Below are 57,671 nucleotides of genomic sequence, written 5' to 3'. Positions count from 1 at the left end.
TCAGGTACCCGGTCCATTGCTACCCGAAGAAAAACCGACCACCGAACAGACCTACCTGAAAAAGCTCAACGAGCAGCTGAAAACCTACCGCACCGGCTACCTGCAACGCAGCCGCGCGCTCTACCAGACGCTGGAATCCAGCGACCTGCAAAGCGCCGCCGGCAAGCAGCTCATCGCGACGCTGAAGATCAGGCTCAACACCCAACTGATCAACATGGACCTGCGCGACCTGATCGATGGCAAGCCTGCGAAAACCTTCCTCAAATACGATGCCGGTTTCACTGCCATCGGCCACGAAGCACGGCAAGCTGTCAGCGATCGCCTGCTCCCTCCGCAAGCCGGCGAATTGCTGAATAAACTCGACCTGGGACCGATGCTGCGCCCCGCCATTTACGCCCTGCAATTCACTTATCAGGACACCACGGTCGAGTTGGCGGGCGCTTTTGTGGTTACGGAAAAGGACAGCCCACGAGTCAGCGATCTGCTGACAGATCAGAGCGTCGGTTACGCCGTATTGTTCACTCCCGCACGGGGCATCGAGTCCTTCGATTCCCTGGCCGATCTCGACACCCACCTGCGTGCGTCGCTGGACCAGCGCAGCAGCCGGGCTGAATTCATGCAATTGCTACCGACGCGCTACCACGACATCGGCGCGGCAGGGATCTGGCCACTTTCGCTCGCGTCCATCGACAGCAAACCTCTGGTCGAACATACCTACGATGCGCTGATTGAAAAACGTACGCAGGATATCGAGCGTGCCTTCAGCTTCGCTGACAACTTGCTGGAAGACCCTGCGCTGTTGCTTGCAGCGCTCGATAAAGCGATCGCCGTCGCCCTGCCGGATCTGACGCCACGCCTGGAGTTACGCGCACAAACCCTGTTCGAACGCCACCTGCGCTACAGCGCACCGGACTGGTACCGCAGCGCCAGCAGCGCAAAACAGCTCGAACTGGCGCAGCACTTGAGCAACTACCAGCAGGCACGGCAACACTTGCTGGATCACATGGAGCCCGTGGGTACCCTGATGGCCCTGGCTCGTCAGCAATGGCTGGAACGTCTGAGCGATGATCTGCAAATCGACGATCTCGAACCGGAAAAACTGCAGATCAGCACTGACCGTCGGGTGCCGGGGTACGGGGTTTATGTGCATCAAGGCAATCTGCTCGATCTGGCCTTGCGTGGCCCACACACTGATGATGAATTGCCAGGTTCGCAATTTCTGAGCTACACCACCCTCACCTATGACGGCGCACCTTTGTCACCAGACCATGCTGACCTGACGCCGGCATGGCTGGTCAAACAAGCGATGACCCTGGAACCGCGCATTGCCTTCAATCGCCTGCAAAAAGACATGCACGCCCGAGCCGCCATCAAACCCGCCATTGAGCAAATGCTCGATCAACGTATCGTCGCCCTCGCCCATACGGCTGTGCTGCAAGGGCACCTGCTCGACAGTGATCTGCCAATGATCCAGCGCTTGCGCAGCGGCGGCGATCCACACCTGCGCGCCGCCACCCTGTCGCTGCACGGAGCACAACTGCAGGATTTGTGGGTGCTGCGCCAGAGCGACGCCAGTGGCGCCATCAAGCGCATCTTGCTGTGCACGCCGCAGGCCCCTCGCGAGCAACAGTTCCAGGCCTTCGGCAGTGAACGTGAATGCCAGACCCACCTGTTAGGCTGGGCGAAACACAGCGATAGCGCCGACAGCATGGCGGGCTACCTGATCAGCCGCGCACCGATGCGCTTTCGCCCCACGCTGCGCAAAGTTCTGGCGGGCCTGAGTTTCAAGCCAGAAGCGCTGGAACACCAGAAGGTCACTTTCGACAACTGTGGCGACCATCTTCTTTGCCTGAAGGCAATGGCCGAACATGTGCTCGCTACCCGCGTTGATGACTACGACCTCAGCACACCGCTGTGGTATCGCTCGACCACCGCAGCCAACCGTAGAAAGCTTGCGACCCTGAGCGAAGAGGCCGAAGGCGCGTTGCTCGCATTCAACCAGCACGCCTTGTCCGGCAGCCACTTCCCGGCGTTTGATGACTATGTACACGAGCAGGCCAGAATCAGTCTGAACCACCTGCTCAAGCGCTCGGCCAACGATGTCGACCCGGATACTGTCTGGGCTTATTCGCCGATGTCCATCGTGCCCGCATTGACCCCTAAACCGCTCTCGTACACACAGCTGTATCGCGACGGTTATGCCGATGGCGTCGGTTTTCTCGACGAGAAATTTTCTCGCTCGGCCCGCTTCAAAGGCCCGCCGGGCGTCGATTTGAGCAGCCTGACCGCGCAGAATGTGGCGCGCTCGGTCACCGGTGTATGGATCGGAGAACGCTACACCAACAAGGTCAAAAGTGATTTGCAAAGTTCGACGAGCGAAGGCTACGAGTTCAGACGCAATACGACATTGGCGATCACTCAGCGTCAGTTGAAAAGCGCCGCGCTGGAATGCCAACTGCAAGGTCATATCGCCAGCCAGGATCTGCTGTGGCTGGAGCAAAGCATCAGCAGCATGGACGAAAGCTCTGGTGCCATTCGCACGAAGTTTCCCATCCATCGCCTGATGATCGACGGCGAATGGGTGATCGATACATGGCTGTTCAGCCATGCCGATAACCCCGTGCTGCTCTATACCCCGGACGCGCCAGACGGCGTCAGGTTTCGCGAAGCGCGGCTGTTCAACTACCTGCTCCAGCAGCAGGCCGGGATGATCGAATACCTCACATCCCGGGTTGGCGTGAGTGCTCAAACGCGCGTGCGAACGTTCCTCGAAAATGCGAAAAAACAGCTGCCCAAAGACCTTAACAAAACCACGCCAAGCCCGGCTCGCTACGACTCGACACCCGCCACCGCTGCCGTCAGCGATTTGCGCGCAGCGCTGTACAACATGAAGCTGCAACGGCGGATCGACAACGTCCATGCCACCACCACCAGTCGCGCCGAGATGATCGCCGGGCTGATCTGGACCAGTGTCGAATGGCTCGCCGCGATTGCCACCGCGCCGTTCCCGCTCTTGAGTTTGAGCACCGGCCTGCTGCTGGCCTTCAAGGACGCCATGCTCGCCATGCACGCTTATCGCCAGGGCAACAATGGCGAAGCCTTCCGGCATTTTCTCGGTTACTTGTTCAACAGTACCGGCGCGGTGCTGACCGATTTGCGCCCTGCCTTGCGCTCACTCAAGCCCGTACGTCGACCGTTGCGCCAAGCGATCGCCAGTGCCGCAGACGAACAGCAGAATGTCGTGACGTTGGTCGATCAGGTCGCGCCCGAGCCCAAGTGGGACGACATGCGTGTGGTGGTGTTCGGAGGTCAAATGTTCCATACGGGGAACAATCCGGACGCGCTCGGGCGTTATCTGCTTTATCGACATCAGCCGAACTCACCGTACCTCCTCTCGACCGGCATTCTGGTAGTGCCCAATGCAGATGGCGTGATGGTACGCAGCGGAGTGGCCGGCGGCGCGCCCAAGTACGACGCCGTGCCAGAGACACCGGGCCCGCACAAGGATTACGGCGTGGCGGACAAATACCGGCAGCGCGTAGAAATAGTGATGAATCCACAGACCCGAGGGGACATCATCATGCGCAGTCAAGACTACATGGGCACCAATCCCCATGCGATTCTGATCCGTGCAGTCGATCAACTCGCCTCGACCCGCGCCGCCTACGTGAAACAGGTCGAAAAACTCACCACCGATGCGACCCGTCATTTCGCCGAGCTCGCCCCGCTGCCCGCTCGCGCCGAAGTCTCGGCGGTTGCCGCTGATCTCTCACCTGCACAGCTGATCGCTAGCGACGCATTCAAAGGGAAAAACCTGGTGATCGGCGCCCAACCCGGTTCTATCGCCAGCAAACAATTGCTGATCGATGACATGGACGCACTGGCTGTTATCGGTTTCAAGCGCCTGTATGTCGAGTATCTGGCGGGGGATGTGTTTAACCTCAAACTGGAGAAAATGAACAAGGGTGGCACCTGGAGGCACATCGAAACCCATCTCAAAGCGGTTGACCGCGCACTGGGGCATGAGAAAGGTGCGCCATACTCGTATCTGGCACTGGTGCAAGCCGCTCGGAAACAGGGCTTGACGATCCACGCACTCGACGCCTCGACCAGTTATCAACTGGAACACGCCATGGTGATGGCCGATATCTCGCCATTGACCCCGCGCAGCAACAGCATCCGAAATTTCTATTCGCACAAGACGCTATCGGCCGATATCGCTGATGCAACTGACGAACGCTGGATCGTCCTCACCGAACAATCACGCATGAGCACCTTCGATAACACGCCGGGTCTGGCCGACCTGCACGATGCCATTGCCCTGCGTGTTGAAGACATCGACCTGAACCAGGCCCAACGGGTGGGCCTGGATTCGCCAGGTTCGATCGCCGGGGATCCGGCGGCGAGGGGCGACTACCTTGTACAGACACCGACCGCGTATAAAGCTCCCCAACCGGTCTCGAAGCCAACGGCAGCTGTCCCCGTGGTTGATCATTTCAGCGACTACGACATTGCTCCATCGCTGCGTGACGACATCACACAAATGTTGAATAAACCGTACTCAATGGATTCACACTACCGCCCGGTTGCACCCAGTGAACAAGTGGCCTATGACGCCTTCATCGCCAATCGCACGCGTCTGGAGAAAAAGGCCAGAGACACGTTTACCGACTACCTCCCTCCCGAAGCGCCGATTCTGCCATCGCTTACGTCTGACACTTCATTCGAAGCTTTCCTGCAGCAATTGTCCGAGCGGCGCCTGAACCTGCTGATCGGCGAAGCCCATGCACATGTATCGAGCAAAGCGCTGCTGAAAAAGCACATGAAGGCGCTCAAGCAAGCCGGTTACGACACGCTGTACGTGGAGCATGTATTGACCGATTTGCATCAGGCCGATCTGAATATGTTTCTACAGACCCAGCGCATGCCGGACAGGCTCAAAGCTTATTTGCGCAATCAGGATCTTGGGCACATGCCCAGCTATGCCGGTAACGATACGTACACCGAGGTCTATCAGGCAGCGGCCAAATACAATGTCCGGATCAAAGCGCTCGATTGCACGGCGTCTTACCACACCAAGGGCCTTTCGGACGAAGTTGTTTCGCGAAACGAGATGTTCAGCTATTTCGCAACCCAGGTGATCGAGGCCGACCAACTGGCGAACGGGCCGCATAAATGGGTGGCGCTCATTGGCAATGCGCACACCAATTACAATCTCGGCGTACCGGGCCTGGCGGACACCCTGTCTGCTGCCAGCCTCCACGTGCGCGACACCACCGCTGAGCTGGCCAGAGATATTCACCACGGCGCAGGGGAAATCGTCGCAGATGCGACTCAAAAAGGCGGAGCCAAATTCCGTGGCCTGCGAAGCGATTTCCTCATGGAAGTAGCCGTTGCCGGAACAAAAACGCCTGCCGCGACGACGTCTGTCAGCCGCAGCAAGTTAACTCATCCCGGGCTGTTCCTGATCGAGCATGAGGGCTCGAGCGGAGTTCGCCTGGTGCATAAATCCAAGACCGGCGACATCGTTGTCACGCCGATTCAGGTGAATGACAAAGGCTTGTTGTTCATCGATCGCTGGGAGAAGAAAGATCAAGGGTTCAAATATCTACGCACGCTGATCGAAATGCTTGTTACAGACGCCAAGTTGACGCAGGTGACGTAACGCCGGTTCGCTCGCACGTTTTCAGAACCACTGGGTTTAGAGGCTCAGTGGTTTTTTTATGCCGTGGTGGTGACTCTGCATCGCCCTTCGCGAGCAGGCTCGCTCCCACAGTTTCAACCGAGCACATTGGAAAAAACTGGTCGGCTGTCAGGCTGGCTCCCCGAAGTGGAATGAATTCATCCACAAAATCGGGGCCAACAAAAAACCCGCAGACAATCACTCATCTGCGGGTTTCCCGTTTCAGCAGCCAAAAGATCAGAAATCTTCCAGCCGCCACACCTCATAAGCCGGCATCTCATACGGATGACTCGATTTCAACGCTGCCACAACAGCAACAATCAACTCATCCGCAACAACAAGCTCAACCTTCCATTCCTCGACCCGCTCAACCTGCCCCGCCTCACCAATAAACGGCTGACTGCCATCCAGCGGCCGAAACTGACCCGAGCCAAGCACTTGCCACGCACAGTGGTCGTAGTCACCGATCCGCCCGCCACCGGCAGCGAACACAGCGTCCTTGACCACCTCGACATGACTGTCGGGAACGAAAAATGCGAGCTTGAACACAGGCCTCAGTTCACCCAGACACGGGCATTACGGAACATACGCATCCACGGTGCATCTTCGTTCCAGTCTTCCGAGCGCCACGAGTTCTGCACCGCGCGGAACACCCGCTCCGGGTGCGGCATCATGATCGTCACGCGACCGTCACGGCTGGTAAGGCCGGTAATGCCCCGCGGCGAGCCGTTCGGGTTGGCCGGGTAGGCTTCGGTGACCTTGCCGTGGTTATCGACAAAACGCATCGCCACGCAACCGGACAGATCGGCTTCCAGCAGTGCTTCTTCGCTGGCGAACTCGGCGTGACCTTCACCGTGGGCGATGGCGATCGGCATGCGCGAACCGGCCATGCCCTGCAGGAAGATCGAGCTCGACTCCTGGATCTGCACCATCGCCACGCGCGCTTCGAACTGCTCCGAGCGGTTGCGCACGAAGTGCGGCCAGAACTCGCTGCCCGGAATCAGCTCGTGCAGGTTGGACATCATCTGGCAACCGTTGCACACGCCGAGGGTGAAGCTGTCGTTACGTTCGAAGAAGCCCTGGAATGCGTCGCGGGCGCGGCTGTTGAACAGCGCCGACTTGGCCCAGCCTTCACCGGCACCGAGCACGTCGCCGTAGGAGAAACCGCCGCAGGCCACCAGGCCTTTGAACTCGTTGAGATCGACACGACCGGCGAGGATATCGCTCATGTGCACATCGATCGCGCTGAAACCGGCGCGGTCGAACGCGGCTGCCATTTCCACCTGACCGTTGACGCCCTGCTCGCGCAGCACGGCAACCTGTGGACGGATGCCTTTCTTGATATAAGGCGCGGCGACATCCTGGTTGACGTCGTAGCTGAGCTTGACGCTCAGACCCGGGTTGTCTTCTTCCAGCAGCGCGTCGAATTCCTGCTCGGCGCAGTCGGCGTTGTCGCGCAGACGCTGGATCTGGTAACTGGTCTCGGCCCACTGACGCTGCAGCAGACGCCGCTGGCCTTCGAACACGGTGTCACCGTTGAAGGTGATGTTGATCTGGCCATTGTTGATCGGCTGACCGATCACCGACACGCAGTCGCCCAGACCGGCGGCGCTGAATTGCGCGAGGATGTCCGGGGTGGCGTCCTGACGAACCTGGATCACCGCACCCAGTTCTTCGTTGAACAGAATGCCGGCGATTTCCGAGGCGGATTCGGCAACGCTGTCCAGGTTCAGGCTCAGACCGCAGTGGCCGGCGAACGCCATTTCCACCACGGAGGTCAGCAGACCGCCGTCGGAACGGTCGTGGTACGCCAGCAGGTGACCGTCGGCGTTGAGGCCCTGGATCACCGCAAAGAAGGCTTTCAGGTCTTCGGCGTCATCGACATCCGGTGCGTGCTGGCCGAGCTTGCCGTGGACTTGCGCAAGAATCGAAGCCCCCATGCGGTTCTGCCCGCGACCGAGGTCGATCAGGATCAGGTCGGTGGTGCCCTTGTCCATGCGCAGTTCCGGGGTCAGGGTCTGACGGATGTCAGCCACTGGCGCGAAACCGGTCACGATCAGCGACATCGGCGAGGTGACGGTTTTTTCTTCGCCGTTGTCGTTCCAGCGGGTGGCCATGGACATCGAGTCCTTGCCCACCGGAATGGTGATGCCCAGCTCAGGGCACAGCTCCATGCCGACCGCTTTTACGGTGTCGTACAGACGCGCGTCTTCGCCCGGGTGGCCGGCCGCCGACATCCAGTTCGCCGACAGTTTGATATCGGAAAGCTTGTTGATGCGCGAGGCGGCAATGTTGGTGATGGTTTCGCCAATCGCCATGCGGCCCGATGCCGGGGCGTCCAGCAGAGCCAGCGGCGTGCGCTCGCCCATCGCCATCGCTTCACCGGTGTAGACGTCGAAACTGGTCGCGGTGACGGCAACGTCGGCGACCGGCACTTGCCATGGGCCGACCATCTGATCACGGGCGACGAGGCCGGTGATGGTGCGGTCGCCGATGGTGATCAGGAAGCTCTTGCTCGCCACGGCCGGGTGATGCAGAACGCGCTGGATGGACTCGGTGATGTCGAGGTTCGACGGATCGAAGTCATCGCCCAATTCAGCTTCGCGAACCACCGAACGGTGCATGCGCGGGGCCTTGCCCAGCAACACCTCCAGTGGCATGTCCACCGGGTTGTTGCCGAAGTGGCTGTCGGTCACGGTCAGTTGCGGTTCGGCGGTGGCTTCGCCGACGACGGCAAACGGGCAACGCTCGCGTTCGCAGATCGCCTGGAAGCGCTCGAAGTCTTCCGGGCCGACCGCCAGCACGTAACGTTCCTGGGATTCGTTCGACCAGATTTCGTGCGGGGCCATGCCCGGCTCGTCGTTGGGAATGTTGCGCAGTTCGAAACGGCCACCGCGGTCGCCGTCGTTGACCAGTTCCGGGAAGGCGTTGGACAGACCGCCCGCGCCGACGTCGTGGATGAAGCTGATCGGGTTCTTGTCACCGAGTTGCCAGCAACGGTCGATGACCTCCTGGCAGCGACGCTCCATTTCAGGGTTTTCACGCTGCACGGAAGCAAAGTCCAGATCCGCCGAGCTGGTGCCGGTAGCCATCGACGAAGCCGCGCCGCCGCCCAGGCCGATCAACATCGCCGGGCCGCCGAGCACGATCAGCTTGGAGCCAACGACGATCTCGCCTTTCTTGACGTGTTCTTCGCGGATGTTGCCCATGCCGCCAGCGAGCATGATCGGCTTGTGGTAACCGCGCACTTCGTCACCGTGCGCAGTGGTGATCGATTGTTCGAAGGTACGGAAGTAGCCAGTCAGGGCCGGACGACCGAATTCGTTGTTGAACGCGGCGCCGCCGAGCGGGCCTTCGATCATGATGTCCAGTGCGGTAACGATGCGCTCAGGCTTGCCGTACGGCACTTCCCACGGCTGTTCGAAGCCGGGGATCTGCAGGTTGGATACAGTGAAACCGGTCAGGCCGGCCTTTGGCTTGGCGCCGCGACCGGTTGCACCTTCGTCACGGATCTCGCCGCCGGAACCGGTCGATGCACCCGGGAACGGGGCGATCGCGGTCGGGTGGTTGTGGGTTTCGACCTTCATCAGGATGTGCACCGGCTCCTGCACCGCACCGTACTGGCGGGTTTCAGGGTTCGGGAAGAAGCGGCCGGCAACGTTGCCGACGATCACCGAAGCGTTGTCCTTGTAAGCGGACAGCACGCCCTCGCTGTGCATCTGATAGGTGTTCTTGATCATGCCGAACAGGCTTTTTTCCTGGCTCTGACCATCGATGTCCCAACTGGCGTTGAAAATCTTGTGACGGCAGTGCTCGGAGTTGGCCTGGGCAAACATCATCAGCTCAATGTCGTGCGGGTTGCGCTTCAAACCGTTGAAGGCGTTGACCAGATAGTCGATCTCGTCTTCGGCCAGGGCCAGGCCCAGTTCAGTGTTGGCCTTTTCCAGTGCAGCGCGGCCGCCACCGAGAATGTCGATCGCGGTCAGCGGCTTCGGCTCGGCGTGGCTGAACAGACCGGCGGCCTGTTCTAGGTTGGCCAGCACGATCTGGGTCATGCGGTCATGCAGTGCGTCCGAAATCAGTTGGGCTTCGGCTTCGCTGAACTCACCGGCGACATAGAAGGCGATACCGCGTTCCAGGCGCTGGATCTTGCTCAGGCCGCAGTTGCGGGCGATGTCGCTGGCCTTGCTCGACCACGGCGAGATGGTGCCGAAACGCGGCAACACCAGAAACAGACGGCCGGTCGGCTCTTGAACCGGAACACTTGGGCCGTACTTCAGAAGGCGCGCTAGCACCTGCTGTTCGTCGCCGGTCAGGACGCCGGTGACTTCGGCGAAGTGAGCGAATTCAGCATACAGGCCACTGACAGCTGGAACCTTCTGGCTCAGTTGCTCAAGGAGTTTGCTGTGGCGAAAGGCAGAAAGGGCAGGAGCGCCGCGCAGGATCAACATCTTCGGGACAGCCTCGGGAAGGGGTGTGCTTTGAGGCCGTGCATTCTAGCCTAAACCGACCTCAACATCACCCGAAACGCTACGCACGGTTGCACTCGGGTAGCAATCTGTGTTTCTGCCTTCGGAGTCAGGTAAATCGGGCGTTTCAGCGCGGCTTATTTTTTATGTAACAAAGTGCCCTGAAGGCCCGTTCTCAAGGTATTTCGCGCGAATTTGTGATCGCTAGCAGACTCGTCCTACGCTGTCGAGATATGGCGCCAGTGGCCGTTTGCGTATACTGCGCAGATGTTTTTCCCAACGGCTTTGCGTCCGCGATACGCCAAATGGCTGATCGCAACCGGACTCTTCCTGATGCTCGGTGGTTGTGTTGATAAACCCAACACACTCGAGCGCGTAAAGGAGGACGGTGTGCTGCGGGTGGTTACCCGCAACAGCCCCGCCACCTACTTTCAGGATCGCAGCGGTGAAACCGGCTTCGAATACGAGCTGGTGAAGCGTTTCGCCGACGATTTGGGCGTCGAATTGAAGATCGAGACCGCCGACAATCTCGACGACCTGTTCAATCAGGTCGGCAAGCCGAACGGCCCGGTGCTCGCGGCCGCCGGTCTGGTCAGCAGCGATGAACGCAAGAAGCAGGTGCGGTTCTCCCATTCCTACCTTGAAGTCACCCCGCAGATCATCTACCGCAACGGCCAGTCGCGCCCCACCGATCCGGTGGATCTGGTCGGCAAGAAGATCACCGTGCTCAAGGGCAGTACCCACGCCGAGCAACTGGCCGAACTGAAGCAGAAATATCCCGGCATCGAGTACGAAGAATCCGACGCAGTTGAAGTGGTCGATCTGCTGCGCATGGTCGATGAAGGCCAGATTGACCTGACGCTGGTCGACTCCAACGAAGTGGCGATGAACCAGGTGTACTTCACCAATATCCGCGTAGCTTTCGACCTTGGTGACGCGCGCAGCCAGAGCTGGGCGGTTGGCCCGGGCGAAGACAACAGCCTGCTCAATGAAATCAATGCGTATCTGGACAAGGTTCAGAAAAACGGCACCCTGCAACGCCTGAAAGACCGCTACTACGGCCATGTCGATGTACTCGGTTATATGGGCGCCACCACTTTTGCCCAGCATTTGCAGCAGCGTCTGCCGAAATACGAACAGCACTTCAAGAACTACGCGAAGAAAGAGAAAGTCGACTGGCGCCTGCTGGCGGCCATCGGCTATCAGGAATCGCTGTGGCAGCCGACGGTGACCTCGAAAACCGGCGTACGCGGCCTGATGATGTTGACCCAGAACACCGCGCAGGCGATGGGCGTGTCCAACCGCCTCGATCCCAAGCAGAGCATCATGGGCGGCGCCAAGTACCTGGCTTATATGAAGGATCAGCTCGACGATTCGATCCAGGAACCGGACCGCACCTGGTTCGCCCTGGCGGCGTATAACGTCGGCAGCGGCCATCTGGATGACGCACGCAAGCTGGCGGCGAAGGAAGGCTTGAATCCGGACAAGTGGCTGGATGTGAAAAAGATACTGCCGCGCCTGTCGCAGAAGCAGTGGTACAGCAAGACCCGCTACGGCTACGCCCGCGGCGGCGAACCGGTGCATTTCGTGGCGAACATTCGTCGTTACTACGACATCCTGACCTGGGTGACCCAGCCGCAGCTTGAAGGCGATCAGGTGGCCGAGGGCAACCTGCATGTGCCGGCGATCGACAAATCGAAACCGGCGCAGGAACCTGCCCCGCTCTAACCAACACTTCAAATCCAACTGTGGGAGCGGGCTTGCTCGCGAATGCGCGGTGTCAGTCGACATCATCTTTGGCTGACCCACCGTTTTCGCGAGCAAGCCCGCTCCCATAGTTGTTACGCGCTGGCCTTTAAACCTTGGCCGCGGCCAGGATCAGGGCTTTCATCTCGAACACGGCGGACTTGAACCCTACGAACAACGCATGCGCCACCAGCGCGTGGCCGATATTCAGTTCGTTGATGCCCTTGATCGCCGCCACTGCTTCGACGTTGTGGTAATGCAGGCCATGTCCGGCATTGACGATCAGGCCCTGAGCCAGACCGAACGCCACGCCATCAGCGACGCGCTTGAGCTCTTCGGCCACTTCGGTGGGAGTTTCGGCATCGGCGTAGCGCCCGGTGTGCAGTTCGATCGCCGGCGCACCGATGCGCTTGGAGGCGGCGATCTGCCGCTCGTCGGCGTCGATGAACAGCGATACTTCGCTGCCGATTTTCGACAACCGCTCCACCGCAGCCCTGATGCGTTCCTCCTGTCCCGCCACATCCAGGCCACCTTCAGTGGTCAACTCCTGACGGGTTTCCGGCACCAGGCAGATATGCGCGGGGCGAATACGCTCGGCAAACGCCATCATTTCTTCGGTGACGCCCATTTCGAAATTCATGCGCGTTTGCAGCACATCCTTGAGCAGCAACACGTCGCGTTCCTGGATGTGCCGGCGATCTTCGCGCAGGTGCACGGTGATGCCATCGGCCCCCGCCTCTTCTGCGTCCAGCGCCGCCTTGACCGGATCCGGGTAGCGCGTGCCACGGGCCTGACGCAGGGTGGCGACGTGGTCGATGTTCACGCCAAGAAGAATGCGATTGCTGGTGGTCACGAGTGCGCTCCTGAAGGGAAGAATTCGGCGCACAGCATATCAGGGCTTGCGAAACAGCTCGCGACTGACAAGCGGACGCCCGCCCAAATGGACTGCCAGCGCCTGGCGCATCAGACGCTTGGCCGCCGACAGCGCACCGTGCGCCGACCAGTCGGCCTCGGCCATGGCCAGCAGTTCAGTGCCGTTGAACAGGCCTGGCTGCAACAGATAAACCCGCTCGAGTCCGGCATCGACTTGCAGGCGATAGAGACCGTCCGCAGCAACAGGATCGCCATGAATGTCTGTATTCATGGAAAAACCGTAGCCAAGATCATCCAGCAGCCGCCACTCGAAGGAGCGCAACAATGGCTCAAGCGGTCGGCCTTCGGCGAGCGCCAACAGGGTCGCGGCATAGTGATCAAACACCGCAGGATGCGGATCCTCGGCAGGCAGCAGGCGAATCAACAGTTCGTTGAGATAGAGACCGCTGAACAGCGCCTCGCCGTTGAGCCAGGCGGAGGTGCCAGAGCTCTCCATGCGCCCGACGTTTTTCAGCTCACCCTTGCCACGGAACTCGACCTCCAGCGCCACAAACGGTCGCGCCAGCGTCCCGGCCTTGCCCCGCGCACTGCGCAACACCGCCCGCAGCCGCCCTTGTGGCGTGAGGAAGTCGACCAGCGCACTGGATTCGCGGTAGGCGCGCGAATGCAGGACGTAGGCGGATTGGGCGGGAGGCGGGTTTTGCGACATTGAGTTCTCGATGAAAAAACGCATTCCTGAGTCAACATAAACCCAATGTGGGAGCGGGCTTGCTCGCGAAGGCGGGGTATCAGTCGAAGAATGTATCGACTGATACCCCGCCTTCGCGAGCAAGCCCGCTCCCACAAGGGTTCTCTGGTGTATGAGAAAACCGGGGCTGTTACAGGTCGCCATACCCCAGCGAACGCAGCGCGCGCTCGTCATCGGACCAGCCACCTTTCACCTTGACCCACAGGTTGAGCATGATCTTGGAGTCGAACAGCAGCTCCATGTCCTTGCGCGCTTCGGTGCCGATGCGTTTGATGCGCTCGCCCTTGTCGCCAATGATGATTTTCTTCTGGCCGTCACGCTCGACAAGAATCAGCGCGTGGATGTGCAGGGTCTTGCCCTGCTGCTTGAACTCTTCGATTTCGACCGTGATCTGGTACGGCAGCTCGGCGCCCATCTGGCGCATGATTTTCTCGCGCACCAGTTCGGCGGCAAGGAAACGGCTGCTGCGGTCGGTGATCTGGTCTTCCGGGAAGAAGTGATCATTCTCCGGCAGGTGATCGGCGATGACCTTTTCCAGCGCGTCGAGGTTGTGCCCGTGCTGCGCGGAAATCGGGATGATCTGCGCGTTCGGCAGCTGTTCCTGCAACCAGCTCAGGTGCGGCATCAGCTCGGCTTTGTCTTCGATGCGATCGGTCTTGTTCAGCGCAACGATCAGCGGGCCAGTGACGTATTGCACGCGTTCGAGGACCATCTGGTCCTCTTCGGTCCACTTGGTGCGGTCGACCACGAAAATCACCACGTCGACGTCTTTCAACGCTGCCGAAGCGGTTTTGTTCATGTAACGGTTCAGGGCCTTTTCGCCGCCCTTGTGCATGCCCGGGGTGTCGACGTAGATCGCCTGCACGTCGCCCTCGGTCTTGATGCCGAGCATGTTGTGGCGCGTGGTCTGCGGCTTGCGCGAGGTGATCGCGAGTTTCTGCCCGAGGATGTGATTGAGCAACGTCGACTTGCCGACGTTGGGACGGCCGACGATGGCAACGTAGCCACAGCGAGTTGCGTTTGTATCAGTCATTGCCATTCTCCACGCCCAGGGCAATCAATGCTGCGGCGGCCGCTACCTGTTCGGCAATACGACGGCTCACGCCTTGACCTCGGCTTTTTTCATTCAATAAGACCACTTCGCACTCGACGAAGAAGGTTCGGCAGTGCGGTTCGCCCTGGATATCCACCACTTCGTAGCGTGGCAGTTCGCAACCGCGCGATTGCAGATGTTCCTGCAAGCGGGTTTTCGGATCCTTGTTGGTATCGACCAGCGTCAGGCCTTCGAATTCGCCGGCCAGCCAGGCCAGCACGCGCTCGCGGGCGACGTCCATGCCGGCGTCGAGGTAGATCGCACCGATCAGGGCTTCGAGGGCATCGGCGAGGATCGATTCACGGCGGAAACCACCGCTCTTGAGCTCACCCGACCCCAGACGCAGATAATCGCCGAGGTCGAAACCGCGAGCCAGTACGGCCAGCGTCTCACCTTTCACCAAGCGCGCGCGCAAACGCGACAACTGGCCTTCGCGGGCCAGCGGGAAACGATCGAACAGCGCCTCGCCAGCGACGAAGTTGAGGATGGCATCGCCGAGGAATTCCAGACGCTCGTTGTTGCGTCCGGCAAAACTGCGGTGCGTGAGGGCCAGCAGCATCAGCTCCTGATCCTTGAAGGTGTAACCGAGCTGGCGCTCGAGACGGCTTAGAGAAACGCTCACGGTTTACCCACGCTGAGTTCGTGGCTGGTTTCCACTGCCATCGCCGGGGTACGGCGCAGGCCTGGGACAATTAACGCTGTGTTCAAAAAAAAGATCCTGGCGATTGCGAAGCCGATTGTGCCGGCTCCAGAAATGCATTCGGCGCTGTGGTCAACAGCGCCGTGTTTGATTACTTGATCAGGCCGACCCGCGAGAAATTCGGCAGGTGGCTGAGTTTCGGCTCCGGCCAGCTCATCCAGACCGCGAAGGCCTTGCCGACGATATTGCGGTCGGGAACCATGCCCAGCAGGTCCTTGGGAATGTTCGGATCATCCCAGTAACGGCTGTCGTTCGAATTGTCGCGGTTGTCGCCCATCATGAAGTAATGCCCGGCAGGCACTGTCCACGAACGATCCGGCGTGGCGCGATAGCGGCTCATTTCCTTGCGGATCAGGTGCTCGGCGGCGCCCAGCTTCTCTTTGTAGAGTTCAGCGCTGCCCAGCGTGCCCGGTTCGGCGCCGACCATTTTCTCGGCAATCGACTCACCGTTGACGAACAGACGCTTGTCGGCGGTGTAACGCACCGTGTCACCCGGCAGGCCGACCACACGCTTGATGTAGTTGACGTTCGGGTCGCTCGGGTAGCGGAACACCATGACATCACCGCGCTGCGGATCACCGACTTCGATGATCTTCTTGTCGATCACCGGCAAGCGGATGCCGTAGGAAAACTTGTTCACCAGAATGAAATCGCCGACATCCAGGGTCGGTTTCATCGAGCCGGACGGAATCTGGAACGGCTCCACCAGGAACGAACGCAGAACCAGCACGATGAACAGCACAGGAAAGAACGACTTGCCGTATTCGACCAGCAGCGGCTCTTTGTTCAGCTTCTCGACCACCACAGGCTCGGGCTGGCTGACACTGCCTTGATACGAGGCAATGGCAGCCCGCCGACGCGGTGCCAGGAACAGCAGATCAAGCAACGCCAACAGGCCGCAGACGAACACGGCGATGACCAGCAACAGCGGGAAATTTAGCGACATAGGACCTGATTATTCCAACCTGAGCACGGCGAGGAAGGCTTCCTGTGGAATTTCCACGTTGCCGACCTGTTTCATGCGTTTCTTACCGGCCTTCTGCTTCTCGAGCAGCTTCTTCTTACGACTGACGTCACCGCCGTAGCATTTGGCCAATACGTTCTTTCTGAGTGCCTTGACGGTTGTCCGGGCCACGATCTGACCGCCGATGGCGGCCTGGATCGCCACGTCGAACATCTGACGAGGAATCAGTTCTTTCATCTTCTCGGTCAACTGGCGACCTTTGAAGTGCGAATTGTCACGGTGCACGATCAATGCCAGGGCATCGACCTTGTCGCCGTTGATCAGCACGTCCAGTTTCACCAGATTAGCCGATTGGTAACGATCGAAATGGTAGTCCAGCGAAGCATAGCCGCGGCTGGTGGATTTGAGACGATCGAAGAAGTCCAGGACCACTTCGTTCATCGGCAGGTCGTAGGTGACTTGCACCTGATTACCGAGGAACAGCATGTCGACCTGAACGCCGCGTTTCTCGATGCACAGGGTGATGACGTTGCCCAGGTGTTCCTGCGGCACGAGAATATTGGCGCGCACGATTGGCTCGCGCATGTCCTCGATTGCCGACACATCCGGAAGCTTCGACGGGTTGTCGACGTAAATCGTTTCACCGGTTTTCAGCACCAGCTCGAAAATTACTGTCGGCGCGGTGGTGATCAGATCCAGGTCGTACTCGCGCTCAAGACGCTCCTGGATGATTTCCATGTGCAGCATGCCGAGGAAGCCGCAACGGAAGCCGAAGCCCAGCGCGTCGGAGCTTTCCGGGGTGTACTGAAGCGACGAGTCGTTCAGGGTGAGCTTCTGCAGCGCTTCGCGAAAATCCTCGAAGTCGTCGGAGCTGACCGGGAACAGACCGGCGTAAACCTGTGGCTGGATGCGTTTGAAACCCGGCAGCACAGGCACATCAGGCGTGGAGCTCAGGGTCAGGGTGTCACCGACCGGCGCACCGTGAATGTCCTTGATGCTGGCGATGATGAAGCCCACTTCGCCGGCCTTGAGGTCAACGGTGGCAGTGTGTTTCGGGTTGAACACGCCAACGCTGTCGACCAGGTGCACCTTGCCGGTGGACTTGACCAGAATCTTGTCGCCCTTCTTCACGCGACCGTGGCGCACGCGAACCAGGGAAACAACGCCCAGGTAGTTGTCGAACCAGGAGTCGATGATCAACGCTTGCAGCGGATCTTCGATGTTGCCGGTCGGCGCAGGGATGGTGTGCACCAGACGCTCGAGCACTTCGTCGACACCCAGGCCGGTCTTGGCGCTGCAGGTGACGGCGTCGGTGGCGTCGATGCCGATGATCTTCTCGATCTCGTCCTTGACGCGATCCGGCTCGGCCTGTGGCAGGTCGATCTTGTTCAGTACCGGCATGACCTCCAGGCCCTGCTCGATGGCGGTGTAACAGTTGGCCACGGACTGGGCTTCGACGCCCTGCCCCGCATCGACCACCAGCAATGCACCTTCGCACGCAGCCAGGGAACGGCTGACTTCGTAGGTGAAGTCGACGTGACCCGGGGTGTCGATGAAGTTCAGCTGATACGTGATGCCATCTTTGGCTTTGTAATAGAGGGTAACGCTATGGGCCTTGATGGTGATCCCGCGTTCACGCTCAAGATCCATGGAATCCAGTACCTGGGCTTCCATTTCACGCTCGGCCAGGCCGCCGCACATCTGGATGAAACGGTCAGCCAGCGTCGACTTGCCATGGTCAATGTGGGCGATGATGGAGAAATTGCGGATATGACTCAAATCACTCACGGATCAACACTCAAAAAGGCTGCAGGCTTGGCCCGCCGAAAAATAGCCGGGAATTGTACCTGATACACGGCGCAAGCGTCACGTTCGCCTGTCACCCGGATCGCATGCAAAAACGCCCCGATCTGGCGACCGAGGCGTTTTCAGGGTTCAAGCGCTGAATGAAAGCTTGTTCATCAGCCCGCTCGCCTGAGCAGCCAGACACCCGCCAGCGCACACACGCCGGCCGGCACCAGCACCGCAAACAGCGGCGAGAAACCGAACACCAGACTCGATGGCCCCAGCAGATCCTGGACGATGCGGAACGTGAAGCCCACCAGCACGCCGGTGAAAACACGCTGACCGAGGGTCACCGAACGCAGCGGACCGAAGATGAAGGAGATCGCCATCAGCACCAGCGCGGCAGTCACCAGCGGTTGCAACACCTTGACCCAAAATGCCAGCCAGTAACGGCCGTTGCTCAGGCCCTGCTCGGCCAGATAGTGGATGTAGCCCCACAGACCGCTGATCGACAGCGATTCCGGTGCCATGACCACGGTGCTGAGCAATTGCGGGCTCAACGCCACGTCCCACTCCTCGCTCGGGGCATTGACGACCTCCGTGCTGCGCTCGTGGAACAGCGTGGTGGCAACGTCGGTGAGCTGCCACTTGCTGCCGTCAAACTCGGCCTTCCTGGCGAAGCTGGAGCTGAGCAGATGGCGCTCCTTGTCGAAGTGATAGCGCGTCACGCCGTACAACAGACCGTTCGGCTGAACCGCGTTGATGTGGATGAATTCTTCACCCTGACGGTGCCACATACCGTGCTTGGCGCTTTGCGCGTCGCCGCTGCCCTGGGCCAGCGAGCGATTGGCCTGCGCCATGCTCTCGGTGGCCGGGGCGACGTATTCGCCGATCAGCACGCCGGCGAGCATCAACACCAGCATCGGCTTCATGACGGCCCAGACGATACGGCCGATCGACACGCCAGCGGCGCGCATGACCGTCAGCTCACTGCTGCTGGCCAGACTGCCGAGGCCGATCAGACAGCCGATCAGTGCGGCCATTGGCAGCATCTCGTAGAGCCGGCGCGGTGCGGTCAGCAATACAAAACCGAGCACGTCGATCAAAGTGTAGGTGTCGCTGACGTCGCCCATTTCATCGATGAAGGCGAACAGCGTCGCCAGGCCGAGGATGATTGCCAGCACGGCGATGATCGCCATGAACACGCTGCTGCCGATGTAGCGGTCGAGTTTAACCACGGGCCACCTCCAGCGCGGTGCTGCGACGGCTGGCCAGCTTCAGGCGCATCGGCTCCCAGTAAAGCAGGCCGAGGCCGATGACCAGGAAGATCGCGTGTACCCACCACAGGCCGAGGGCTGGCGGGATCTTGCCTTTTTCGAGGGCGCCGCGGGCGGCAATCAGGATGGTCAGGTAAGCCATATAAAGAAGGATCGCCGGCAGCAGCTTGAGGAAACGCCCCTGACGTGGATTCACCCGCGACAGCGGCACCGCCATCAGGGTCACGATGAACACCAGCAAGGGCAGGGACATGCGCCATTGCAGCTCGGTTTTCGAACGGATGTCGTCGCTGCCCCACAGGGACGAGGTCGGCATTGCATCGCGATCGGTGACTTCTTCGCTGACGTCCGGCTTGGGCAGCAGCACGCCGTAGGTTTCGTAATGAATGGCGCGGTAATCGGCCTGCCCGGGGCTGCCGTCATAGCGGTAACCGTTATCGAGGATCAGGTAGCGATTGCCATCGGGGCGGATTTCCTGGCGGCCCGACTCGGCGACCAGCACGGAAATCCCGCGGTCCTTTTTATCGGCGCCAAGGTTTTTCTGCGAGATGAACACGCTGCCGAGATTGACCCGATCGTCGCTCAGGGTTTCGGTGTAGGTCACACGGGTTCCGTCGCGCAGCGCCTGGAAGCGGCCCGGTTCGAGAGTGTCGAACTCGGTGAGCGCGTCCTGCTTGTTCAACAGCAGCTGAAACTGGTTGGCGCCCTGCGGAGCCAGGCCGAGGCTCAGCCACGCCACCACCAGTGCCACCAGCGTTGCCGGAAACAGCGTCATGCGAAACAGCTTCTGCTGGCTCATGCCGGTGGCCGAAAGAACGGTCATTTCGCTTTCGAGGTACAGGCGACCGTAGGCCAGCAGGATCCCGAGGAACAGGCCCAGCGGCAGAATCAGTTGCAGGAAACCCGGCAGACGAAAGCCCATGATCAGGAACAGCGAACCCGGATCGAGCTGACCGGCCGCAGCCTGCGCCAGGTATTTGATGAAGCGACCGCTCATGATGATGACCAGCAGCACGGCACTTACGGCGCTGAGGGTCAACAGGACTTCGCGGGACAGATAACGGAAGACGATCAAACCAGACACTCCAGGGTTGTCAGGCTAAGGCGGCCAAACAAGCAAACACATCGACCGGCCCGCCATGCAGAGCGGTCGAAAAAAGATGCGGCATTATCCTGTGATTGGGTGCGCCTGTCACTGCGCACACTCATCCATCTCCGTAATCCTTTGCTGATCGTACAACCTAGGGGGCGTTCTCAATTAGTTTTCACACCGCGCCGAGTCTGCTGTTGTGCAGGGCAAGGCGCGAGAAGCGTGGTTTGGTCATTCCAAATAAGCTTCGAGCAACGCAGCCCTGCACAACAGCAGGCCCGGCCCTTCGGGTTGTGCCTTAAAGCCGGCCAGTCTGCGTTGCAGGCCTTGGAAAGGGAACAACCATTCCCAGCGGCCTGCGCCTTGCCTGGCTGGCTTTGAGGCGACAACGCGGTGTGAAAACTAATTGAGAACGCCCCCTAGGGTTGTCAGGCGCGGGGAGCGAGGTTCAAACTGCGGCCCTTGTCGCAGGCTTTGGCCTGCGCCTCTTCTATCTATAAGCAGGCGACTGCGGACAGCGTCGAACGCCTGCGTGTTGACCATTCATTCAGGGATCCGGACATGGAACTGGTTGTAAAAAGCGTTAGCCCAGAAACGTTGAAAACCGCCACCCTGGTGGTTGCCGTCGGCGAAGGCCGCAAACTCGGTGTCGCCGCCAGACTGGTCGACGAGTCGAGCGGCGGTGCGATCAGCACCGTGCTCAAGCGCGGCGACCTGGCCGGCAAGGTCGGTCAGAGCCTGCTGCTGCACAGCCTGCCGAACCTGAAAGCCGAACGCGTGTTGCTGGTCGGCGTGGGCAAGGACGAAGAGCTGGGCGACCGTCCGTTCCGCAAAATCGTTGCCGGCATCCTCAACACCCTCAAAGGCCTGGGCGGCGGTGATGCCGTGCTGGCGTTGGATGAAGTCATCGTCAAAGGTCGCGCCAGCTACGGCAAGACCCGCCTGCTGGCAGAAACCCTGGTCGACGGCGGCTACACCTTCGACCAGTTCAAGAGCCAGAAAGCCGAACCGCGCGCCCTGAAGAAAATCACCCTGCTGACCATCAAGGCTGCGCAAGCCGAAGTGCAGCGCGCCGTGAACCACGCTACCGCGATCGCCAACGGCATGGCGTTCACCCGCGATCTGGGCAACCTGCCGCCGAACATCTGCCACCCGACCTTCATGGGCGAACAAGCCAAGAACCTCGGCAAAGAATTCAAGGATCTGAAAGTCGAAGTGCTCGACGAGAAGAAGATCAAGTCTCTGGGCATGGGCTCGTTCTATGCCGTTGGCCAGGGCAGCGCTCAGCCGCCGCGCCTGATCGTCATGCAATTCAACGGTGGCAAGAAATCCGACAAGCCATACGTGCTGGTCGGCAAGGGCATTACTTTCGACACCGGCGGGATCAGCCTGAAGCCGGGCGCCGGCATGGACGAAATGAAATACGACATGGGCGGCGCCGCCTCTGTGTTCGGCACCCTGCGCGCCGTGCTCGAGCTGAAACTGCCGATCAACCTGGTCTGCATCCTCGCCTGTGCCGAGAACATGCCGAGCGGCAACGCCTCGCGTCCGGGTGACATCGTCACCACCATGAGCGGTCAGACCGTGGAAATCCTCAACACCGACGCCGAAGGCCGTCTGGTGCTGTGCGATGCGCTGACCTACGCCGAGCGCTTCAAGCCGCAAGCGGTGATCGATATCGCGACCCTGACCGGCGCTTGCGTCGTCGCCTTGGGCGCGCACACGTCTGGCCTGCTGGGCAACAACGACGAGCTGATCGACCAATTGCTCAGCGCTGGCAAGGCTGCCGACGACCGCGCCTGGCAATTGCCGCTGTTCGATGAGTACCAAGAGCAGTTGGACAGCCCGTTCGCCGACATCGCCAACATTGGTGGCCCAAAGGCCGGCACCATCACTGCCGCGTGCTTCCTGTCGCGTTTCACCAAGAACCTCAACTGGGCGCACCTGGACATCGCCGGCACGGCATGGACCAGCGGCGGCAAGGACAAGGGCGCCACTGGCCGTCCGGTTCCGCTGCTGACCCAGTACCTGCTCGATCGCGCCAAAGCCTGAAACCGCTGAAAGGTGGCGTCACTCTCGGGTGTCGCCACTTGCCGCTCTGGAACCGCAATGACCAAAGTCGACTTCTATATCCTGCCCAGCGCCGATCCTTCGGCGCGCCTGGATTTTGCCTGCAAGCTCACCGAGAAGGCCTGGCGCATGGGCCACCGCATCTACCTGCATTGCAGCGATGCCGCCCAGCGTGACGATCTCGATGCGCGTCTGTGGGCATTCAAGGGTGAAAGCTTCGTGCCCCACGGCCCGGCCGACAGTGAGCCCGACGGCTTGATCGTGCTGGGACTTGGAGACGACTGCGGTGAGCATCAGGATCTGCTGGTCAATCTTGATCTGAAAGTCCCGGCCTTCGCCAGCAAGTTCGCCCGTGTGGCGGAAATGGTGGTCGAAGATCCGGCCATTCGAGCGGCGGCGCGGGAGAGTTTCCGTTTCTATCGCGAACAGGGCTATGCTCTGCAAGACCACCGTTTACAGCGACTCTGAGCACTCCAATGGACACTCCGAAACCGCAACAGAAGTCCGCACATCTGCTGGACGACCTCGAATCGATCCGCCAGCTGCTCGGCGACGACAACCTGCAACCGCCGCTGTTGACCGATACGGTCGATGACAGCGAACAGGAACAGATTCCGATGCTGTTCGATTCCGTCGGCAATCAGCCGGCGGCCGTCGAGCCGCCACCAGCGCCGACCCCAGCCGCTCCGGCTGCCGCACCGGTCGATAAAGGCCCGGATGCCTTGCTGCACCTGGACAGCGAACTGCGCGCCGCCGCGCAATTGATCATGCAAGACGTGATCGACGACTTCGCCCCGCACATCGAAACCGAAATCAAACGTCGCCTCGATGCACGGATGGAGCGGCTGCTCAGCCAGTACGAGTAACAACAAATCCAATGTGTGTGCGGGCTTGCTCGCGAATGCGGTGTATCAGTCACCGGCGTGTCGCCTGACTCACCGCATTCGCGAGCAAGCCCGCTCCCACAGTTGAACCGCACACTATCCTCCCCCCGCTCGCCCTCGGCACCATGCCCCGCTATACTTGCCGGCTTTTCCTGAATAAATGCCAATAGGGTCCCGCCGCGCATGGATAAGACCTACCAGCCGCACGCCATTGAAACTTCCTGGTACAAGACCTGGGAGTCCGAGAACTACTTCGCCCCGCAAGGCGCGGGCGAGTCCTACACCATCATGATCCCGCCGCCGAACGTCACCGGCAGCCTGCACATGGGGCACGGTTTCAACAACGCCATCATGGACGCCTTGATCCGTTTCCGCCGCATGCAGGGTCGCGACACGCTGTGGCAGCCAGGCACCGACCACGCCGGTATCGCCACGCAGATGCTGGTGGAGCGCCAACTGGAAGCCCAGGGCCAGAATCGTCACGACCTGGGTCGCGAGAAATTCCTTGAGAAAGTCTGGGAATGGAAGGATCAGTCGGGCGGCAACATCAGCCGGCAGATCCGCCGCCTCGGCTCGTCCGTCGACTGGAGCCGCGAGCGCTTCACCATGGACGACGGCCTCTCGGAAGCGGTCAAGGAAGCCTTCGTGCGTCTGCATGAAGACGGCCTGATCTACCGCGGCAAGCGCCTGGTCAACTGGGACACCAAACTGCACACGGCGATTTCCGACCTCGAAGTGGAAAACCACGAAGAGAAAGGTTTCCTGTGGAATCTGAAATACCCATTGGCCGACGGCGTGAAAACTGCCGAGGGCAATGACTTCCTGATCGTCGCCACCACCCGCCCGGAAACCATGCTTGGCGACTCAGCCGTCGCGGTTAACCCGAACGATGAGCGTTACAAGGCCCTGATCGGCAAATTTGTCGAGCTGCCATTGGTTGGCCGCCGTATCCCGATCATTGCCGACGATTACTGCGATCCTGAATTCGGCACCGGTTGCGTGAAAATCACCCCGGCCCACGATTTCAACGACTACGAAGTCGGCAAGCGCCACAACCTGCCGCTGCTGAACATCTTCGACAAGAACGCCAACGTGCTGCCTGCCGCGCAGGTGTTCAATCTCGATGGCACGCTGAACGAGAGCATCGACGGCAAGATTCCGGCGGAGTTCGCCGGGCTGGAGCGTTTTGAAGCGCGCAAGCAGATCGTCGCCGCATTCGACGCCGCCGGCCTGCTCGTGAGCGTCAACGATCACAACCTGAAAACGCCGAAGGGCGATCGCTCCGGCACCGTCATCGAGCCATGGCTGACCGATCAGTGGTACGTGTCGACCAAGCCTCTGGCCGAGCCGGCGATTGCTGCCGTCGAAGACGGTCGCATTCAGTTCGTGCCCAAGCAGTACGAAAACATGTACTTCTCGTGGATGCGCGACATCCAGGACTGGTGCATCAGCCGTCAGCTGTGGTGGGGCCACCGGATTCCGGCCTGGTACGACGAGTCAGGCAAAGTCTACGTCGGTCGCGACGAAGCCGAAGTGCGTGCCAAGCACAACCTCGGCCCGGACGTTGCGCTGCAACAGGACAATGACGTACTCGACACTTGGTTCAGTTCCGGCCTGTGGACCTTTTCCACCCTCGGCTGGCCCGAGCAGACCGAGTTCCTGAAGAAATTCCACTCCACCGACGTGCTGGTCACCGGTTTCGACATCATCTTCTTCTGGGTTGCCCGGATGATCATGATGACCATGCACCTGATGAAGAACGAAGACGGCACGCCGCAGGTTCCATTCAAGACTGTGTACGTACACGGACTGGTGCGCGACGGTCAGGGGCAGAAGATGTCCAAGTCCAAGGGCAACGTACTGGACCCGCTGGACATTATCGACGGCATCGATCTCGAGTCGCTGGTGCAGAAACGCACTTCCGGCCTGATGCAGCCGAAACTGGCGAAGAAGATCGAGAAGCAAACCCGCGAAGAGTTCGCCAACGGCATCGAAAGCTACGGCACCGATGCCCTGCGCTTTACTTTCTGCTCGCTGGCCTCGACCGGTCGCGACATCAAGTTCGACATGGGTCGCGTCGAAGGTTATCGCAACTTCTGCAACAAAATCTGGAACGCCGCGCGTTACGTTCTGGACAAGGGCGAAGACTGCGGCCAGAACGGCGAAGCGTATGAGCTGTCGCTGGCCGATCGCTGGATCATCTCGCAGTTGCAACGCACTGAAGCCGAAGTGACCCGACAACTGGATCAGTTCCGTTTCGACCTCGCCGCGCAAGCGCTGTACGAGTTCATCTGGAACCAGTACTGCGACTGGTACCTGGAACTGTCCAAGCCTGTGTTGTGGGACGAGAACGCACCGGTCGAACGCCAGCGTGGCACTCGCCGGACGCTGGTGCGCGTGCTGGAAGTGGCGCTGCGTCTGGCGCACCCGTTCATGCCGTTCATCACTGAAGAAATCTGGCAGCGCATCGCACCGCTGGCCGGTATTCAGGGCAAGACGATCATGCTGCAGCCTTGGCCGGTGGCCAATGAAGAGCGCATCGATCCGGCGGCGGAAAACGACATCGAATGGCTAAAGGAACTGATGCTCGGCACGCGTAATATTCGCGGCGAGATGAACATCGGCCCGGGCAAACCGCTGCCGATCTACCTGAAGAACGTCAGCGCTGAAGACCAGCGTCGCCTGACCGAGAACGAAGCGCTGCTGAAAAAGCTCGCGCGTCTGGAGTCGATCACCGTCCTCGCCGCTGGCGAAGAAGCACCACTGTCCGCCACCGCACTGGTCGGCGAGATGGAAGTGCTGGTGCCGATGGCCGGCCTGATCGACAAGGCTGCGGAACTGGCACGTCTGGACAAGGAAATCCTGCGCTTGCAGGGCGAAGTCCAGCGGGTTGGCGGCAAGTTGTCCAACGCCGGTTTCGTCGACAAGGCCCCGGCCGAAGTCATCGAGAAGGAGCGCGCCAAACTGGCCGAGGCTGAACAGGCCCTGGGCAAACTGGCCGAGCAGCATGCGCGGATTGCCAGTCTGTAACGGCAAATCGCACTGAAAAGGGAGGCCCAGGTGGCCTCCCTTTTTTATGTCCACCACATCTCGGCGTATTCGACGTCAATGTGGGACAATGCCTGCCACTTTCAGCCATACCCGAATCGACCACGCCCATGACCGCCCCCCGCACACCCAAACCTGCGCGCAAGAAGCCTGACGCCGCGTCCCCGAGCAAAGCCGTCGAGCCACGCGAAAAGGCCAGCCTGCATCCGCGCAATCGCCATCAGGGTCGTTACGACTTCCCGGCGCTGATCAAGACCACGCCGGAACTGGCGAAGTTTGTGATCACCAACCCGTACGGCAAGGAAAGCATCGATTTCGCCAGCCCCGATGCGGTGCGCGTGTTCAACAGGGCGCTGCTCAAGGCCTTCTATGGCATTCAGCATTGGGATATTCCGGCGGATTACCTCTGCCCTCCGGTTCCGGGGCGTGCCGATTACGTGCACTTTCTCGCCGACCTGCTGGCGAGCATGAACGACGGCAAGGTCCCGCGTGGCGCGATCGTCAACGTGCTGGACATCGGCATGGGCGCCAACTGCGTTTATCCGCTGATCGGCAACAGCGAATACCGTTGGCACTTCCTCGGTTCGGAGATCGACCCGACAGCCGTGGCGGCCGCCCGCGCCATCGTGCAGTCCAATGATTTGAGCAAAGTGATCCAGCTGCGCCAGCAGGAAAACCGCAAGCACATCCTCATTGGCTTGCTCGAGCCGGGCGAGCGCTTCGACCTGACCATGTGCAACCCGCCGTTCCACGCTTCAATGGAGGAAGCGACCAAGGGCAGCGAGCGCAAGTGGCGTGCTCTGGGCAAGGCCGATCCGAAACGCAAGCTACCGGTGCTGAACTTCGGCGGGCAATCGGCGGAGCTGTGGTGTGAAGGCGGCGAAGCGCGCTTTGTGACGCAACTGATTGCCGAGAGCGCCAACTTCCAGCACAAGGTCTTGTGGTTCAGCACATTGGTGTCGAAGGCATCCAACCTGCCGGCGATCGAAACCGCGCTGAAGAAAGCGGGTGTGCTGGAAAGCCAAGTGGTGGAGATGTCACAGGGGCAGAAGCAGAGCCGCTTTGTCGCGTGGACCTTCCAGACCAAGTCCGAGCAGCAGATCTGGCGGCGCGAGCGCTGGGTGCGCTAAATGATGCAACACTACATGTGGGAGCGGGCTTGCTCGCGAATACGGGAGGTCAGTCAATAAACATGTCGACTGACACTCCGCTTTCGCGAGCAAGCCCGCTCCCACTTTGGCCCAGCGATTCAGTCGCCAAATCACAGACACAAAAAAACCGTGCCCAGGATCACTCCGAAGCACGGTTTTTTTTATCGCTGCGTCTTACTTGTTCACAGCGTCGGTCAGGCCTTTGGCCACAACCAGCTTGATCACTTTCTTGGCAGGGATTTCGATGGCAGCGCCAGTCGATGGGTTACGGCCAGTGCGGGCAGGACGCTCGGTCACTTTCAGCTTGCCGATACCTGGCAAGGTGATTTCGCCGCCGTTTTCCAGCTGATCGGCAACGATTTGGCCCAGTTGGTCCAGAGCGTTACGCGCGGTGGTTTTCGGCGCGTCGATAGCTTCAGCGATGTCGGCGATCAGTTGGTCTTTAGTAAGAGCCATGTAGTGTTCCTTCCCTATCAAATTCATATGGATTGCAGAGTGCAGTGTCAGCCATCGAGCCCGATCTTCTGGATCTGGCACCCTCGGCGATAACCACGACGAGTCGGGTTATAGATGCCGAAATCAGGGTTTGGTTCGACCTGACAAATGCTGAATGCACGCTTAACGCAGTGACTTCGCGTAAGACCGGGCAAAACTAGCACAGCGACAAGGAAATATCCGCTTCTAGCTACCCATTTGGTCAGCTTTATTGCGCTAAACCGGTAAAAAACCGCATAAGGCCGGCCTCTTGCCCCGGTTTCACCCTTCAAGCCTCTGTAGGAGCTGCCGAAGGCTGCGATCTTTTGACTCTGATTTTTCAAAAACCCGATCAAAAGATCGCGGCCTTCGGCAGCTCCTACGCAGAGCCTCCACTAGAGATTCGGGTACACTGAGCGCTTTTTCGGGGGAGCCTGCCCTCCTCCCTTCCAACAGCCGAGAAGCCCATGCCGATCCGTCATTGCATCGTCCACCTGATCGACAAAAAACCCGACGGCACGCCCGCAGTTCTGCACGCCCGTGACTCCGAACTGGCCGAGTCCGCAGCCATCGAAAACATGCTCGCCGACCTCAACGAAAGCTACAACGCCAAACAGGGCAAAGCCTGGGGCCTGTTCCATCCCGAATCCGGCGCGTTCCCGTTCAGCGGCTGGCTGAAGGAATACATGGACGGCGGCCGTGACTTCACCGCGTTCAGCAAAGTGGCGGTCGAGCATCTGCAGAAGCTGATGGAAGAATCGAACCTGTCGGTCGGCGGCCATGTGCTGTTCGCGCATTATCAGCAAGGCATGACCGACTACCTGGCGATCGCCTTGCTGCACCACAGCGAAGGCGTGGCGGTGACCGACGAGCTCGACGTGACACCGTCGCGCCATCTCGACCTTGGCCAGTTGCATCTGGCAGCGCGGATCAATGTCTCCGAGTGGCAGAACAACAAGCAGTCGAAACAGTACATCTCATTCATAAAGGGCAAGAACGGCAAAAAGGTCTCGGAGTACTTTCGCGACTTCATCGGCTGCCAGGAAGGGGTCGACGGTCCCGGCGAGACGCGTACGTTGCTCAAGGCGTTCAGTGACTTCGTCGAGAGCGAAGACCTGCCGGAAGATTCGGCCCGCGAGAAAACCAAGACCCTGGTCGACTACGCCAGCAGCCAGGCCAAGCTCGGCGAACCAATGGGCCTTGAAGAGCTCTCGGAGCTGATCGACGAAGAACGCCCGAAAGCTTTCTACGACCACATTCGCAACAAGGACTACGGCCTGTCGCCAGAGATTCCGGCAGACAAACGCACCCTCAATCAATTCCGCCGTTTCACCGGTCGCGCCGAAGGTTTGTCGATCAGCTTCGAAGCACACCTGCTGGGTTCGAAGATCGAGTACGACGAAGAGAACGGCACCCTGATCATCAAAGGCTTGCCGACCTCGCTGACCGATCAGTTGAAGCGGCGCAACTGATGCTCGCCAATGTGCTGAAAAAGGTCGCCCTGGTGCTGCTGGTCGTTGTGGTCTACCAGAACTGGGGCAAGATCGAGCGCCTGATCGACCCGTCGCAAATGGTCTCGGAACAGACACGGGCGCAGGCTAACGTCGTGCTCTACGCCACCGATTGGTGCGGCTATTGCAAACAGACCACACGCTTTCTCGACAGCAAGGGCATACCGTTCAAGGAGTTCGATATCGAGAAGGACGCCGCAGCGCGCAAAGCGTATGAGGCATTGGGTGGGCGCGGGATTCCGCTGATTGATGTGAACGGCACGTTGATTCGCGGATTTGACCCGGACGAAATCCTGGCTGCCCTGAAATAAACGTCGAGATCAAAAGATCGCAGCCTTCGACAGCCCCTGCACAAGTCTCACGCAGGCTCTGCCGCAGGCTGCGATCTTTTGCTTTTAGCTGGCTTCGATGCGGAAACCAAAGCGCGGGAAGTGCACATGCACCACGCCGCCACGTTCGTCTTCGCGGCGAATGATCAGCTCTTCGCTCCCGGCAAACAGCAACTCACCGACCACCGGATCGACGCCGTAATCGATAGCGGCAATCGCCACTTGCTGGCCCGCCTTGAAGCCGTTCGGATCGACGAACTGCTCATCTGGCAATGCCGCTGGCGTCGCGTTACGCGCGACCTCCAATGCCTCGGCGGACGACATCTCGCTCGCCGCGCCATGGCCAAAGCCAAGCACACGCCCAAGCCAGGCGACAACAGCCGGATACTCATCGACCAGTGGTGCGGTCACATGGGTCGCCTTGAGGAACCACAGCGGATGCGCCAGCGCGAAGTCGGCAATCGACGGCTCGCCGAAGAGGAAATCGCCCTGCTCGCGCTGTAACTGTTGTTCCAGTCGCGCCATGATCGTTGGCCATTGATGTTTGGCCTGCTCCGCGCTCAGGCGGGTTGCGCTGCCTCCGCTGAATAACCCGGCGCGGTCGGCGATAAACGCCTTGATCGCTTCCGGGGGCAACTTGCCGAAGCGCACTGCGACCGATTCCGGCTGGAACACCAGGCTCACGGCGTGCTGAAACACCACCGAATCGGCCCACGCCGCAAAACCGGCGCTAGTCATTTCCTGTCCCTGGGGGAAAAACGCCGGCAGGGCTTTTTCCTGTTCCAGGCGTCGAGCGATCAGGGCGGTGTCGCAATAAATGTCAGCACCGACCTGCAACACCGGGGTTTTGCGATAGCCGCCGGTCAACGCCGTGAGATCAGGCTTTGGCATGACCGGCGAAATATGCACCGAACGCCAGGACAAACCTTTGAAGCCCAGCAGCAGCCGAGCCTTCTCGGCAAATGGAGAGGTCGGGTAATGGTGCAGAATCAACTCGGACATGCTCGGCTCCGCCGCTGGAAAAGTGAGTTCGCAGCTTAGCGCGCATTTGATTAGCAGCCTACAGATCTGCCTGATGGGAACCAATCAGTCAGATTGATAAGACGCGACCAGGCATTCCTTGGCGCTCTTGCGCAGCTTTTTGATCAGCCGCTCCTGTCGCAAAGCATCACTTTTGTCGCGGCACAGTTCGGTGTAGACCAGCGCCATCGCCGGGCTGGAAAGAAAGAACCGCGCGCCCTTGCCGCTCTGGTGCTTGGCGAAACGCCGCGCCGGGTCGTCGCTGATTCCGCAATACAACGAACCATTGGCGGCACGCACGAGGTAGACGAACCAGGATTTGCTCACTGGCTCGGCAGCATCGACGGTTTTTTCGCTAAGGCTGGTCACTTCGGGATCTGAACATGTAGGAAAACAGGCGGCGATCTTATCAGCGCCCGGCCTGAAATGCCTTCAGTCCCTTGCGCGCCTGGGCACGCACGGCGTTGCGCACCAGCGGCGTCCAGCCCAGCAGCAAGCCTTTGAAACCCAACGCCTGACGCGACCAGCGCCACAGATCGAAGTGGTCGTGGTGCTCGCAGATCTTGCCGTCGCGCAAGACGAAACGCGCCTGAATGTCGTTGATCACAATGCTGCCGGTCTGGCTGAACAGATACGTAGCCACCCAATGCGCGCCGCCTGTGCGCTCGTCGGCGCGGACGTTGTCGAAGGTCAGGGAGAAATCCCTGGCGCGGGTGGTGAGCATGCGCCACATGTCGCCGGCGTCGCGACCGCGCAACTCACCGAAGGCCGGATCGCTGAAAACCACGTCATCGGTGTAGCAGGCGGCCATGGCTTCGGCATCAAGGCGCTGGAAGGCTTCGTAGAAGCGGGTGATCAGGGCGCTGTGGGCTTCGCTCAAGGCAATCTCCAAAGAAAGATATACAGATTGCCAGCACGATAATCTGCAATGCGCAGAAACACTATCGGCATTCGCTTGCCGAATACCCGCAGTACACAAATCCAGTGCGGGAGCGGGCTTGCTCGCGAATGCAGTGGGTCAGCCAACATTGATGTGACTGACACATTGCCTTCGCGAGCAAGCCCGCTCCCACATTTGAAATCAGTGCATTCAGGTTCTTTCGCTTTGCACCTGCACATAAAGCGCCCGCCCGGCACCCAGCCCGGCAATGATCGCACCGGCGCCGATAATGCCGAAGATCCAGCCCAGCGCATTCCAGCCGCCGGTCCAGTCATGCACCACGCCCACGGCGAACGGTCCCATCGACGCCAACGTGTAACCGAAACCCTGCGACATGCTCGACAGGTTCGCCGCCACATGGGAATCGCGCGAGCGCAGCACGATCAGGGTCAGGGCCAGACTGAACGTACCGCCCTGCCCCAGCCCGAGCAGAATCGCCCAGCCCCACAGACCTTCGATCGGTGCGTACAGGCAGCCGAACAGACCGGCCAGGGTCAGCGCCATGACCACGACGATCGCCAGACGCTGATCCTTGCCACGGGTCGCCAGCCACGGCGCGGCCAGTGAGCTGGCCAGTTGAATGATCACCGAACCGGACAGCACCAATCCGGCCTGAGTCGGTGTCAGCCCGCGCCCGATAAGGATCGACGGCAACCAGCCAAACACGATGTAGGCCAGCGACGATTGCAGGCCCATGTACAAGGTCACTTGCCAGGCCAGCGGATCGCGCAGCAACCCGCGCACGCGATAAGCGACGTTGTGCGCGCCGTGCCTGGAGCCGACTTGCGGCAGCCAGAATACCGCTGCCACCAGCGCCGGAATCACCCAGAACCCCAGGCCCATCGTCCAGTTGTTGCCGAAATGCTCACTCAGCGGCACGGTCGAACCCGCCGCCATCGCCGCGCCCAGGCACAGGGCCATGGTGTAGACGCCCGTCATGGTGCCGGCGTGTTTGGCAAAATCGCGTTTGACGATACCCGGCAGCAGCACGCCGACGATGCCGATGCTGGCGCCGCCGAGCACACTGCCAGCGAACAGGCCGATCTCGCCGAAGTTACTGCGCAGGATAATCCCGCCAGCCAGCGTCAGCAGAATGCCCAACACCACCCGCTCAGCACCGAAACGCCGCGCCAGAATCGGCGCCAGCGGCGCAAACAAACCCAGGCACAGCACCGGCAACGTGGTCAGCAATCCCGCCTGCGCCGCAGACAGCCCGAGGCTCCTGGAGACCTCGCTGAGTAACGGCGCCATGCTCGACAATGCCGGGCGCAGGTTCAGCGCCACCAGAATCAACCCGAGCAGCAACAGCCATGGACGTTTTACTAACGGATGACTTTGCTGGACCTGCTCGTCATCAGCCTCGGCATCAATCAGCAACTCATCCAGCTCAGGCGAGCGTTTCGACGCTGTGGATAACTCAGTGCGGGGCATGGTTTTCTCGGTTTCAAGGTTCATTGATCAGTTGCCTCGACAAGGCTTTGGCCCGTTCCGGGTCGCGTTGCTCGACCGCATCGAGCAACGCGATGTGCAAGTCGAACACTTCCTGACGGCGCGGGGAGATATTCAGGGTCTGGCGCAATTGCGCGCCCACGATGCTGGAGAAGTAGCGATACAGCTCGCTGAGGGTCGGGTTGTGCGCGGCGTCGACCAGACGCCGGTGAAACACCAGATCGCAGGCGATGTAAGTGTCGAGGTCGCCATGGTAGTGGCAGCCACTGGTGCCGAGCGCTTCACGCAACGCCGCCAGATCCTCGTCGGTACGGCGCAGCGCCGCCAGGCCGATGGCCTCGACTTCGAGGATATGCCGGGTTTCCCGCGCCTGATCCAGCGAACACCGCGATAACGCTTTCAGCGTGTCGAGCGGATCGACCAGCGCGCGCAGATAACTGCCGTCGCCCTGACGGATTTCGATCAGGCCAGAAAACGCCAGCACGCGCATGGCCTCACGCACGGTGTTGCGGCTGATGCCCAGCTCGGCGCACAGCTCCGGTTCAGTCGGCAGCCGCTCACCGACCTGCCATGCACCGCTGTTGATGCGCTGACGCAGTTGGTCCAGAGCCTGGTCGACCAGGGATCGCTTGATCAGAGGGGAAATGTCGGACATGAACCTCGCCTTTTCATCCAATCATAGGATGAATTTTCCGACATGTTAGTCAGACCCGACGGCGCACACAACCTTGGGGACGCTCTGCTTATGGGCACGTTTTCGATCGGGCCCACGGGCGAAGGCAATAACCGCGCGCAAAAATAAACCCGGAACATGTCCGGGTTTATTTCAGAGCGCAGTCAGATCAATGCAAAATCTGACTCAAGAACAACTTCGTCCGATCATTTTGCGGATTATCGAAGAAGTCGTTCGGCGCGGCCTGTTCAACGATCTCGCCCTTGTCCATGAAGATCACGCGGTTCGCCACGGTGCGGGCAAAACCCATTTCATGGGTCACACAAAGCATGGTCATGCCGTCTTCGGCGAGACCGATCATGGTATCCAGAACCTCTTTCACCATCTCCGGATCGAGCGCTGACGTCGGTTCGTCGAACAGCATGATTTTCGGCTTCATGCACAAGGCGCGGGCAATCGCCACACGCTGTTGCTGACCGCCGGACAATTGGCCCGGGTATTTGTGCGCCTGCTCCGGAATGCGTACGCGCTCCAGGTAATGCATGGCGATTTCTTCGGCCTTGCGCTTGGGCATCTTGCGCACCCACATCGGCGCCAGGGTGCAGTTCTGCAGAATGGTCAGGTGCGGGAACAGGTTGAAGTGCTGGAACACCATGCCGACTTCGCGGCGGATCGCTTCGATCTGCTTGAGGTCGTTGGTCAGCTCCACGCCATCGACAACGATGCGGCCTTGCTGGTGTTCTTCCAGGCGATTGAGGCAACGAATCGTCGTCGATTTGCCCGAGCCCGACGGCCCGCACAGAACGATACGCTCGCCCTGCTTGACGTTGAGGTTGATGTCTTTGAGTACGTGGAACTGGCCATACCACTTGTTGACGCCCTGCATCTGGATAATGCCTTCAGGGCCCACAGGCTTTTTGATTGCTTCGCTCATTTACAGAGAACTCCTAACGCTTGTGGCCAGTGTCGAGCTTGCGTTCCAGATGCATGGAATAGCGCGACATACCAAAACAGAAAATCCAGAACACCAGGGCGGCGAACACGTAGCCTTCAGTGGCCATGCCCAGCCATTTCGGATCGGCAGCGGCTTGCTTGACGCTGTTGAGCAGATCGAACAGGCCGATGATGATCACCAGACTGGTGTCCTTGAACAGCGCAATGAACGTGTTGACGATGCCGGGAATCACCAGCTTCAGGGCTTGCGGCAAAATCACCAGGCCCATCGAGCGCCAGTAACCGAGGCCCATTGCCGCTGCGGCTTCGTATTGGCCTTTGGGGATCGCTTGCAGGCCGCCGCGCACCACTTCGGCAACATAGGCCGACTGGAACAGGATCACCCCGATCAGTGCGCGCAGCAGCTTGTCGAAGTTCATGCCTTCGGGCAGGAACAGCGGCAGCATCACCGAGGACATGAACAACACCGTGATCAACGGCACGCCGCGCCAGAACTCGATGAAGGTCACACAGACCACGCGAATCGCCGGCATGTTCGAGCGCCGGCCCAGCGCCAGCACGATGCCCAGCGGCAACGCTCCGGCAATACCAACGGTGGCGATCACCAGGGTCAGCATCAGGCCGCCCCACTGGCTGGTCGGCACGGTGGTCAGACCGAAACCGCCATGCAGCAAAGTGAAGGCGATGATCGGGTACAGCACCAAAAAGCTCAGGCCGTAGACCGCTTTGCGCGGCATGCGCGAGATGAACAGTGGCGCTGCACCAATGACTGCCAGCCACACGGTCAGGTCAACGCGCCAGCGCAGTTCGGTCGGGTAATAGCCGTACATGAACTGGCCGAAACGCTGCTGAATGAACACCCAGCAGGCGCCTTCCTTGGTGCAGTCGGCGCGGGTGGTGCCGACCCAATTGGCATCGACGATCGCCCAGCTGAGGATCGGCGGCACGACGAGGTAGATCAGGTAGAACGCGAACAGCGTCAGCAGGGTGTTGAGCCAGCTGGAAAACATGTTCGCGCGCATCCACGCCACCACGCCGATGCTGCTGTTGGGTGGAGGCATGTCGGGTTTGAAAGTATGAGTACTCATGCGCTTTTCCTTACCGCTCGATCAGCGCAATGCGCTTGTTGTACCAGTTCATCAGCAGGGAAATGCTGATACTGATCGCCAGGTACACGCTCATGGTGATGGCAATCACCTCGATGGCCTGCCCGGTCTGGTTGAGCACGGTGCCGGCGAACAGCGAAACCATTTCCGGGTAACCGATGCCGGCGGCCAGCGAGGAGTTTTTTGCCAGGTTGAGGTATTGGCTGGTCAGCGGCGGAATGATCACGCGCAGGGCTTGCGGAATGATCACCTTGCGCAGGGTCGGACCGTTGCGCAGGCCGAGCGAACGCGCCGCTTCGGTCTGGCCATGGCTGACCGACTTGATCCCGGAACGCACGATTTCGGCGATGAACGCTGCGGTGTACACGGTGAGTGCGAGGGTCAACGCCAGCAGTTCCGGGATCAATACCCAGCCGCCGACAAAGTTGAAGCCCTTGAGCTCAGGCATTTCCCAATGCAGCGGAGCGCCGAAGATCAATGCACACAAGGTCGGGATCACCAGCAGGATCGCCAGGCCGGCCCAGAACTTGTGGAACGGCACGCCGGTTTCTTCGAAGCGCTTGTTGGCCCAGCGGGTCATCAGCAGGATGCCGACGATGGCCAGCACAATGCTGATCACGAAGGCCCAGAAGCCGTCAGCGGCCAGCGCGGCCGGCATGTTCAGGCCACGGCTGCTGACGAAGAAGGTGTCGCCGAAGTTGTGGCTGTTGCGCGGTCCCGGCATGGTCAGGAACACCGCGAAGTACCAGAACAGAATCTGCAGCAGCGGTGGAATATTGCGGAACACTTCCACATACACCGTCGCCAGTTTGGCGATGATCCAGTTCTGCGACAGCCGCGCTACACCGACGATGAAACCGAGAATCGTCGCCAGGATCACGCCGATAAAGGTCACCAACAGGGTGTTGAGCAGGCCGATGACAAACACCCGTGCGTAGCTGTCCGCTTCGGTGTAGTCGATAAGGGTTTGAGCGATGCCGAACCCGGCACTGCGCTCCAGAAAGCTGAAACCGGAGGTGATGCCCCGGTGCTGAAGGTTGGTTTGGGTATTGTCGAACAGGTACCAGCCAAGCGAGACCACCGCCACAACCGTGATGATCTGGAATAGCCACGCACGCACTCGTGGATCGCTGAGGCTGAGCCCCTGCTTTGGTGCGCCGATTGAATTTTGCATGAAGTGCCCCGGAAGAAATGGAACAAGAACATCACCCGGCGGTTGGCCCGCCGGGCGATAGAACCATTAGCGCACTGGTGGTGCGTACTGAATGCCGCCGTTGTTCCACAGGGCGTTCAAGCCGCGGTCGATTTCCAGCGGAGTGCTCTTGCCGAGGTTTTTCTCGAAGATTTCACCGTAGTTGCCGACTTGCTTGACGATCTGCACAACCCAGTCTTTCGGCAGTTTCAGGTCTTTGCCGTACTCGCCGTCAGCGCCGAGCATCCGGGCCACGTCCGGATTCTTGGTGGACTTGGCTTCAGCTTCGACGTTTTTCGAAGTGATGCCGGCTTCTTCAGCGTTGAGCAGCGCGTAGCCGACCCAACGCACGATGGCCAGCCACTCGTCGTCGCCGTTACGCACGACCGGGCCCAGTGGTTCTTTGGAAATGGTTTCCGGCAGAACCACGTAGTCCTTTGGCGAGGCCAGCTTGCTGCGCTGGGCGAACAGCTGCGACTTGTCGGAGGTCAGCACGTCGCAACGACCGGATTCCAGCGACTTGGCGCTTTCATCGGAGGTGTCGAAAGTGATCGGGGTGTATTTCAGACCGTTGCCACGGAAGTAGTCGGAAACGTTCAGCTCGGTGGTGGTACCGGCCTGGATGCAGATGGTCGCGCCGTCGAGCTCTTTGGCACTTTTCACGCCCAGCTTGTTGTTAACCAGGAAGCCGATGCCGTCGTAGTAGGTGATGAAGCCCGGGAATTTCAGGCCCATGCCCGCATCGCGAGAGCTGGTCATGGTGGTGTTGCGCGAGAGGATGTCGATCTCGCCCGATTGCAGCGCGGTGAAGCGCTCCTTGGCGTTCAACTGACTGAACTTGACCTTGTTGGCGTCGCCGAAAACGGCGGCGGCCACAGCGCGGCAAACGTCAGCATCGATGCCGAGGATCTTGCCGGTTGCATCCGGTACCGAGAAGCCTGGCAGACCGTCGCTCACGCCACACTGCACGAAACCTTTCTTTTGTACCGCATCCAGGGTTGCACCCGCCTGAGCGAACCCGCTGACGCCGAGTACTGCTGCTGCAGTCACGACCGCCAGAGTGGATTTCAACATCTTCATTCAAACCTCCAGTTTTGCTCTTGTTGTGTCGGAGCTTGAGTCCAGTCGCACCCTTTTGAGGCGTTGTTGACCCGTGTTGGCTTTTTTTGGGGTCAACCGACGTAGGACCTTCGCTATGAGTCTAGTAGGAGAAAATCCACGTCATGGATCACTCACTTCTCACCAATCGGCCGAACGGGCTGTAGCCCTTTCACGTTCGCTAAGCCCGTAGCGGCCATTGGCGAACATCCATCACCGGATTCGTTGCTGTCCCATCGCGCGCCGTAGACTGATAGTGTTACCGCCACGTGTAGGACGCTTCGTACGGAAACCTCCATAGCAAACGCCGTACCACACCGCTTGGCAAAGTGATTGCGCGACACGTCAATAGCAAAACTTGTAACCTTGCGACATCTTGTTAACGGATCAACCGGGCGCGCACTTCGATCACGCACTCAATGAGAGCGCCCGCACATTTTTGGAGCAGCCATGACCGAGCCCTTGATTCTTCAGCCTGTTAAGCCTGCAGATGCCTGCGTAATCTGGCTGCACGGCCTCGGCGCCGACCGCTATGACTTCCTTCCGGTGGCCGAGGCACTGCAGGAAAATCTGCTGAGCACACGTTTTGTGCTGCCGCAGGCGCCGACGCGTCCGGTGACGATAAATGGCGGATATGCCATGCCCAGCTGGTACGACATCAAGGCAATGAGCCCGGCACGGGCAATCGATCTCGACGAGCTGGAAGCCTCGGCGGATCGCATCATTGAACTGATCGAAAACGAGCGCGCCAGCGGAATAGACGCCTCGCGGATTTTTCTCGCCGGTTTTTCCCAAGGCGGCGCCGTAGTGCTGCACACCGCTTTTGTGAAGTGGCAGGGGCCGTTGGGTGGCGTTCTGGCGTTGTCGACTTATGCCCCGACGTTCAGTGATGAACTGGAATTGTCCGCCAGCCAGCAACGCATTCCGGTGCTTTCACTGCATGGACAATTCGATAACGTGGTGCAGAACTCGATGGGCCGCAGCGCTTATGAGCATCTGAAGAAGCATGGTGTCACCGTGACATGGCAGGAATACCCAATGGAGCACGAAGTGTTACCTGAAGAGATTCGCGACATTGGCGTCTGGCTGAGCGAACGCCTGCGCTGATTTGCGGCCAATCCCTGCCCTTTGATCCCTCCTACTACGCCGCGCCCGTTTCTTGCATTACACTGGCCGGCGTACATTCCTTAACCAATTGATGAGATGACCGTGCTCAAAGCACTCAAGAAAATGTTCGGTAAAAGCGAGGCTGAGCAGCTCGCGCCAGTTCCCAGTGCGCCGTCGCACGCCCCCGGTCATCGCACCGATGCCCCGCAGGCCGACCGCCCCGCTCCCGCAGCCGCACCGACGCCAGAAGAAAAACCCGTTACGGCCGCGCCAATCGCCGCCGAGCCTGCGCGCAGCGAAGCGCCGAAACCGGCCAGACCGCGTCGCGAACCGAAGCCCAAGGCACCGGTGATTCCATGGAAACTCGAAGACTTCGTCGTCGAGCCTCAGGAAGGCAAGACCCGCTTTCACGATTTCAAACTCGCCCCGGAACTGATGCACGCCATCCAGGATCTGGGCTTTCCGTATTGCACGCCGATCCAAGCGCAGGTGCTGGGCTTCACCCTCGCCGGCAAAGACGCCATCGGCCGCGCGCAGACAGGCACCGGCAAAACCGCCGCGTTCCTGATCTCGATCATCACCCAGTTGCTGCAGACGCCGCCGCCGAAAGAACGCTACATGGGCGAGCCGCGCGCGCTGATCATTGCGCCGACACGCGAACTGGTGGTGCAGATCGCCAAGGACGCCGCTGACCTGACCAAGTACACCGGCCTCAACGTGATGACGTTTGTCGGCGGCATGGATTTCGACAAACAGCTCAAGCACCTCGAAGCGCGCCACTGCGACATCCTTGTCGCCACACCGGGCCGCCTGCTCGACTTCAACCAGCGCGGCGACGTGCACCTGGACATGGTCGAAGTGATGGTGCTGGACGAAGCCGACCGCATGCTCGACATGGGTTTCATCCCGCAGGTGCGGCAGATCATTCGCCAGACCCCACCGAAATCCGAGCGCCAGACCCTGCTGTTCTCCGCGACCTTCACCGAAGACGTGATGAACCTCGCCAAGCAATGGACCACTGACCCGGCGATCGTCGAAATCGAAATCACCAACGTCGCCAACGAGAACGTCGAGCAGCACATCTATGCCGTGGCCGCAGCCGACAAATACAAACTGCTCTACAACCTGGTCAACGACAACGGCTGGGAGCGCGTGATCGTGTTCGCCAACCGCAAGGACGAAGTGCGCCGCATCGAAGAGCGTCTGGTGCGTGACGGCATCAACGCCGCGCAACTGTCCGGCGACGTGCCGCAGCACAAGCGCATCAAAACCCTGGAAGGTTTCCGCGAAGGCAAGATCCGCGTGCTGGTGGCCACCGATGTCGCCGGTCGCGGCATTCACATCGACGGCATCAGCCATGTGATCAACTTCACCCTGCCTGAAGTGCCGGACGACTACGTGCACCGCATCGGCCGTACCGGTCGCGCGGGGGCCGATGGTGTGTCGATCAGCTTTGCTGGTGAAGATGACTCGTATCAGTTGCCGTCCATCGAAGAGAAACTCGGTCGCAAGATCAGCTGCGAAACGCCGCCGACGCATCTGCTGCGCGCGGTTGAGCGCAAGCGTCCGCAGTAAGCGTCGCGGTATGAAAAAGCGCAGCCGGAAACGGACTGCGCTTTTTTTATGCCCGATGGTTGCTCGCCAGAACTAAAAGTCCATAATGGAAAAATAAGTTTAGTTTTGGAGCAAAAATGTCCAGCACCCCCTATGTGATCAATCAAGCTCAGGCCCGTGAGCTCCTGGCATGCATCGATGTGCCGGAGATTCTGCGCAAACTGTTCCGCGATCTCGCGGCCGGTAACGCCGTGCAGCCAGCTCAGCAGTTGGTGGAGTTTCCCAAGGGTGCTGGCGACTTCATCAATTATCTCGGTGTGCTGGCCGAGGACGGCGTCTACGGGGTGAAGACTTCGCCGTACATCGTTCGTGAGCAGGGTGCGCTGGTGACGGCGTGGACCCTGTTGATGTCGATGCAAACCGGCCAGCCGCTCTTGCTCTGTGATGCCGGTGAACTGACCGTCGCGCGCACGGCTGCAACCACGGCGGTAGCGGTCGATGCACTCGCGCCGCTGAATGCTCAGCGACTGGCGATCATCGGCAGCGGCAAGGTCGCTCAAGCGCACCTGCATTACGTCAGATCCGTGCGCGACTGGCAGAGCATTACCCTTTATTCCCCTTCGCTGATGGAAGATGCCGAAACTCAGGCCGTATTGAAGGCCATCGCGCCGCCATTGAAGATTGCCGATAGCCGCGAGTCCGCCATCGCCGACGCGCAGGTGATCATGCTCTGCACCTCGTCGGCCGGGCCGGTGATTGATCCTGCCGAATTGAGCAAACCGGCGTTGATCACCTCCATCAGCACCAACGCCCCACGCGCGCATGAGGTGCCGCCGGGCAGCCTCAACGACATGCAGGTGTTCTGCGACTATCGTCTGACCACCCCGGCGTCTGCGGGTGAGATGTTGATTGCGGCCGAGCAGCATGGCTGGAACAAGGAGTCGATTGTTGGCGATCTGGCGGATTTGCTCAGCGAGAAGACTGCACGGCCCGATTACCATCGGCATGTGTTTTTCCGTTCGATCGGCTTGGGCCTGGAAGACATTGCGCTCGCCAATGCGGTTTATCACCTGCACCACTGACACCACATGTCCCCTGTAGGAGCTGCCGAAGGCTGCGATCTTTGATCCTGTTTTCAAGATCGAGATCAAAAGATCGCAGCCTCGTTTCACTCGACAACTCCTACAGAGTTCTCGATAGCCTTGGAGTTTTCATGAACCACGCAGATTTCATCATCATCGGCGGCGGGATTGCCGGCGCTTCCACCGGGTTCTGGCTGGCCCCGCACTGCAAAGTGATCGTGCTCGAGCGTGAATCTCATCCCGGCTATCACTCCACCGGTCGTTCCGCTGCGTTGTACACCGCCGCCTACGGCACCGCACAGGTACGCGCACTGACTCAGGCCAGCCGCGCGTTCTTCGACCACCCGCCGAGCGGTTTCTGCGAGCATCCGCTGCTGACCCCGCGCGGCGAAATGACCGTCGATTTCATCGGTGACCCCGCCGAACTGAACAACCAATACCTCAGCGCCAAAGCCACCGTGCCGCAGATGCAATTGCTCACTGCCGAAGAAGCCTGCGCACGCCTGCCGATTCTGCGCCGGGACAAAGTCCACGGCGCGATCTATGATCCTTCGGCCTGCGACATTGATACTGATGCGCTGCATCAGGGCTATCTGCGCGGGATTCGGCGCAACCACGGCGAAGTCCGCACCGATTGCGAAGTGCTGGGCCTGAGTCGCGATGCCGAAGGCATCTGGCACGTGCAAACCAGCGGCGAGACTTTCAGCACACCGGTGCTCATCAATGCCGCCGGCGCCTGGGCCGACAGGATCGGCGCTTTGGCAGGCGCCCGGCCGCTGGGCCTGCAACCGAAACGTCGCGCTGCGTTTATCTTTGCCGGTCCTGAAGGCGTGGATATTCATCATTGGCCGATGCTGGTCAGCCTCGACGAATCCTTCTACATGAAGCCCGACGCCGGTATGTTCCTCGGCTCGCCGGCCAATGCCGATCCTGTCGAACCGCATGACGTGCAGCCGGAAGAACTCGACATCGCCATGGGCATCTACCAGATCGAAGAAGCCACCACGCTGACCATCCGCCGCCCGACGCGCACCTGGGCTGGCTTGCGCAGTTTCGTCGCTGACGGTGATCTGCTCAGCGGTTTCGACCCGCAGGTACCGGGGCTGTTCTGGGTTGCTGCGCAGGGCGGTTACGGCATTCAGACGTCACCGGCGATGGGCCAGGCCAGTGCGGCGCTGGTGCGCGGCGAGCCGCTACCCGAGCACCTGCACGAATTCGGCCTGGACAGCGCCATGCTCTCCCCCGCTCGACTGACTTGATCGCATCGACTCATCCCAGAGATTGCGGCACACTCGCAGCGCCCCGGCACAAGGGGCGCTGACGCTGCCTGGAGCTCCACTGTCATGACTGCCCCCGAATTCGACCCGGCGCTGGATAACTTCCGCGCCATCGCCGACGCCATCGCTACGCTGTTCTTCCCTCATGCCGAGGTGGTGTTGCACGACCTGCGTACGCAGAAGGTCGACTACATCGCCAACAACCTGTCCAAGCGCGAGCTCGGCGACGACTCGTCGCTGGAAGACATGCTCAGCGAGGATGTCAGCGACAGGAACATCGGCCCGTACGAAAAGCTCAACTGGGACGGTCAGAAAATTCGCAGCCTGAGCACCGTGTTGCGCGACGGCGAAAGTCGTCCGCTGGCGGTGCTGTGCATCAACCTTAACATCTCATTGTTCGAAAACGCCAAAGCGGCGCTGGACCTGTTCCTGTCACCGAGCAAACTGATTCCGCAACCGGACTCACTGTTTCGTGATGACTGGCAGGAACGCATCAATACCTTCCTCCACGCCTGGCTGCGCGAGCGGCAGTTGAGCCTGAACCTGCTGACCCGCGATCACAAACGCGAACTGGTATTGGCGCTGCACGCCGAAGGAGCGTTCAAGGGCAAGAGCGCCTCGAACTATGTGGCCAATGTGCTGAACATGGGCCGGGCGACGGTGTACAAGCATTTGAAGGAATTGAAGGGCTGAAAATCAAAAGATCGCAGCCTCCGGCAGCTCCTACAGGAGAACGCATTCCCATGTAGGAGCTGCCGAAGGCTGCGATCTTTTTATCAGTCACCGTAGATATCGGCCTTGAAATACCTCTCGGAAATCTTCTGATACTCGCCGCTCGCACGAATCCCGTCGATGGCGCTGTTCAGCTGGCTGACCAGTTCGGCATTGCCCTTGCGCACCGCAATCCCGGCCCCCTCGCCGACGTACTTCGGATCCTTCAGCTCCGGCCCGACAAACGCATAACCCTGGCCGCGCGGCATCGACAGAAAGTCATTGAGCGGGATGGTGTCGGCGAAAATCGCATCGAGGCGCCCGGCCGCCAGGTCCATGTAGATCTCTTCGTTGTTACTGTAGCGCTTGACGTTGATGCCCTTGGGTTCGAACACCTCGGTGGCGAAACGATCGGTAGTGGTCGCGCGTTGCACACCGACGTTCTTGCCCTTGAGGCTGGCGTATTGATCGTCGACGCTGGCGCCCTCTTTCATCACCAGACGCGAAGAAGTGAAGTAATACTTGTGGCTGAAATCCACCGACTTCTTGCGATCTTCGTTGATGGTCATCGACGACAGCGCCATGTCGATCTTCTTCACTTTCAACGACGGAATCAGGCCGTCGAACTCACCCTCGACCCACACGCACTTGACCTTCATCTGCGCACACAGGGCATTGCCGATGTCGTAGTCGAAACCGACGATTTCACCTTTGTCGGTTTTCGAAGCGAACGGCGGGTAAGCGGCTTCGATGCCGATGCGCAGGGTTTTCTCGGCGGCGAAGGTGCTGGCGCAAGCCAACAGACTGAGGGCCAGACCGGTGATGAGGGGGAGTTTCTTCATGTTCGTTCTCTCGCGAAGTTGTGAAGAGCAGCGGAAAGACAGCGGTCTTTTTTGTACTTGTAAATCCATACTGGACTTAGATGTACCAATCGTCAATCAGGCAAAGAGAGAGGATTTTTGGTGTTTCGCAAGGCCCCGTCGCGAGCAAGCCCGCTCCTACGCTGGATCGGCGAACGACTCAGATCCAAGGTGGGAGCGGGCTTGCTCGCGAAGGCTTACGGGAGAACACCACAAGAATTACTGCTTCCAGCGATCCGCAGCCGCATGATCACTGTCGCGCCCTTCAACCCAGCGCGGGCCGTCGCTGGTGTTTTCTTTCTTCCAGAACGGTGCGCGGGTTTTCAGGTAGTCCATGACGAAGGCGCAGGCATCGAACGCGGCCTGGCGATGAGCGCTGGCGGCGCCGACGAAGACGATCGGCTCGCCCGGCTCCAGCGCGCCGATGCGGTGCAGCACTTCCAGTTTCAACAGCGGCCAGCGCTGCTCAGCTTCGACAGCGATCTTGCCGAGGGCTTTTTCGGTCATGCCCGGATAGTGCTCGAGAAACATCCCGGCCACGTCGCGGCCGTCGTTGAAGTCGCGTACATAACCGACAAAACTCACCACCGCGCCGACGCCGACATTAGCCGCATGCATCGCATTGACTTCAGCACCGGGATCAAACGGTGCCGCCTGCACGCGAATCACCATGGCTCAGCCTCCGGTCACGGTGGGGAAAAAAGCCACTTCGTCACCATCGACCACTGGCTCGTCGAGTTGGCAGAGATCTTCGTTGCGCGCGCACATCAGGTTCTGCTCGCTCATCACCTCGGCGCCATCACGTTGCGCCAGCAATGCGCGCACATCGTCGATGGTGTTGAAATCGCCTTCTACTTCCACCGAATCCACGCCCAGCGCTTCACGGTAACGGGCAAAAAACTTAACGGTCAGTTTCATGGCTGCTCCGCCTGGAAGTGGCCGCTTTTGCCGCCGACTTTTTCCAACAGACGCACGCTTTCGATGGTCATGCCACGATCGACGGCCTTGCACATGTCGTAAATGGTCAGGGCGGCAACGCTGGCGGCAGTAAGCGCTTCCATTTCGACGCCGGTCTGCCCGGACAACTTGCAGCGGGCGACGATGCGCACACTGTCATTACCCTCGGCGTTGAGTTCGACTTTCACACCCGTCAGCATCAGCGGATGGCACAGCGGAATCAGATCGCTGGTTTTCTTCGCCGCCTGAATCCCGGCAATGCGTGCCACGGCGAACACATCACCCTTGGGATGACCGCCGCTGACGATCATCTGCAGGGTTTCAGGAAGCATGCGCACCAGCGCTTGAGCGGTCGCTTCACGGAACGTCACGGCTTTTTCAGTGACGTCGACCATGTTGGCGCGACCTTGGGAATCGAGATGAGTCAGCACGGGATTACTCCTGATCAGGAGCGTGGATTGTAAACCTGTGGGTCAGATGTCTGCGAGCGCGATCACCGCCATTACGCAAATCCCTGTGGGAGCGGGCTTGCTCGCGAAAGCGGTGGATCAGTCACCTTTGATATTGCCTGACATACCGCTTTCGCGAGCAAGCCCGCTCCCACATTTTGATTTGCGTGGGCATAAAAAAACCGGGCAGCTTTCGGGGCCGCCCGGTTCGGGGGGAGGGATTACAAATGCGACTCTGCGTATTCAGCCAGAATCGAGCGAGGCACCCCTTGCAGGGTGATGTGCACACCGTTGGGGAAATCCTTGAAGCGTTCGGTCAGGTAGGTCAGCCCGGAGCTGGTCGCGGACAGGTAAGGCGTGTCGATCTGTGCCAGATTGCCCAGGCATACCACTTTGGAACCGGCGCCGGCACGAGTGATGATGGTTTTCATCTGGTGCGGCGTGAGGTTCTGGCATTCGTCGATCAGGATCAGGCTCTGCTGGAAGCTGCGCCCACGAATGTAGTTGAGCGATTTGAACTGCAGCGGCACTTTGCTGAGGATGTAGTCGACGCTGCCATGGGTGTTTTCGTCATCCATGTGCAAGGCTTCGAGGTTGTCGGTGATGGCGCCCAGCCAAGGCTCCATTTTTTCCGCTTCGGTGCCGGGCAGGAAACCGATTTCCTGGTCCAGGCCCTGCACGCTGCGGGTGGCGATGATGCGGCGATAACGTTTGCTGACCATGGTCTGCTCGATCGCCGCGGCCAGCGCCAGAATGGTTTTGCCGGAACCGGCGGCGCCGGACAGGTTGACCAGATGAATGTCCGGATCAAGCAGCGCGTACAGCGCCAGACTCTGATAGATGTCGCGCGGCTTCAGCCCCCACGCCTCCTGATGCAGCAGCGGTTCCTGATGCAGGTCGAGGATCAGCAGCCTGTCTTCCTGGATTTCCTTGATCCAGCCGACAAAGCCCTGCTCGTCAATGATGAACTCGTTGATGTGCACGGCCGGCAGGTTGTCGATCAGTTGCACCTGATGCCAGGTGCGGCCGTGGTCCTGCCGGGTTTCGACCTTGCTCACGCGGTCCCAGAAGGAGCCGGTCATGTTGTGGTAGCCGTTGGGCAGCAGGGATACGTCATCGACCAACTGGTCGGTGCTGTAGTCCTCGGCGTCGATGCCACAGGCGCGCGCCTTCAGGCGCATGTTGATGTCTTTGGTGACCAGCACTACCGGTTTCTGCGGGTCGCGGGTGTGCAGATCAATCAGTTGGTTGATGATTTTGTTGTCGTTCAGGTGCTCGGGCAGAATCAGGTTCGACTCGGCCTGCTTGCTCATCAGAATTGACAGCAAGCCCTTCGGCCCGCCCTTGCCGCGCTGGATCGGCACGCCCAGTTCGACGTCCTCGGGGGACGCATCGCCCAGGGTCTTGTCGATCAGGCGGATCGCCTGGCGGCATTCGGCGGCCACGCTGTGGTGGCCGCTCTTGAGCTTGTCCAGCTCCTCCAGCACGGTCATCGGGATGGCGACGTGGTGTTCTTCGAAATTCAGCAGGGCATTTGGATCGTGAATCAATACGTTGGTATCGAGTACATACAGGATTGGCTGGTTGGAGGAAGGGCTGCGTCCGTGATCATCCATACTCGGTCACCTTTGTGGGAGCCATTCGACGCAATACCTTGACAGTGCTGCGCCTCGAGGTGACTGCCGATTCATCCACGAGGGCCTGGATGAACTGCACACAGTAGGAGTCTGGGAAGACGCCACCTGTGTTGCAGGTTTCGGCGGTCTGTCTTCGTAATACTCCAAAACCGATGACATAAAAAAGCACTTTGACGGTTTTTTTAAGTTTATTTTGCAGAGTGACGAAAAGCCCTTGGCGGACTCCCCGGACACCGCTAAAGTCGGAAGTCCGCCTGCATCGAACCTCCTACAAAAATCACCCCAAGCCCAATGTTTTCGGGCCTTTCGTCTTTCTCAACGAAAGGCGTCCTGACAGTCTTCCCACCCAATGCCGCTCTGCGCAGTCTGGGTGATCAGCCACGGCAGCGACGTCTTCACTGCATCCTGTTTCATGTTGAAATTGATCACCCCGTGCCGCCACAGCAGCATCAGGGTCAACACCCGCTGCGCGCTTGCCGGGCCCTTGAGCTTGCCGGCACCGTCCTGGGCATCGATGTCCCACAGCGCTACTTGCAAGCCCTGGCTATTGAAGAAACCTTGTGCGTCACTGCGGCGCTGGCCATCCGGTGGACGGAACAGCGGCACGTAGTTTTCCGGCAACTTGTTCTTCACCAGATCGGCACTGCGTCGTACCGAATCCTGCCAGTCCTGCCAATGGCTGTGGGAGCGGAACTCCCAGCCCTGGACGCCAACGCACTGCCGGGAAAAGCTCGCCTGCAGACTGCTGACCGAACGGCCAGCGAGTCGTGCCTGAATATCCTTGCCCAGCACAAAGAACGTTGCGCTCAGATTGGACTTGCGCAGGTACTCGGTCAGCCAGTCGGTATTGTCCGGTTGCACGTTGGCGCCGCTGTCGAAGGTCAGCAGAAACAGTCGGTCGTGCATCTCGTCGCCGTTACGCTCGTAGTCGCCGAAACGATCGAACTCATTACTCGTTTGCGGTGACAGCGCGGCCTTGCGCATCAACTCGTCGAGGTACTGCAAATGGAAGATCCGGCTCGGCTCGGCCCACTTGGTGTAATAGCTGTCGTCGCTGACCACGAACTTGGCCGCTTGCTCACGCAGGGTCGGCAGGTCTTCGACGAGGAAGCAGAACGAGGCGTCCTGATCGCAGCTTTGCTGGGCGTAGTTGTAGTTGGCCAGCAAGCGCTGCCAGAGACGCTGGCGCAGCTGATTGACCGCATCGATATTGACCGTGCGCAGCCCCAGGCGCTGGGCCAGTGCGGCCTCGTCGATGGATTCGGTACCGAGCAGGCCGCGAGCGAACATGAGGATTTCCGCTCGCGATGCGACGTCGAACAGGGTCGGATTGCCGAGCTGCTCCGGCCAGGTTGTGCGATCCAGCGTCGCCGCCTCACCGGGCGCCGCCACGGCCCCGAAGCTCAGCAGCCACGCGGTAAACAAAAGAACAATGCGCAAAGGGATGTCTCCATAACAAAACCCGCGCGGCACTATAGCTGATCCTGTCCTATTCCCCTCAGCCACGGATGATCGTTCCCACGCTCTGCGTGGTAACGCCTCCCCGGACGCTCCGCGTCCGACGACTGTGACGCAGAGCGTCACGGGCTGCATTCCCACGCGGAGCGTGGGAACGACCATCGCCTGACACGCCCTCTTCGGGAGCAAGCCCCCTCCCACAATGGATTCGCGTTGAGCCATCGATCACCTATGGACTTGATAGCTGGAGTCAACCCGGACAACCCCCTAGAATCGCCCCCACGATTAAAGGAGACGACTTCATGCTGATGGTGATTTCCCCCGCCAAGACCCTCGACTATGAAACACCGCCGGCGACCCAACGCTTTACCCAGCCGCAGTACCTCGACCATTCGCAGGAACTGATCCAGCAACTGCGCGAACTGAGCCCGGCGCAGATCAGCGAGTTGATGCACGTGTCCGACAAGATCGGTGGCCTCAACGCCGCGCGTTTTGGCAGTTGGACACCCGCTTTCACCCCGGAAAACGCCAAGCAGGCCCTGCTCGCATTCAAGGGCGATGTGTACACCGGCCTGGACGCGCAGTCCTTCAGCGAAGCGCAATTCGATTACGCGCAAAAGCATCTGCGTATGCTCTCCGGCCTTTATGGACTGCTGCGCCCGCTGGACCTGATGCAACCTTATCGTCTGGAGATGGGCACCAAACTGGCCAACGTCCGTGGCAAGGATTTGTACGCGTTCTGGGGCACACGCATCAGCGAATGGCTGAATGAGGCGCTGGCTGAGCAAGGCGATGATGTGCTGCTCAATCTGGCTTCCAACGAGTACTTTTCTGCGGTCAAGCGCAGCGCGTTGAATGCGCGAATCATCAACACGGAGTTCAAGGATCAGAAAAACGGCCAATATAAAATCATCAGTTTCTATGCGAAGAAAGCACGGGGTCTGATGAGTCGTTTTGTGATTCAGGAGCGCATCAACGATCCCGTTCAGCTCAAGCAATTTGACGTGCAGGGCTATCACTACAGCGCCGAGCAATCGAAACCTGACAATCTTGTGTTTTTGCGCGACCACGCCCCGGAATAAAGCATGCCCAATGCACGACTCTTTCCATCCAGAGTCGTGCACCTCGCACGATGTCAGAAATCCTCCGCCACATTTCGCCAGTTTAATGGCGCCAAAAAAATACCCCTGTCTTTTCTAAGATTTCTTTCACTCGACACTCGTCAGTTTTTTCAGTAGTGGCACCTAAATTTTTTTGCAGTAGTGGCACAAAACTATCTAGCACGCTTTTAGCCCCAGAACTAAAGGGCGAAATAGCAAGTGCTATCAATTTGCATCCAGTGCCATCTTTATCAATATTTCAAAAAATTTCGGCTGGCACGATGAGCGGGCTGGAACTATGTCCAAATGCGTTGCTCATACCACCGGTAACGATTCTCGCCGAGTTTGTACGAGATAACTTACGCAGAGCTGATAGCCATGTAACCAAGTTGTCACAGCAACTTGCCTGAGTGACTAACGAGTCTCAAAACAATCGAAGGACAGGAGATACGCACCATTAATATCCCCTACAAAGGCCAAGGCCGCGCCCCTATAAACGTGCTCGCCTGAGCACCTAACTGCTTGATTTAACGGCTCCCTACCGGACGTCGGGCAGGCTACACGACAGCACTAGAGTCTTCCCGCACGGAAGATCGGCTGCATAACAGGGCAAGTCATAACAACAAGGCCTAGTTGCGCACATCTTGAGTGCACTTATTAGACACTCGGAACTTTGTATGCCTGCACACGGCATTGTGGCGCCTGTAAGCCGCACTTCCGAGTGCACTAGTGACCGCTGAACACCATTAACTCCGGCCTTCTAAGGCCTGATATATACAGAGGTAATTGCGATGCGCATCAGCATATTTGGTTTGGGTTACGTTGGCGCAGTATGTGCCGGTTGCCTGTCTGCACGGGGCCATGACGTAGTTGGCGTCGATGTTGCCAAAGACAAGATCGACATGATTAACGCCGGCAAATCGCCGATTGTTGAACCGGGCCTGGGCGAACTCCTGCAACAGGGTATCCAGACCGGTCGTCTGCGCGGCACGACCAACTTCGCCGAGGCGATTCGTGATACCGACCTGTCGATGATCTGCGTCGGCACGCCGAGCAAAAAGAACGGCGATCTGGAACTGAACTACATCGAGGCCGTGTGCCGCGAGATCGGTTTCGTCCTGCGTGAAAAAACCACCCGTCACACCATCGTCGTGCGCAGCACCGTGCTGCCAGGCACCGTGGCCAACGTGGTCATCCCGATTCTGGAAGACTGCTCGGGCAAGAAAGCCGGCGTCGATTTCGGCGTTGCGGTCAACCCTGAATTCCTGCGTGAATCCACCGCCATTGCTGACTACGATCAGCCACCGATGACCGTTATCGGCGAGTTCGATACCGCGTCGGGCGACGTTCTGCAATCGCTGTACGAAGAACTCGACGCACCGATCATCCGCAAGGACATCGCCGTTGCCGAAATGATCAAGTACACCTGCAACGTCTGGCACGCGACCAAAGTGACCTTCGCCAACGAGATCGGCAACATCGCCAAAGCGGTCGGCGTCGATGGCCGGGAAGTGATGGAAGTGGTCTGCCAGGACAAGACCCTGAACCTGTCCCAGTACTACATGCGCCCAGGCTTCGCCTTCGGCGGCTCGTGCCTGCCAAAAGACGTCCGCGCCCTGACCTACCGCGCCGGTTCGCTGGACGTCGAAGCGCCGCTGCTCAACTCGCTGATGCGCAGTAACGAATCGCAAGTGCAGAACGCTTTCGACATCGTTGAAAGCCATGAAAAGCGCAAAGTCGCCCTGCTCGGTCTGAGCTTCAAGGCCGGCACCGACGACCTGCGCGAAAGCCCGCTGGTCGAACTGGCCGAAATGCTGATCGGCAAGGGTTACGACCTGAGCATCTACGACAGCAACGTCGAGTACGCCCGTGTTCACGGCGCTAACAAAGACTACATCGAGTCGAAAATCCCGCACGTATCGTCCCTGCTCAATTCGGACTTCGATTCGGTGATCGACAACTCCGACGTGATCATCCTCGGCAACCGCGACGAGAAATTCCGTTCGCTGGCTCAGGAAGCGCCGCAGGGCAAGCAAGTCATCGACCTGGTGGGCTTCATGTCCAAGGCCACCAGCGCCGGTAGCCGCACCGAAGGTATTTGCTGGTAACGCAGCGCCAAGCGACAAGCGTCGAGCTGCAAGTCAACGCGATTGGCTTGCAGCTTGAAGCTTGCAACTTGCGGCTTCCCTTACCTTCGGATGACGGTTATGACCAAGCTCAAACATTTTTTTCTGCAATCAGCCGGCTGGCTTTTTTATCTCAGTCTGCTGATGGGCCTGGCCTTGATGCTGCCCACGTCCACATTCGACTCCGAGTCGAAGGACTTCATTTTCCTGATTGGCGCCGTGGGTATCTGGCGCTACTCGATGGGTGCTACGCACTTTGTGCGCGGCATGATTTTTCTCTACATCGTCTACCCGCACCTGCGTCGCAAAGTACGCAAGCTGGGTAAAGCGGCCGACCCGTCGCATGTGTTTCTGATGGTCACCAGTTTCCGTATTGACGCGCTGACCACAGCGCAGGTCTACAGCTCGGTGATCCGCGAAGCCATCGATTGCGAACTGCCGACCACCATTGTCTGCTCGATCGTGGAAATGTCCGACGAGTTGCTGGTCAAGGCGCTGTGGGCGCGGATGAATCCGCCGGAGCGGGTCAAGCTCGACTTCGTGCGCATTCCCGGCACCGGCAAGCGCGATGGTCTGGCCTTCGGTTTCCGTGCAATCTCCCGTCACCTGCCGGACGACCGTGCAGTAGTGGCCGTGATCGACGGCGACACCGTGCTCGGCGAAGGCGTCGTGCGCAAGACCGTGCCGTGGTTCCAGCTGTTCGGCAACGTCGGCGGCCTGACCACCAACGAATTCTGCGAAGTGCGCGGCGGCTACATCATGAGCGAGTGGCACAAGCTGCGCTTCGCCCAGCGCCACATCAACATGTGCTCGATGGCATTGTCCAAGCGCGTACTGACCATGACCGGTCGTATGTCGGTGTTCAAAGCGTCCGTGGTGACCAACCCGGAATTCATCGCCGACGTTGAAAGCGACTCGCTGCAGCACTGGCGTCTGGGCCGCTTCAAGTTCCTGACCGGTGACGACAAGTCGAGCTGGTTCAGCCTGATGCGCCTGGGTTACGACACCTTCTACGTGCCGGACGCCGCGATCAACACCGTTGAGCACCCGCCGGAAAAGAGCTTCATCAAGGCCAGCCGCAAGCTGATGTTCCGCTGGTACGGCAACAACCTGCGCCAGAACTCGCGTGCACTGGGCCTGGGTATCCGTCGTCTCGGCGCGTTCACTTCGGTGGTGCTGTTCGACCAGCGTGTGTCGATGTGGACTTCCCTGCTCGGCCTGACCGTTGCACTGATTGCAAGCTTCAAGTACGGCACCGCGTTCATTCTGGTGTACCTGCTGTGGATCGGCATCACCCGCCTGATCCTGACGCTGTTGCTGTCGTGCTCCGGCCACCGCATCGGCCCTGCTTACCCGGCGATTCTGTATTACAACCAGATCGTTGGCGCCCTGGTGAAGATCTACGTGTTCTTCCGCCTCGACCAACAATCGTGGACTCGCCAGCCCACATCCCTGACCCGTGATCTCGCCAGCTTTCAACGTTGGTTCAACACCTGGTCGTCTCGGACCATGACCTTCTCCGCCGGCAGCATTTTTGTCGCCGTGCTGCTGATGATGGTCTGACCCGCTCCTATTGAATTAACAAGGAAATCGCCCCTATGAATACCGCCGTCAACGTCAACGTAGTGCATGAATCCGAAGCCCAGCGCCAGCACGCTCGCGTGAAAATCCCGGCCAAGCTGCGTTTCTTCGGCCCTGACCGGACTCCGGTCGAAGCGCGGGTATTGGACCTGTCGGCTGGCGGTCTGGCGTTCAACGCCGGGCAGATGCCGCTGACCATCGGCGAGGTGTACAAGGCGCGTCTGCAATTTGTCATCGACAACCTCGGCCTGGCCATGGACGTTGAACTGCAGGTGCGTTCCTTCGATCGCGCCACTGGCCGCGCCGGTTGCCAGTTCCAGAACCTCGAGCCGCAGGACATTTCCACCCTGCGCCACTTGATCACCTCGCACCTGGCCGGCGACATCGTCAGCATCGGCGAAGTGCTGGCGACCCTGCAGCGCGACAACTTCACCAAGGCGCGCAAGAACAAGAGCAACGACACCGGCATGACCGCGTTCGGCCGTCTGAAAGCCGTGACGTTCAGCGCCGGTATTTTCGCTGTTGGTCTGGTCGCAGCCGGTTTCATCTTCAAATCGGTGTACGGCATGTACTTCGTCAGCCACGCGCAGGCCGGTCTGGTCAGCGTGCCAGGAATGAACATCACCATGCCGCGTGACGGCACCGTGCAGAGCCTGGTCAAGTCCGACGGTGTTGCCGCCAAAGGCGCCCCGCTGGCGACTTTCAGCACCAGCATGCTCGACGTGCTCAAGGGTCATCTGGCCGAAGACCAACTGGCCCCGGCCAAGGTTGAAGAACTGTTCGGCAAGCAAATGACCGGCACCCTGACCTCGCCGTGCGACTGCACCGTGGCCCAGCAACTGGTCGCCGACGGTCAGTACGCGAGCAAGGGTGACGTGATCTTCCAATTGGTGCCGCGCAATACCCAGGCCACCGTTGATGCGCGCTTCTCCTATCGCCAGTTCGGCGATGTGCGTCCGGGTACGCCAGTGAGCTTCCAGATCGCCGGCGAAGACAAGACCCGCACCGGCAAGATCGTCAGCAGCACCAGCCTGAAGAGCGCCGACCTGTCCTCCGACATCCGCGTGCAGATCCAGCCTGACGAGCCGCTGGACAGCAGCTTCGCCGGCCGCCCGGTGGAAGTGAACAGCGACCGTGGCCCGAACCTGAACTGGCTGATCGACAAAGCCATGGCTGCCGGTCTTTAAGTCGAGGACATGCCTGTGACTACTCCAACTGTCTCGAACATGCCGCAGCCCTTGTGGGAGCGGGCTTGCTCGCGAATGCGGTTCAACATTCAAAATCAGTATGGGCTGACACACCGCCTTCGCGAGCAAGCCCGCTCTCACATGGGGCCTCTGTGTGCAGTTGCATTGGCAGTTTCTCTGGCCGGTTGCGCCGGGCTGCCCGATCAGCGTCTGGCCAATGAAGCACTCAAGCGTGGCGACACCGCCACCGCTGCGCAGAACTACCAGCAACTGGCCGACCTGGGCTACAGCGAGGCGCAAGTCGGCCTGGCCGATATCCAAGTCGACAGCCGCGACCCGGCACAAATGAAACAGGCCGAAGCGACCTATCGCGCAGCGGCCAGCGTTTCGCCGCGTGCCCAGGCCCGTCTTGGTCGTCTGCTGGTGGCCAAGCCGGGTTCCACCGAAGCCGAGCATCACGAAGCCGAAACCCTGCTGAAAAAAGCCGCCGCCAATGGCGAAGGCAACACGTTGATCCCGCTGGCGATGCTGTATCTGCAATACCCGCACAGCTTTCCGAACATCAACGCCCAGCAGCAGATCGATCAGTGGCGCAAATCCGGCTACCCGGAAGCCGGTCTGGCGCAGGTGCTGCTGTATCGCACCCAGGGCACTTACGACCAGCACCTGGATGACGTGGAAAAGATCTGCAAGGCCGCCCTCAACACCACCGACATCTGCTACGTCGAACTGGCCACCGTTTACCAGAAACGCGGCCAGCCGGAACAACAAGCCGAGTTGATCAAGCAGATGCAGGCCGGTTACAGCCGTGGCACCGTCACCGCACAGCGCGTTGATTCGGTCGCCCGTGTGCTGGCGGACTCGACCCTGGGCAAGACTGACGAGAAAACCGCGCAGTCGCTGCTCGAGCCGATCGCTCCGGGCTACCCGGCGGCGTGGGTCAGCCTCGCGCAACTGCTCTACGACTTCCCGGAACTGGGCGACGTCGATCAGATGATGAAGTACCTGGACAACGGCCGCGCCGCCGACCAGCCGCGCGCCGAACTGTTGTTGGGCAAGGTCTACTACGAAGGCAAACTGGTCCCGGCCGACGCGAAAGTCGCCGAGGAACATTTCCAGAAAGCCGTCGGTCGTGAAGTCGCCGCCGATTACTACCTCGGCCAGATCTATCGCCGTGGCTACCTGGGCAAGGTCTATCCGCAGAAGGCTCTCGACCACCTGCTGACCGCTGCGCGCAACGGCCAGAACAGTGCCGACTTCGCCATCGCCCAACTGTTCTCCCAAGGCAAGGGCACCAAGCCCGATCCGCTGAACGCTTACGTATTCAGCCAACTGGCCAAGGCCCAGAACACTCCGCAAGCCGACGAACTGGCAGCGACCCTCGAGGCGCAATTGCCGCCCGAGCGTCTGCCCGAAGCCCGCCGCCTGTTGCAACAGGAACAGGCCAGCCGTGGCGCCCTGAACTCGAACACGCTGCAACTGCACGCCCTGCAAGAAGAAGACGGCGAGGAAAAACTATGAAGCTGAACCCATTCGTGAAGGCCGGTATTGGCCTCACCTTCGCGCTGCTCTGGTCTTGCCCGACACTGGCTGCGATGACTGAAAGCAAGAACTTCGGTCTGGATGTCAAACTCACCGGCCAGTCCGAAGACGACCGTGACCTCGGCACCGCCGGTGGCGGCGACGTCAACGGCGTGGGCCTCGACCTGCGTCCGTGGATCTACGGCGAAAGCGGCGCGTGGAGCGCTTATGCGATGGGTCAGGCCGTAACCTCGACCGATATCATCGAGACCGACACCCTGCAGCAATCGGACGGCGAACAGACCACCGACAGCGGCGATCGCGAAACCAAGAAAAACTACCTGGCGATGCGTGAATTCTGGGTCGGCTACAGCGGCTTCACGCCCTACCCTGGCGAGATTCTCAAGTTCGGTCGTCAGCGTCTGCGCAATGACGATGGTCAATGGCGCGACACCAACATCGAAGCGTTGAACTGGACCTTCGACACTACCCTGCTGCGGGCCAATGCCGGTGTTGCCGAGCGCTTCAGCGAATACCGCACCGACCTGAAAGAGCTGGCGCCCAAAGACAAGGATCGCCTGCACGCCTACGCCGACGCCGCTTACCAGTGGACGCCGGGCCAGTGGGTCGGCATTCGCGGTCATCACACCCACGATGACGGCAAACTCGATTACGCCGAGCCGGGTGTTCCGCGCGACTCGCTGGACAAGACCGAGAACGGTGACATCACCTGGATC

At 59.8% G+C, this 57,671-nt stretch carries 46 protein-coding genes (2 of these 46 cut by a window edge); 20 read left to right on the top strand and 26 right to left on the bottom strand.

Annotated elements, in window-relative coordinates; genetic code table 11:
* Positions 1-5,665 carry the 3' portion of a membrane-targeted effector domain-containing toxin gene (locus ACP7D9_RS19805; RefSeq protein ID WP_426159274.1) on the top strand. The gene continues 71 nt to the left of window position 1, outside the view, so only the last 5,665 of its 5,736 coding nucleotides appear in the window; the start codon falls outside the window, past its left edge; the stop codon is at positions 5,663-5,665.
* A 255-nt stretch (positions 5,666-5,920) separates the two neighbouring features.
* On the opposite strand, the gene ACP7D9_RS19800 is transcribed toward ACP7D9_RS19805, so the two are convergent.
* Together ACP7D9_RS19800 and purL are read right to left on the bottom strand one after the other, a co-directional pair.
* Positions 5,921-6,232 carry an NGG1p interacting factor NIF3 gene (locus ACP7D9_RS19800; RefSeq protein WP_426159273.1) on the bottom strand — a complete coding sequence of 104 codons (312 nt, stop codon included), beginning with the start codon at positions 6,230-6,232 and terminating at the stop codon, positions 5,921-5,923.
* A gap of 5 nt (positions 6,233-6,237) precedes the next feature.
* Positions 6,238-10,134, bottom strand: coding sequence for a phosphoribosylformylglycinamidine synthase (purL, locus tag ACP7D9_RS19795; protein ID WP_426159271.1), 3,897 nt, complete (start codon positions 10,132-10,134; stop codon positions 6,238-6,240).
* 285 nt (positions 10,135-10,419) lie between these two features.
* Between purL and mltF the strand changes: the two genes are divergently transcribed.
* Complete coding sequence (mltF, locus tag ACP7D9_RS19790) at positions 10,420-11,880, top strand: membrane-bound lytic murein transglycosylase MltF (protein ID WP_101159342.1); 1,461 nt, start codon at positions 10,420-10,422, stop codon at positions 11,878-11,880.
* A gap of 127 nt (positions 11,881-12,007) precedes the next feature.
* Here the strand turns inward: mltF and pdxJ are convergent, their stop codons facing one another.
* The 8 genes from pdxJ to lptF all read right to left on the bottom strand — a co-directional run bounded on the left by pdxJ (position 12,008) and on the right by lptF (position 20,413).
* The gene (gene pdxJ, locus ACP7D9_RS19785) at positions 12,008-12,751 is read right to left on the bottom strand and encodes a pyridoxine 5'-phosphate synthase (RefSeq protein WP_426159269.1); all 744 of its coding nucleotides are present in this window, start codon (positions 12,749-12,751) and stop codon (positions 12,008-12,010) included.
* A 39-nt stretch (positions 12,752-12,790) separates the two neighbouring features.
* Positions 12,791-13,480 (bottom strand): DNA repair protein RecO, encoded by a 690-nt coding sequence (gene recO / locus ACP7D9_RS19780; RefSeq protein ID WP_101159340.1) that lies wholly within the window; start codon positions 13,478-13,480, stop codon positions 12,791-12,793.
* A 169-nt stretch (positions 13,481-13,649) separates the two neighbouring features.
* The gene (gene era / locus ACP7D9_RS19775; RefSeq protein ID WP_003221935.1) at positions 13,650-14,552 is read right to left on the bottom strand and encodes a GTPase Era; all 903 of its coding nucleotides are present in this window, start codon (positions 14,550-14,552) and stop codon (positions 13,650-13,652) included.
* Positions 14,545-15,234, bottom strand: a complete 690-nt coding sequence (rnc, locus tag ACP7D9_RS19770; protein WP_024011703.1) for a ribonuclease III — start codon at positions 15,232-15,234, stop codon at positions 14,545-14,547. The genes era and rnc overlap by 8 nt, the downstream gene beginning before the upstream one ends.
* A 169-nt stretch (positions 15,235-15,403) precedes the next feature.
* Complete coding sequence (gene lepB, locus ACP7D9_RS19765; RefSeq protein WP_101159339.1) at positions 15,404-16,258, bottom strand: signal peptidase I; 855 nt, start codon at positions 16,256-16,258, stop codon at positions 15,404-15,406.
* A 9-nt stretch (positions 16,259-16,267) separates the two neighbouring features.
* The gene (gene lepA, locus ACP7D9_RS19760; protein WP_016771564.1) at positions 16,268-18,064 is read right to left on the bottom strand and encodes a translation elongation factor 4; all 1,797 of its coding nucleotides are present in this window, start codon (positions 18,062-18,064) and stop codon (positions 16,268-16,270) included.
* Positions 18,065-18,237: 173 nt separating this feature from the next.
* A complete protein-coding gene (gene lptG, locus ACP7D9_RS19755) occupies positions 18,238-19,299 on the bottom strand; it encodes an LPS export ABC transporter permease LptG (protein WP_426159265.1) in 1,062 nt (353 codons plus the stop codon).
* Positions 19,292-20,413: an LPS export ABC transporter permease LptF gene (gene lptF, locus ACP7D9_RS19750; protein WP_312995386.1), complete on the bottom strand. Its 1,122-nt coding sequence runs from the start codon at positions 20,411-20,413 to the stop codon at positions 19,292-19,294. The genes lptG and lptF overlap by 8 nt, the downstream gene beginning before the upstream one ends.
* A 576-nt stretch (positions 20,414-20,989) precedes the next feature.
* Between lptF and ACP7D9_RS19745 the strand changes: the two genes are divergently transcribed.
* From ACP7D9_RS19745 to rlmF, 5 genes are all read left to right on the top strand, one after another.
* Positions 20,990-22,480 (top strand): leucyl aminopeptidase, encoded by a 1,491-nt coding sequence (locus ACP7D9_RS19745; RefSeq protein WP_426159263.1) that lies wholly within the window; start codon positions 20,990-20,992, stop codon positions 22,478-22,480.
* 57 nt (positions 22,481-22,537) lie between these two features.
* Positions 22,538-22,966 carry a DNA polymerase III subunit chi gene (locus ACP7D9_RS19740; RefSeq protein WP_101159335.1) on the top strand — a complete coding sequence of 143 codons (429 nt, stop codon included), beginning with the start codon at positions 22,538-22,540 and terminating at the stop codon, positions 22,964-22,966.
* A gap of 8 nt (positions 22,967-22,974) precedes the next feature.
* Positions 22,975-23,364: a DNA polymerase III subunit chi gene (locus ACP7D9_RS19735; protein WP_101159334.1), complete on the top strand. Its 390-nt coding sequence runs from the start codon at positions 22,975-22,977 to the stop codon at positions 23,362-23,364.
* A 201-nt stretch (positions 23,365-23,565) separates the two neighbouring features.
* Positions 23,566-26,412 carry a valine--tRNA ligase gene (locus ACP7D9_RS19730; protein ID WP_426159260.1) on the top strand — a complete coding sequence of 949 codons (2,847 nt, stop codon included), beginning with the start codon at positions 23,566-23,568 and terminating at the stop codon, positions 26,410-26,412.
* Between the two features lie 128 nt (positions 26,413-26,540).
* A complete protein-coding gene (rlmF, locus tag ACP7D9_RS19725; RefSeq protein WP_101159332.1) occupies positions 26,541-27,560 on the top strand; it encodes a 23S rRNA (adenine(1618)-N(6))-methyltransferase RlmF in 1,020 nt (339 codons plus the stop codon).
* Positions 27,561-27,755: 195 nt separating this feature from the next.
* Here the strand turns inward: rlmF and ACP7D9_RS19720 are convergent, their stop codons facing one another.
* The gene (locus ACP7D9_RS19720; RefSeq protein ID WP_003221909.1) at positions 27,756-28,037 is read right to left on the bottom strand and encodes an HU family DNA-binding protein; all 282 of its coding nucleotides are present in this window, start codon (positions 28,035-28,037) and stop codon (positions 27,756-27,758) included.
* A 485-nt stretch (positions 28,038-28,522) separates the two neighbouring features.
* Between ACP7D9_RS19720 and yejK the strand changes: the two genes are divergently transcribed.
* Complete coding sequence (gene yejK, locus ACP7D9_RS19715; protein ID WP_016771572.1) at positions 28,523-29,527, top strand: nucleoid-associated protein YejK; 1,005 nt, start codon at positions 28,523-28,525, stop codon at positions 29,525-29,527.
* Positions 29,527-29,877 carry a glutaredoxin family protein gene (locus tag ACP7D9_RS19710; protein WP_101159331.1) on the top strand — a complete coding sequence of 117 codons (351 nt, stop codon included), beginning with the start codon at positions 29,527-29,529 and terminating at the stop codon, positions 29,875-29,877. The genes yejK and ACP7D9_RS19710 overlap by 1 nt, the downstream gene beginning before the upstream one ends.
* 84 nt (positions 29,878-29,961) lie before the next feature.
* On the opposite strand, the gene ACP7D9_RS19705 is transcribed toward ACP7D9_RS19710, so the two are convergent.
* The 9 genes from ACP7D9_RS19705 to ACP7D9_RS19665 all read right to left on the bottom strand — a co-directional run bounded on the left by ACP7D9_RS19705 (position 29,962) and on the right by ACP7D9_RS19665 (position 38,309).
* Positions 29,962-30,897 (bottom strand): glutathione S-transferase family protein, encoded by a 936-nt coding sequence (locus tag ACP7D9_RS19705; RefSeq protein WP_426159257.1) that lies wholly within the window; start codon positions 30,895-30,897, stop codon positions 29,962-29,964.
* A gap of 84 nt (positions 30,898-30,981) precedes the next feature.
* The gene (locus tag ACP7D9_RS19700) at positions 30,982-31,284 is read right to left on the bottom strand and encodes a GIY-YIG nuclease family protein (protein WP_426159256.1); all 303 of its coding nucleotides are present in this window, start codon (positions 31,282-31,284) and stop codon (positions 30,982-30,984) included.
* Between the two features lie 40 nt (positions 31,285-31,324).
* On the bottom strand, positions 31,325-31,795 hold the full coding sequence (locus ACP7D9_RS19695; protein WP_426159254.1) for a nuclear transport factor 2 family protein: 471 nt from the start codon (positions 31,793-31,795) through the stop codon (positions 31,325-31,327).
* A gap of 210 nt (positions 31,796-32,005) precedes the next feature.
* Entirely contained in the window at positions 32,006-33,310 is a 1,305-nt protein-coding gene (locus ACP7D9_RS19690) for a CynX/NimT family MFS transporter (RefSeq protein WP_426159251.1), read from the bottom strand.
* Positions 33,300-33,959 (bottom strand): FadR/GntR family transcriptional regulator, encoded by a 660-nt coding sequence (locus ACP7D9_RS19685; protein WP_101159326.1) that lies wholly within the window; start codon positions 33,957-33,959, stop codon positions 33,300-33,302. Before ACP7D9_RS19685 ends, ACP7D9_RS19690 begins: the two co-directional genes overlap by 11 nt.
* Positions 33,960-34,146: 187 nt before the next feature.
* Complete coding sequence (locus ACP7D9_RS19680) at positions 34,147-34,911, bottom strand: amino acid ABC transporter ATP-binding protein (RefSeq protein ID WP_016771581.1); 765 nt, start codon at positions 34,909-34,911, stop codon at positions 34,147-34,149.
* A 13-nt stretch (positions 34,912-34,924) separates the two neighbouring features.
* Positions 34,925-36,019 (bottom strand): amino acid ABC transporter permease, encoded by a 1,095-nt coding sequence (locus tag ACP7D9_RS19675; protein WP_042607719.1) that lies wholly within the window; start codon positions 36,017-36,019, stop codon positions 34,925-34,927.
* Positions 36,020-36,029: 10 nt separating this feature from the next.
* A complete protein-coding gene (locus ACP7D9_RS19670; protein ID WP_426159248.1) occupies positions 36,030-37,211 on the bottom strand; it encodes an amino acid ABC transporter permease in 1,182 nt (393 codons plus the stop codon).
* Positions 37,212-37,277: 66 nt separating this feature from the next.
* A complete protein-coding gene (locus ACP7D9_RS19665) occupies positions 37,278-38,309 on the bottom strand; it encodes an amino acid ABC transporter substrate-binding protein (RefSeq protein WP_016771583.1) in 1,032 nt (343 codons plus the stop codon).
* Positions 38,310-38,777: 468 nt separating this feature from the next.
* Here ACP7D9_RS19665 and ACP7D9_RS19660 point away from each other — a divergent pair, with 468 nt between their 5' ends.
* From ACP7D9_RS19660 to ACP7D9_RS19640, 5 genes are all read left to right on the top strand, one after another.
* On the top strand, positions 38,778-39,434 hold the full coding sequence (locus ACP7D9_RS19660; RefSeq protein ID WP_426159245.1) for an alpha/beta hydrolase: 657 nt from the start codon (positions 38,778-38,780) through the stop codon (positions 39,432-39,434).
* Between the two features lie 96 nt (positions 39,435-39,530).
* A complete protein-coding gene (rhlB, locus tag ACP7D9_RS19655) occupies positions 39,531-41,009 on the top strand; it encodes an ATP-dependent RNA helicase RhlB (RefSeq protein ID WP_312995353.1) in 1,479 nt (492 codons plus the stop codon).
* A gap of 116 nt (positions 41,010-41,125) precedes the next feature.
* Complete coding sequence (locus ACP7D9_RS19650) at positions 41,126-42,070, top strand: ornithine cyclodeaminase family protein (protein WP_426159243.1); 945 nt, start codon at positions 41,126-41,128, stop codon at positions 42,068-42,070.
* A gap of 131 nt (positions 42,071-42,201) precedes the next feature.
* Entirely contained in the window at positions 42,202-43,329 is a 1,128-nt protein-coding gene (locus ACP7D9_RS19645) for an NAD(P)/FAD-dependent oxidoreductase (RefSeq protein ID WP_426159242.1), read from the top strand.
* A gap of 84 nt (positions 43,330-43,413) precedes the next feature.
* Positions 43,414-44,040, top strand: a complete 627-nt coding sequence (locus ACP7D9_RS19640; protein ID WP_397480150.1) for a helix-turn-helix transcriptional regulator — start codon at positions 43,414-43,416, stop codon at positions 44,038-44,040.
* An 83-nt stretch (positions 44,041-44,123) separates the two neighbouring features.
* On the opposite strand, the gene ACP7D9_RS19635 is transcribed toward ACP7D9_RS19640, so the two are convergent.
* From ACP7D9_RS19635 to ACP7D9_RS19610, 6 genes are all read right to left on the bottom strand, one after another.
* Positions 44,124-44,900, bottom strand: coding sequence for an ABC transporter substrate-binding protein (locus ACP7D9_RS19635; protein WP_426159239.1), 777 nt, complete (start codon positions 44,898-44,900; stop codon positions 44,124-44,126).
* A gap of 237 nt (positions 44,901-45,137) precedes the next feature.
* A complete protein-coding gene (moaE, locus tag ACP7D9_RS19630; RefSeq protein WP_312995338.1) occupies positions 45,138-45,590 on the bottom strand; it encodes a molybdopterin synthase catalytic subunit MoaE in 453 nt (150 codons plus the stop codon).
* A 3-nt stretch (positions 45,591-45,593) separates the two neighbouring features.
* The gene (locus ACP7D9_RS19625) at positions 45,594-45,836 is read right to left on the bottom strand and encodes a MoaD/ThiS family protein (protein WP_426159237.1); all 243 of its coding nucleotides are present in this window, start codon (positions 45,834-45,836) and stop codon (positions 45,594-45,596) included.
* Positions 45,833-46,306 (bottom strand): cyclic pyranopterin monophosphate synthase MoaC, encoded by a 474-nt coding sequence (gene moaC, locus ACP7D9_RS19620; RefSeq protein WP_101159316.1) that lies wholly within the window; start codon positions 46,304-46,306, stop codon positions 45,833-45,835. The genes ACP7D9_RS19625 and moaC overlap by 4 nt, the downstream gene beginning before the upstream one ends.
* Before the next feature lie 239 nt (positions 46,307-46,545).
* Positions 46,546-47,940 carry a PhoH family protein gene (locus ACP7D9_RS19615; protein WP_024011685.1) on the bottom strand — a complete coding sequence of 465 codons (1,395 nt, stop codon included), beginning with the start codon at positions 47,938-47,940 and terminating at the stop codon, positions 46,546-46,548.
* 336 nt (positions 47,941-48,276) lie between these two features.
* Positions 48,277-49,401 carry a polysaccharide deacetylase family protein gene (locus ACP7D9_RS19610; protein ID WP_426159233.1) on the bottom strand — a complete coding sequence of 375 codons (1,125 nt, stop codon included), beginning with the start codon at positions 49,399-49,401 and terminating at the stop codon, positions 48,277-48,279.
* Between the two features lie 320 nt (positions 49,402-49,721).
* On the opposite strand from ACP7D9_RS19610, the gene yaaA reads away from it, so the two are divergent.
* The 6 genes from yaaA to ACP7D9_RS19580 all read left to right on the top strand — a co-directional run.
* A complete protein-coding gene (gene yaaA, locus ACP7D9_RS19605) occupies positions 49,722-50,501 on the top strand; it encodes a peroxide stress protein YaaA (RefSeq protein ID WP_426159231.1) in 780 nt (259 codons plus the stop codon).
* Between the two features lie 809 nt (positions 50,502-51,310).
* Positions 51,311-52,627, top strand: coding sequence for a nucleotide sugar dehydrogenase (locus ACP7D9_RS19600; protein ID WP_016771595.1), 1,317 nt, complete (start codon positions 51,311-51,313; stop codon positions 52,625-52,627).
* Positions 52,628-52,726: 99 nt separating this feature from the next.
* On the top strand, positions 52,727-54,208 hold the full coding sequence (gene alg8, locus ACP7D9_RS19595) for a mannuronan synthase (protein ID WP_162098720.1): 1,482 nt from the start codon (positions 52,727-52,729) through the stop codon (positions 54,206-54,208).
* 35 nt (positions 54,209-54,243) lie between these two features.
* A complete protein-coding gene (locus ACP7D9_RS19590; RefSeq protein ID WP_090281864.1) occupies positions 54,244-55,413 on the top strand; it encodes an alginate biosynthesis protein Alg44 in 1,170 nt (389 codons plus the stop codon).
* A 15-nt stretch (positions 55,414-55,428) separates the two neighbouring features.
* Positions 55,429-56,934, top strand: coding sequence for an alginate biosynthesis TPR repeat lipoprotein AlgK (algK, locus tag ACP7D9_RS19585; protein WP_426159228.1), 1,506 nt, complete (start codon positions 55,429-55,431; stop codon positions 56,932-56,934).
* Positions 56,931-57,671: the 5' portion of an alginate export family protein gene (locus ACP7D9_RS19580; RefSeq protein ID WP_426159226.1), read on the top strand. It continues 741 nt past the right edge of the window; 741 of the gene's 1,482 nt are visible here — the first part of the coding sequence; the start codon lies at positions 56,931-56,933; its stop codon lies beyond the right edge, outside the window. The genes algK and ACP7D9_RS19580 overlap by 4 nt, the downstream gene beginning before the upstream one ends.

Origin of the sequence: Pseudomonas sp. TSRC2-2, assembly GCF_049897785.1 — a bacterium.
In the GTDB taxonomy this organism is placed as follows: Bacteria; Pseudomonadota; Gammaproteobacteria; order Pseudomonadales; family Pseudomonadaceae; genus Aquipseudomonas.
Note: the sequence above shows the minus strand (reverse complement) of the source record. Positions and strands in the feature narration are given on the sequence as shown.

Coding starts and splice junctions, on each gene's coding strand:
- purL (WP_426159271.1), bottom strand. CDS start 10,134: ATGTTGATCCTGCGCGGCGCTCCTGCCCTTTCTGCCTTTCGCCACAGC.
- mltF (WP_101159342.1), top strand. CDS start 10,420: ATGTTTTTCCCAACGGCTTTGCGTCCGCGATACGCCAAATGGCTGATC.
- recO (WP_101159340.1), bottom strand. CDS start 13,480: ATGTCGCAAAACCCGCCTCCCGCCCAATCCGCCTACGTCCTGCATTCG.
- era (WP_003221935.1), bottom strand. CDS start 14,552: ATGACTGATACAAACGCAACTCGCTGTGGCTACGTTGCCATCGTCGGC.
- lepB (WP_101159339.1), bottom strand. CDS start 16,258: ATGTCGCTAAATTTCCCGCTGTTGCTGGTCATCGCCGTGTTCGTCTGC.
- ACP7D9_RS19745 (WP_426159263.1), top strand. CDS start 20,990: ATGGAACTGGTTGTAAAAAGCGTTAGCCCAGAAACGTTGAAAACCGCC.
- ACP7D9_RS19740 (WP_101159335.1), top strand. CDS start 22,538: ATGACCAAAGTCGACTTCTATATCCTGCCCAGCGCCGATCCTTCGGCG.
- ACP7D9_RS19735 (WP_101159334.1), top strand. CDS start 22,975: ATGGACACTCCGAAACCGCAACAGAAGTCCGCACATCTGCTGGACGAC.
- ACP7D9_RS19730 (WP_426159260.1), top strand. CDS start 23,566: ATGGATAAGACCTACCAGCCGCACGCCATTGAAACTTCCTGGTACAAG.
- rlmF (WP_101159332.1), top strand. CDS start 26,541: ATGACCGCCCCCCGCACACCCAAACCTGCGCGCAAGAAGCCTGACGCC.
- ACP7D9_RS19720 (WP_003221909.1), bottom strand. CDS start 28,037: ATGGCTCTTACTAAAGACCAACTGATCGCCGACATCGCTGAAGCTATC.
- yejK (WP_016771572.1), top strand. CDS start 28,523: ATGCCGATCCGTCATTGCATCGTCCACCTGATCGACAAAAAACCCGAC.
- ACP7D9_RS19710 (WP_101159331.1), top strand. CDS start 29,527: ATGCTCGCCAATGTGCTGAAAAAGGTCGCCCTGGTGCTGCTGGTCGTT.
- ACP7D9_RS19705 (WP_426159257.1), bottom strand. CDS start 30,897: ATGTCCGAGTTGATTCTGCACCATTACCCGACCTCTCCATTTGCCGAG.
- ACP7D9_RS19690 (WP_426159251.1), bottom strand. CDS start 33,310: ATGAACCTTGAAACCGAGAAAACCATGCCCCGCACTGAGTTATCCACA.
- ACP7D9_RS19685 (WP_101159326.1), bottom strand. CDS start 33,959: ATGTCCGACATTTCCCCTCTGATCAAGCGATCCCTGGTCGACCAGGCT.
- ACP7D9_RS19680 (WP_016771581.1), bottom strand. CDS start 34,911: ATGAGCGAAGCAATCAAAAAGCCTGTGGGCCCTGAAGGCATTATCCAG.
- ACP7D9_RS19675 (WP_042607719.1), bottom strand. CDS start 36,019: ATGAGTACTCATACTTTCAAACCCGACATGCCTCCACCCAACAGCAGC.
- ACP7D9_RS19670 (WP_426159248.1), bottom strand. CDS start 37,211: ATGCAAAATTCAATCGGCGCACCAAAGCAGGGGCTCAGCCTCAGCGAT.
- ACP7D9_RS19665 (WP_016771583.1), bottom strand. CDS start 38,309: ATGAAGATGTTGAAATCCACTCTGGCGGTCGTGACTGCAGCAGCAGTA.
- ACP7D9_RS19660 (WP_426159245.1), top strand. CDS start 38,778: ATGACCGAGCCCTTGATTCTTCAGCCTGTTAAGCCTGCAGATGCCTGC.
- rhlB (WP_312995353.1), top strand. CDS start 39,531: ATGACCGTGCTCAAAGCACTCAAGAAAATGTTCGGTAAAAGCGAGGCT.
- ACP7D9_RS19650 (WP_426159243.1), top strand. CDS start 41,126: ATGTCCAGCACCCCCTATGTGATCAATCAAGCTCAGGCCCGTGAGCTC.
- ACP7D9_RS19645 (WP_426159242.1), top strand. CDS start 42,202: ATGAACCACGCAGATTTCATCATCATCGGCGGCGGGATTGCCGGCGCT.
- ACP7D9_RS19640 (WP_397480150.1), top strand. CDS start 43,414: ATGACTGCCCCCGAATTCGACCCGGCGCTGGATAACTTCCGCGCCATC.
- ACP7D9_RS19635 (WP_426159239.1), bottom strand. CDS start 44,900: ATGAAGAAACTCCCCCTCATCACCGGTCTGGCCCTCAGTCTGTTGGCT.
- moaE (WP_312995338.1), bottom strand. CDS start 45,590: ATGGTGATTCGCGTGCAGGCGGCACCGTTTGATCCCGGTGCTGAAGTC.
- ACP7D9_RS19625 (WP_426159237.1), bottom strand. CDS start 45,836: ATGAAACTGACCGTTAAGTTTTTTGCCCGTTACCGTGAAGCGCTGGGC.
- ACP7D9_RS19615 (WP_024011685.1), bottom strand. CDS start 47,940: ATGGATGATCACGGACGCAGCCCTTCCTCCAACCAGCCAATCCTGTAT.
- yaaA (WP_426159231.1), top strand. CDS start 49,722: ATGCTGATGGTGATTTCCCCCGCCAAGACCCTCGACTATGAAACACCG.
- ACP7D9_RS19600 (WP_016771595.1), top strand. CDS start 51,311: ATGCGCATCAGCATATTTGGTTTGGGTTACGTTGGCGCAGTATGTGCC.
- alg8 (WP_162098720.1), top strand. CDS start 52,727: ATGACCAAGCTCAAACATTTTTTTCTGCAATCAGCCGGCTGGCTTTTT.
- ACP7D9_RS19590 (WP_090281864.1), top strand. CDS start 54,244: ATGAATACCGCCGTCAACGTCAACGTAGTGCATGAATCCGAAGCCCAG.